We start from the raw sequence: 57,671 nt of genomic DNA on the forward strand, positions 1-57,671 counted from the left end.
TTGACCGATGACCCCGGTTCCGGATTCGCCACAGTGTGGAACGCGGTCGTGACCGAGCTCAACGGCGACTCCGGTAACGGGTCGAGCCCGGCCACTCCCCTGACTCCTCAGCAAAAGGCGTGGTTGAAGCTCGTCCGACCACTGACCATCGTCGAGGGATTTGCTCTGCTGTCGGTGCCCAGTGTGTTCGTCCAGAACGAAATCGAACGTCACCTTCGCAACCCGATTACCGACGCTCTCAGCCGCCGTCTGCAACAGCAGATTCAGCTGGGCGTCCGGATCGCGCCCCCCTCAGAAGACGACGACGATTTCCCCGCACCAGCCGAGGCTGCGACCGCCGAGGACGCTTCGGAACCGGCCGACGACGAGGACGCTTCGGCCGACGGCGCGTCGTCCTGGCCCACCTATTTCACTGACCGTCCACACACCACGGACACCTCCGCGGCCAGCGGCACCAGCCTCAACCGCCGCTACACGTTCGACACCTTTGTGATCGGTTCTTCCAACCGCTTCGCACACGCGGCAACCCTGGCCATTGCCGAGGCGCCGGCCCGTGCCTACAACCCCTTGTTCATCTGGGGCGAGTCCGGTCTAGGTAAGACCCATTTGTTGCACGCCGCCGGAAACTACGCACAACGGCTGTTCCCGGGCATGCGGGTCAAGTACGTCTCCACCGAGGAATTCACCAACGACTTCATCAACTCACTGCGCGATGACCGCAAGGTGTCGTTCAAGCGCAGCTATCGAGACGTCGACGTGCTGCTCGTCGATGACATCCAGTTCATCGAGGGCAAGGACGGCATCCAGGAAGAGTTCTTCCACACGTTCAACACACTGCACAACGCCAACAAGCAGATCGTTATCTCATCGGACCGCCCACCCAAGCAGCTGGCCACGCTCGAAGACCGGCTGCGAACCCGGTTCGAGTGGGGACTGATCACCGATGTGCAGCCGCCGGACCTCGAGACGCGCATCGCGATCCTTCGTAAGAAAGCACAAGTGGAACGGTTAGCCGTCCCCGATGATGTGCTCGAGCTGATCGCCAGCAGCATCGAACGCAACATCCGTGAACTCGAAGGTGCGCTTATCAGGGTCACCGCGTTCGCGTCGCTGAATAAGACACCCATCGATAAGGCCCTCGCCGAAATCGTGCTGCGCGACCTGATCGCCGACGCCAGCGGCATGCAGATCAGCGCGGCCACCATCATGGCGGCCACCGCCGAGTACTTCGACACCACCGTCGAGGAACTACGCGGCCCCGGCAAGGCCCGGCCGTTGGCACAGTCTCGGCAGATTGCGATGTATCTGTGCCGCGAGCTCACCGACCTCTCACTACCCAAGATCGGCCAGGCTTTCGGCCGCGACCACACCACGGTGATGTACGCGGAGAAGAAGATTCGCGGCGAAATGGCCCAGCGCAGAGAGATCTTCGACAACGTCAAGGAACTCACCACGCGGATCCGGCAGCGCTCCAAGCGCTGAAACTGGCCCTGCCGCGGCTCTGAGCCGCGCTCGTCCGCACTTTCTTGCAAAAACTTCTCTACCTCAGGTCACATGAGCACCACCGCCGAGGTGTGGGTAGACCTGTGCACAAACCCCCCATAGCGCGGTGCACTACCGCGGAATCGGTGCACATCTGTGATTCATCCCCACTGGTCCACCGAGGATTACACAGCCCGTACCCCCGTCATCCACAGCCGCCTCGGCCCGCTAGCAGCGGTTAGACCAAGCTGTCCCCAGATTGCACACCCCCTAATACTGATATTGAAATCTCTTCCTCGATTCTCCTTTGAAGTAGCGGGTTGGGGACATCCCCTCACTCCGCGCTCAGGAACCGCACCCCAGCCGGGTCTGTCGGGGTTCTCGTTTAGCTTTCAAGTTGGCTCGAGAAGCTCTACGGTTGTTCTTCGACTGCTGTTGCGGCCGTCGTGGCGGATTGCCCGCTCGGCGTTCGTCGCGGCGAGTCCCCAACGCCGGCGGGGGAGCCGGCCCGATTTTTGGTTCACTGTTAGGTGAAGGGACGCAATGGACGCGGCTACAACACGGGCGGCCACCGATTTGAGGTTTCGTCTGGTTCGGGAGTCCTTCGCCGAAGCGGTGTCGTGGGTGGCCAAGAGTCTGCCGTCGCGTCCTACCGTGCCTGTTCTCTCTGGCGTGCTACTGACCGGCTCGGATGACGGCCTGACGATTTCCGGATTCGACTACGAGGTGTCCTCCGAAGTTCAGGTTCCGGCTGAAATAGCTTCTCCGGGAAGCGTTTTGGTGTCCGGAAGGCTGTTGTCCGACATCACTCGGGCATTGCCTAACAAGCCGGTGGACTTCTACGTCGACGGCAGCAGGGTCGCATTGACTTGCGGTAGCGCGCGTTTTTCGCTGCCGACGATGGCGGTGGAGGATTATCCGACCTTGCCGGCGCTGCCCGAGGAGACCGGAACGCTACCCGCAGAGTTGTTCGCCGAGGCGATCGGCCAGGTCGCAATCGCTGCCGGCCGCGACGACACCTTGCCGATGCTGACCGGGATCCGGGTCGAAATCTCTGGTGAGACCGTGGTTTTGGCCGCTACCGACCGATTTCGGCTGGCGGTGCGCGAGCTGACCTGGACGGCGTTGTCACCGGACATCGAGGCCTCGGTGCTGGTGCCGGCTAAGACACTGGCCGAGGCCGCCAAAGCGGGTACCGACGGCTCCGATGTCCGGCTGTCGTTGGGCTCGGGATCGGGCGTCGGCAAAGACGGACTCTTGGGTATCAGCGGTAACGGCAAGCGCAGCACCACCCGATTGCTGGATGCGGAATTCCCGAAGTTCCGGCAGCTGCTGCCGGCTGAGCACACCGCTGTGGCCACCATCAATGTGGCCGAACTTACCGAGGCGATCAAGCTGGTCGCCTTGGTCGCCGACCGCGGTGCGCAGATCCGCATGGAGTTCTCGGACGGCATGCTGCGGCTGTCGGCTGGGGCCGACGATGTGGGCCGGGCCGAGGAAGACTTGGCTGTCGATTACGCCGGCCAACCGCTGACCATCGCATTCAACCCGAATTACCTGACCGACGGTCTGGGGTCATTGCATTCCGAGCGGGTGTCGTTCGGCTTCACCACTCCGGGCAAGCCCGCGTTGCTGCGGCCCGCGTCGGCTGATGACCCGGTGCCTACCGGCAGTGGTCCGTTTCCTGCGGTGGTGACGGATTACGTGTACCTGCTGATGCCGGTACGGCTGCCCGGCTGATCCCTGCGACCCACCCGTGTACGTCCGGCATTTGGGCTTGCGTGACTTCCGGTCGTGGCAGCGGGCGGATCTCGACTTGGAGCCAGGCCGTACCGTGTTCGTCGGCCGAAACGGGTTCGGCAAGACGAATCTCGTTGAGGCGCTGTGGTATTCGACAACTCTGGGATCGCACCGGGTGGGTACTGACGCACCGCTGATCAGGGTCGGCAGCGACCGTGCCGTGGTGTCGACGATCGTGGTCAACGAAGGCAGGGAATGCGCCGTGGATCTTGAGATCGCGGCGGGGCGGGCGAATAAGGCCAGACTCAACCGGTCGCCGGTGCGCAGTACCCGCGAGATTGTGGGGGTGCTGCGGGCGGTCCTGTTCGCCCCCGAGGATCTGGCATTGGTTCGTGGCGACCCGGCGGATCGCCGTCGGTATCTGGACGAATTGGCGACAGTTCGGCGTCCGCTGCTCGCGGCCGTGCGCGCCGACTACGAGAAGGTGTTGCGCCAGCGCACGGCATTGTTGAAGTCGTTGTCGGGGGCGCGTTTTCGTGGTGACTGGGGTGCACTGGACACATTGGAGGTGTGGGATAGCCGGCTGGCCGAGCACGGAGCGCAGTTGATGTCGGCCCGGATCGCGTTGGTCGATGAACTGGCACCGGAGCTGCAGAAAGCCTACGAGATGTTGGCACCCGAATCACGTTCGGCCGCAATAGGTTACCGTGCCAGCACGGAATCGCTGGTGCCGGAAGCGAGCACGGTGGCCGATCCGGAGACCCTAAAAGCCGCGTTGTTGTCGGCACTGGCCGCACGCCGGGACGCTGAGCTCGAGCGTGGCGTGTGTCTGGTCGGACCGCACCGCGACGATTTGGAATTGCGGCTCGGGCATCAGCCTGCGAAGGGCTTCGCCAGTCACGGTGAATCGTGGTCGTTCGCGGTGGCACTGCGGCTGGCAGCCTACGAATTGTTGCGCTCCGAGGGCAGTGACCCGGTGCTATTGCTTGACGACGTGTTCGCCGAACTCGATGTCAAACGGCGCTCGGCGCTGGCGGCCGTCGCCGAATCGGCAGAGCAGGTTCTGGTGACCGCGGCGGTGGTGGAGGATATCCCCAACGGCTGGGACGCTAGACAGGTGCGCGTCGAATTGCGTGACGGCGATAGCGGTTCGGTGTCAGAGGTGGTGTCGTGAGCACGGAGCCTACTGGTCAAGACGATGTAAACCAGCGCGGAATCGACCTGGTACGCAGAACGCTGGAGGAAGCGCGGGCAGCGGCACGCGCGCGCGGCCAGGACGCGGGGTTGGGTCGCGCGGTTCCGGTGCCGTCGCGGCGCCGGGTAACTGGCTCGCGGCGCCGGTGGTCGGGCCCAGGGCCCGACACGCGGGACCCGCAACCGCTGGGTCGGTTGGCACAGGATCTGGCCAAGCAGCGGGGGTGGACTCCGCAGGTTGCCGAAGGTGCGGTATTTGGGCAGTGGAAGGCGGTGGTCGGTCACCAGATCGCCGACCATGCGACCCCCACCGCCCTCAACGACGGGGTGCTCAGCGTGACGGCGGAGTCGACGGCCTGGGCTACGCAACTGCGCCTTATGCAGAGTCAGCTGTTGGCCAAGATCGCGGCGGCGGTCGGTAACGGGGTGGTGAAGTCGCTGAAGATCACCGGCCCGGCGCGGCCATCGTGGCGTAAAGGACAGAAGCATTTCAGCGGTCGAGGACCTCGCGACACCTACGGATAACGGGCGTTCTGCGGGTCCGACTACGGTACATTCCGCCGCCGTCTCAGAGCCGCCAGAAATTCACAGACCAACATCTCGAACGTCGGGACGCATCCACAGCGACGAAATTGAGCGCACGGCGCAATCAGGTGGGTAGAAACGCACCCACAAAATCGGTGCGGACGCTGGATCACGGTAGAGTGGACCAATGCGACCGCTGCGGTGATTTGACCGCTCGCATGCAACCCCAAGGAGAGCATTCAGACCGTGGCTGCCCAGAAGAAGAAGGCGCAAGAAGAATACGGCGCTTCGGCGATCACCGTTCTCGAAGGTCTCGAGGCCGTCCGCAAACGCCCAGGTATGTACATCGGGTCCACCGGCGAGCGAGGTCTGCACCACCTGGTGTGGGAGGTCGTGGACAACTCGGTGGACGAGGCGATGGCCGGCTATGCGACGCAGGTGGACGTGAAACTACGCGACGACGGCAGCGTCGAAGTGGTCGACAACGGCCGTGGCATCCCGGTGGCGATGCATGCCACCGGCGCGCCCACCGTCGACGTCGTCATGACGCAGCTGCACGCGGGCGGCAAGTTCGGCGGCGAGAACAGTGGTTACAACGTCAGCGGTGGTCTGCACGGCGTCGGGGTGTCGGTGGTCAATGCGTTGTCCACCCGCCTGGAAGTCGAGATCAAGCGCGACGGTCACGAATGGTTCCAGCATTACGACCGCGCCGTACCCGGCACCCTCAAACAGGGTGAGGCCACCCGTAAGACCGGTACCACGATCCGGTTCTGGGCCGACCCAGACATCTTCGAGACCACCGAGTACGACTTCGAGACTGTGGCGCGACGGTTGCAGGAGATGGCCTTCCTGAACAAGGGTCTGACGATCAACCTCACCGACGAACGCGTCACGCAGGAAGAGGTGGTCGACGAGGTCGTGAGCGACACCGCCGAGGCACCCAAGTCGGCGGAGGAGAAGAAAGCGGAATCGGCTGGGCCGCAGAAGGTCAAGCACCGCACCTTCCACTACCCCGGCGGCCTGATCGACTTCGTCAAACACATCAACCGGACCAAGAGCCCCATCCAGCAGAGCGTCATCGCATACGAGGGCAAGGGCGAGGGGCACGAAGTCGAGATCGCGATGCAATGGAATAGCGGCTACTCGGAATCGGTGCATACCTTCGCCAACACCATCAACACCCACGAGGGCGGCACCCACGAAGAGGGCTTCCGCAGCGCGTTGACCTCGGTGGTGAACAAGTACGCCAAAGACAAGAAGCTGCTCAAGGACAAAGACCCCAACCTCACTGGCGACGACATCCGCGAGGGGCTGGCCGCGGTCATCTCGGTAAAGGTCGCCGAGCCGCAGTTCGAGGGCCAGACCAAGACAAAGTTGGGTAACACCGAGGTCAAGTCATTCGTCCAGAAGGTCTGTAACGAACAGCTGACGCACTGGTTTGAGGCCAACCCGTCGGAGGCTAAAACCGTTGTGAACAAAGCGGTTTCCTCCGCACAGGCGCGTATCGCAGCGCGTAAGGCACGGGAGCTGGTGCGCCGCAAGAGCGCAACTGATCTCGGCGGGCTGCCCGGAAAGCTTGCCGACTGCCGCTCCACCGATCCGCGCAAGTCGGAGCTGTATGTGGTGGAAGGTGATTCGGCCGGCGGCTCGGCGAAGAGCGGGCGCGATTCGATGTTCCAAGCGATCCTGCCGTTGCGCGGCAAGATCATCAACGTCGAAAAGGCCCGCATCGACCGGGTGCTGAAGAACACCGAAGTCCAGGCGATCATCACGGCGTTGGGAACCGGCATCCATGACGAGTTCGACCTGACCAAGCTGCGGTACCACAAAATTGTGCTGATGGCCGACGCCGACGTTGACGGCCAACACATTTCGACGTTGCTGCTGACGCTGTTGTTCCGATTCATGCGCCCGCTGATAGAGAACGGGCACGTGTTCCTGGCGCAGCCGCCCCTGTACAAGCTGAAGTGGCAGCGCAGCGAGCCCGAATTCGCCTATTCCGATCGAGAGCGCGACGGCCTGCTGGAGGCCGGGCTGAAGTCTGGCAAGAAGATCAACAAGGAAGACGGCATTCAGCGCTACAAGGGTCTGGGCGAGATGGACGCCAAGGAGTTGTGGGAAACCACCATGGACCCGAGCGTGCGGGTACTGCGACAGGTCACCCTCGACGACGCCGCGGCTGCCGACGAACTGTTCTCCATCCTGATGGGCGAAGACGTGGATGCACGCCGCAGCTTCATCACCCGCAATGCCAAGGATGTTCGCTTCCTAGACGTGTAACCCGTTGGCGTTCAACGACAAACGAGGACTAAATGACAGACACCACGCTGCCACCGGGCGGCGAAGCCGGCGACCGCATCGAACCGGTCGACATTCAGCAGGAGATGCAGCGCAGCTACATCGACTACGCGATGAGCGTGATCGTGGGCCGGGCCCTGCCGGAGGTGCGCGACGGTCTCAAGCCGGTGCACCGCCGCGTGCTGTATGCGATGTACGACTCTGGATTCCGTCCCGACCGCAGCCACGCCAAGTCGGCGCGTTCGGTGGCCGAGACGATGGGCAACTATCACCCGCACGGTGACGCGTCGATCTACGACACCCTGGTGCGGATGGCGCAGCCATGGTCGCTGCGCTACCCGTTGGTCGACGGTCAGGGAAACTTTGGTTCGCCGGGGAACGACCCGCCGGCGGCGATGCGCTATTGCGTGACCGGGGATGCATTGGTGGCGCTCCCAGAGAATCGTGCGGTCCGCATTGCGGATGTAGTACCGGCCGCTAAGCCCAATAGTGACAATGTAATTGATCTCAAAGTGCTCGGCCGGCACGGTGTGCCGGTCCGGGCAGACCGGTTGTTCCATTCCGGCGACCATCCGGCATTTCGGGTGGCTACGGTGGATGGGCACGAAGTGACGGGCACGGCAAACCACCCATTGCTGTGCCTGGTGAATCTCGCCGGTGTGCCGACGCTGCTGTGGAAGTTGATCGATGAGATCGAACCGGGTGACTGCGCGGTGATCAGCGCCACGGGTGTCGACGATGTGCGAAACACGCCGACATCAGCACGCAGAACTCCCACGATCGACGAGGTACCCGGACTTACCGAATTCCTTCGCGTTCACCGCAACGACCCGGACGCAGCAGCGATCGCAACCGACCTGACCGACGGCCGCTTCTACTACGCAAAGGTCGCCTCCGTGACCGCGGCCGGCGTACAACCGGTCTACAGCCTGCGTGTCGACACCGAAGACCACGCCTTTATCACCAACGGCTTCGTCAGCCACAACACCGAGGCGCGGCTGACTCCGTTGGCAATGGAGATGCTGCGCGAAATCGACGAGGAAACAGTCGATTTCATCCCAAACTACGACGGCCGGGTACAGGAGCCCACCGTCCTGCCGAGCCGGTTCCCCAACCTGCTGGCCAACGGATCGGGCGGCATCGCGGTCGGCATGGCCACCAACATCCCGCCGCACAACCTGCGTGAGCTCGCCGAAGCGGTGTTCTGGTGCCTGGAGAACCACGACGCCGACGAAGAGGCGACGCTGGAAGCCGTCATGGAACGGGTCAAGGGCCCGGACTTCCCCACGTCCGGCCTAATCGTCGGGTCCCAGGGCATCTCCGATGCCTACAAGACCGGCCGGGGTTCCATCCGCATGCGCGGAGTTGTTGAGGTAGAAGAGGATTCGCGGGGGCGCACCTCACTGGTGATCACCGAATTGCCGTATCAGGTCAACCACGACAACTTCATCACCTCGATCGCCGAGCAGGTCCGCGACGGCCGGCTGGCCGGAATTTCCAATATCGAGGACCAGTCCAGTGACCGGGTCGGGCTGCGCATCGTCGTAGAGCTCAAACGCGATGCGGTGGCCAAGGTGGTGCTCAACAATCTCTACAAGCACACCCAGCTGCAGACCAGCTTCGGGGCGAACATGCTGAGCATCGTCGACGGGGTGCCGCGCACGCTGCGACTGGACCAGATGATCCGCTACTACGTCGAGCACCAACTCGACGTGATTATCCGGCGCACCACCTACCGCTTGCGAAAAGCCAACGAGCGGGCCCACATTCTGCGCGGTCTCGTCAAAGCGCTCGACGCGCTCGACGAGGTGATCGCGTTGATCCGTGCGTCGCAGACGGTCGACATCGCCCGCCAGGGCCTGATCGAGTTGCTCGACATCGACGAGATCCAGGCGCAAGCCATTCTGGACATGCAACTGCGGCGCCTGGCGGCCCTGGAGCGGCAGCGGATCGTGGACGATCTGGCCAAGATCGAAGCCGAAATCGCCGATTTGGAAGACATTCTCGCCAAGCCGGAACGGCAGCGCGGCATCGTGCGCGATGAACTCGGCGAGATCGTCGAAAAGCACGGTGACGACCGTCGCACCCGGATCATTGCCGCCGACGGTGAAGTCAGCGACGAGGATCTCATCGCCCGCGAAGATGTCGTCGTCACCATCACCGAGACCGGCTATGCCAAGCGGACCAAGACCGACCTGTACCGCAGCCAAAAGCGCGGCGGCAAGGGCGTTCAGGGTGCCGGGCTCAAGCAGGACGACATCGTGCGGCACTTCTTCGTCTGCTCGACTCACGACTGGATCTTGTTCTTCACCACGCAGGGCCGGGTGTACCGGGCCAAGGCCTACGAACTGCCGGAGGCCTCCCGCACTGCACGCGGTCAGCACGTGGCGAACCTGCTGGCGTTCCAGCCCGAGGAGCGCATTGCGCAGGTGATCCAGATCAAGAGTTACGAGGACGCGCCGTATCTGGTGCTGGCCACCAAGAACGGGTTGGTGAAGAAGTCGAAGCTGACCGACTTCGACTCGAACCGCTCCGGCGGGATTGTCGCCATCAACTTGCGTGGCGAGGACGAATTGGTGGGCGCGGTGCTGTGCTCCGCGGAGGAGGACCTGCTGCTGGTGTCCGCCAACGGCCAGTCCATCAGGTTCTCGGCCACCGACGAGGCGCTGCGGCCGATGGGCCGCGCCACCTCCGGGGTGCAGGGCATGCGCTTCAACGCCGACGACCGGCTGCTGTCGCTCAACGTCGTGCGGGAAGGAACCTACCTGCTGGTGGCCACCTCGGGTGGATACGCCAAGCGGACCGGGATCGAGGAGTATCCGGTGCAGGGCCGAGGCGGTAAGGGAGTGCTCACCGTCATGTACGACCGCCGGCGCGGCCGGCTGGTCGGGGCGTTGATCGTCGACGACGACAGCGAGCTCTACGCCATCACCTCCGTCGGCGGCGTGATCCGCACGGCGGCACGGCAGGTCCGCAAGGCGGGTCGGCAGACCAAGGGCGTTCGACTGATGAACCTCGGTGAGGGCGACACCTTGTTGGCGATCGCCCGTAACGCCGAAGAAAGCGCGGTCGAGGACAGCGAGCTGACCGGCGAGGACGGCGCGGAGTCGGGTAGCTAGCGGGCGGGGGCCGGCTCGCGGCGAACCCGGCATAGACTCAGCTACTTGAGCAGAACATGTGAGGAGTCGGGGTGAGTTCACCGAACGAGCCGGGCGCGCCCAGTCCGGGTGACAACCCGAATGGCGACGGGGCAGCAGAACGCGCCGGTGCACACCGGGCGGCGACCGGCCCCGGACGTGTCCCGGATACCGCGGACTCGCCGCCGTGGCAGCGCGGCGCTGCCAGGGCCACTGCGCCGTCCGGGCCGCGGCCTGCGGCCGATCCGCCTACCGACGTCCGCGCCCCGACGAGTTCGGAGGCCAGGCTGAACCGCTTTATCTCGGGCGGTTCGTCATCCACTCCCGGCCCGGCAAACTCGCCACCGGAGCCGGCTGCCCCGCGCGGCGACAATACTCCCGCGGAGGCGTACGCCAGCGAGCTGCCCGATCTGTCCGGCCCGATTCCGCGGCCGACGCAGCGCAAGTCCGTGCCCGAACGCAGTTCGGATGCCCCGAGTTCGTCGGTCCGCGGGTCCGGGGACGCCCGGGAATCGCGCAGCGTGGCGGTGGGGACCCGGCGCGGCCGCGGGCCGGTTCGGGCCAGCATGCAGATCCGGCGCATTGATCCGTGGAGCACCTTGAAGGTGTCGCTGCTGCTGTCGGTGGCGCTGTTCTTCGTCTGGATGATCGCGGTCGCGTTCCTCTATCTCGTGCTCGGCGGCATGGGTGTGTGGTCGAAGCTGAACAGCAACGTCGGGGATCTGCTGAACAACACCAGCGGTAGCAGCGGCGAACTGGTGTCTAGCGGCACCATCTTCGGCGGGGCCATTCTTATCGGCTTGGTCAACATCGTCTTGATGACGGCGATGGCCACCATCGCCGCGTTCGTCTACAACCTCACGACAGATTTGATCGGTGGTATCGAAGTGACGCTGGCAGATCGGGACTGAGGGCGGACCGGGGACGTTTTGGGAGTCGGGCGGCCGGTGCGGTAATCTCGTCGCTCGTCCGTATGCACAGTACGGGCCTATAGCTCAGGCGGTTAGAGCGCTTCGCTGATAACGAAGAGGTCGGAGGTTCGAGTCCTCCTAGGCCCACGATCATGTTCCCGTCACGACGTCATCTGAAGGTGGTGCTGCCGCTGGCAGCGGCGGCCTTGGGCGCGGCGGCCGTAGTCCGGTCGCGGCGCGATGTCGAGGTCTGGCACGTGGCGCCCGATCCATCCTCTGGTCAGCCACCTGGCCCCCAGGGGCCTTAGCTCAGTTGGTAGAGCACCGCCTTTGCAAGGCGGGTGTCAGGGGTTCGATTCCCCTAGGCTCCACTTTTGAAAAGCTTCATTTCGACACCCCGGTGTCCATGAGGCGACCAGGCGCACAGTCGCCTATCTGAACGCATTGTGGCAAGTGCCCCCGGTGAGGCTAATCCTCGACGGTGACCCGAAGACGGGGTTTCCTTTGGTCCCCCTTCGCGGCGATGCGATCCCATACCGCGTCGACGAGTGGTTCCAGTAAGAGTTCACCCATCTGCTGGGCCAACACGGTGAGGATCTGTGTGGATTCACGCTTTTGGGTCGACGCCCGTCCGGATTGACGCAACGCCGCGACCTCACGTTGCGTCAGGTCGATCAGAACGTCCAGCAGATGTAGATGGTCATCGGACTGCTCAAGCAGAGCGCGGCGGACGTAATTGACAACCGGCGGGTTCTGTTCCAGCATCCGGCGCACGGATTTGTCTCGCGCAGCGGTAATTTGCCCGATCGAGCCTGCGACCGGAACTTCGGCGATCGCCCCGGCGAAGTAGTCCACGACAAGTTGGTCGACCGCTTCGCGCAGACCGGCCTTGGTTTTGAAGTGGTGTTGGACGAGGCTCGATGTCACCCCCGCTTCGGCTGCGACGTCGCGCAGCGATACGCGGTCGTATCCGTGCTGTGCGTAGAGGTCGAGTGCGGCGTTGCGAATTCGCGCCTTGGCGGTGAGATCGGTGTTCGTCGCCCGCGGGTTGCCCATGCCGCCTCCTCCGGCTTGACATGCTAGCCGACCAGCACACTTTACAAGTGAACTAATTACTATACGCTTACATAGTGTTCGCCAAAGAGAAGTGAATGCGCCGACGACTGCCATCCATATCGGGCCGCACATCCCCGGGTTTACGGAATACACGTGCGCGCAAGAGCTTGCCAATAAGGCGGATAGCCGCCTGAACGGAGTGAGTGAAGTCATGTCCGAGCTGTTCCCCCATTACCGTGCGACGTGGGAGACCGACCAGCACCGCGAATTGCGGCGTCACGCAGCCGAGTTCTTCCGCAAGGAAGCCACTCCGAACCAGGAGCGGTGGGCAGCCAATCATCAGGTCGATCGCGACTTCTGGAACAAGATGGGCAATGCCGGATTGCTGGGCTTGGACCTCCCTGAAGAGTTCGGTGGGACGGGAGGCGACTTTGGCTACTCGGCGATCGTCGGCGAAGAACTTGCCCTGGCTCACGACGCGGCATCGGGCTGGGCGGTCCACTCACCGATCGTTGCGCACTACATCAACACCTACGGAAACGCCGAGCAGAAGCAGCGCTGGATGCCCAAGATCATAAGCGGCGAGGCCGTGCTCGCGATCGCGATGACCGAGCCGGGCACCGGTTCGGACCTGCAGGCGGTGCGCACCACCGCGACCCGCGACGGCGACGAGTACGTGATCAACGGGTCGAAGACGTTCATCTCCAACGGAACTCATTGCGATTTGCTGGTGATCGTCGCCAAAACGGATCCCTCTGCGGGCGCGGCCGGGGTGTCGTTAATCGTTGCCGAAACCGGCGACGACCCGGCGGGCTTCGAGCGCGGCCGGGTGCTCGAAAAGGTGGGCCAACATGGGCAAGACACCCGTGAGCTGTTCTTCTCCGACATGCGTGTGCCGGCGGCAAACCTTCTTGGCGAGAGGGAGGGCCAGGGCTTTTATCAGCTGATGGAACAGCTCGCCCGCGAGCGCCTGATTATCGCCTCGGTGTGTTCGGGCATGGCTGAAGCGGCGCTGCTCGAGGCGATCAAGTACACCAAAGAGCGTGAAGCGTTCGGAAGACCGTTGATCAAGTTCCAGCACAACAGGTTTCAGCTCGCAGAGCTCAAGGCCGAGGTGCTGTCGATCAAGACTACCGTCGACTACTGCGTTCAGCAGTACATCGATGGGAGCATCGACCCAGCTACCGCGTCGATGGCCAAGCTGATCGCTGCCGACAAGGGCGTCGCCGTCGTCGACCGGTGTGTGCAGTTCTTTGGCGGCTATGGCTACATGATGGAGTACCCCATCGCCCGTGCCTATGCGGCTGCCCGCGTCAACAAGATCTATGGCGGCACAAGCGAAATCATGAAGGAAATTATCAGCCGCTCACTGTAGCGGCATAGACGGTCGACAACGCCGGCAGCATCCCGATCGGCGATCCGTGGACGATCCGCAACCAGCCCGTCCAAAGGCTGCCCGACTCGGCCCCGTGTCTTGGATTCCCGAACGTGCTGACGGGAGCCGCGTGCCACCCGGCTCATTACCCGGCCGTGTGCATTGCCGCAGGGCGGCTGCTAGCCGCGGACGCCCTGATCGAGGCCCTCGCAGCACAAGCCTGACGGTCAGCGCGCCAGCGGTCGGTAGAACACGAGGCCGTTGCCCTTGTTGTCGTACACCACGGCGCGACGCTCGTGCGCGTCGTCGTAAGGCCCCTTCACGATGCCGCCGCCGCTCTGTTCGACGGCTTTGGCGGCGCCATCGACGTCTGCGGTTTTGATCCCCACGACGACCTGACCCGGGATCGGGTGGTCCACCTCCGTGGCTAGCGCCAACGTCACCGACCCCCCGTCCAGCGCCGCGAAGTGTGCTCCGTCCCGGAATTTGACTGCCATGCCCAGGGTCTCGCTGTAGAACCGGATCGACTCCTCCAGGTCGTCGGTCGACAGGATGATCATTCGTACGTCGTGATCGCTCATTGCTGCCTCCTCGTTGGCCCAGCCTGTCCGGGCTGAACGCGACAAGCTAGGGCCGAGAGTCACTTCCGTCGACGCATGGGCCGGGGCGTTGTCTGGATGTGATCGGGAAATCACACTTTGCTGGAAGCGACGGCCTCACGGCCGCGGTTGTACATCCACGCTGGGCGGGCGCGGTGAGGGCTCCGGGCGTGACGAACGGCGCACGATGCTGAAGGCGACGGCACCGCCGGCGAGCACGGCGACGGTCGCCGCACCAGCGATCAGCCACGGCTTCTTGCTGCGACGCTGGTTGCGGCGGGCGTCCTGCAGCAACTGCGGCAAGCTGGCGACGACTTCCTGCGCGGCGGCCAGTTCCTGGCCGATGGTGTCCTGAGCCGCCGCGATCTCCTTGGCTAACTGGCCTTCCCGGTAGCGGCGGCGCACTTCGGACGCGGCAGAGTGCGCGGATTGGACGCCGAGCCCGACAACGCCGCGGGTGACGTCCACCGGGCCTACTGCGGAATAGGTCAGACCCCGGGTCAGTCGCTCCCGTGGGGTCAATCGGTCTGGGGCCCGTTCGCCAGCCCTTCGGCTCATTTGCTGCCGCCCTTTCCGTGCACTGCTCACAGTCCTACGCAGTCCTATCAGTTGGCGAGCATTCGAGCTAGTGCCTGTACAGACTGACACCAAAAGGATGCCGCGGGTGCACCGGCTGCGGGCCGAACGCGGTGTGATGGCAGACTGTGATCCCGTGACCAACAGCCCCATCCAGACCGCCACCGCCACGCTGCACACCAACCGGGGAGACGTCAAAGTCGCCCTGTTCGGCAACCACGCGCCCAAGACCGTCGCCAACTTCGTCGGACTTGCGCAGGGCACCAAGGAGTACTCGACGCAGAACGCCTCAGGTGGTCCGTCGGGCCCGTTCTACGACGGCGCGGTCTTCCACCGGGTGATCGGGGGATTCATGATCCAGGGCGGCGACCCGACCGGCACCGGCCGTGGCGGACCGGGCTACAAATTCGCCGACGAGTTCCACCCCGAACTGCAATTCGACCGCCCCTACCTGCTCGCGATGGCCAACGCTGGCCCCGGCACCAACGGCTCGCAGTTCTTCATCACCGTCGGCCCGACCCCACACCTGAACCGTCGCCACACCATCTTCGGTGAGGTGATCGATCCGGAGTCGCAGCGCGTCGTCGACGCCATCGCCACCACGGCCACTGACGGCAACGACCGTCCGCTCGAGCCGGTGGTAATCGAGTCGATCACCATCTCCTGAGCGCTGGCCTCACCGGCCCGCGTAGCCGGCGTCGGTGAGTGCGTCGAGAACCTCCAGCGGGTCGGTTCCGAGGTCCCAGCGGGACAGCACCATCAGCCCACCGCCAACCGTTTCGATCTCGAGTAGGCGGATTCTGCGGCCGTGGCGGCGGAATTCGGAGATCCGGATGATCTCGATCGAATCCCGGCGCAATAATTGCGTCCGGAACCAGCCGCGCAGTACCAGACCGTCGTCAGTGATTGCCAGCTTGGGCCGAGCGCGCCACGACGCGCCGGCAAACAAGATCAGGCCCACGGCCACGATCCCGGCGATAACCCGCCCAGGCGGGTCTGTGACCAGCGTCACAGCCGCGATAGCCATCAAGACGCCGGCGAGTCCACAGCCAGCGATTCCCGCAGTGGGCGGCGCCCATTGAGTTTGCTGCATGTCCTACCTGGACCCTCTCACCACTATGGATACGGTTATCCACAGCAGCTATCAACAGTGGGGATGAATCACACGCTTGTGATTGGGTGACGGAATGGTTGCTAGCGGGCTAACAAAACACTCGCCGGATGAATGCATTTTCCTCCGCGGCACCCTCGGTGTGATGGCTCAGTGCCACCGCATCGTGAGCAACAACCCGGTGATCATGAAAGCGAACGCGATCGCGTAGTTCATCGGGCCCAGATCGGTCATCCAGTGCAGGGCTGCCGGGGCCTGCTGGCTCATGGCGCCCAGCTGGAACACCATTAGCCAGATCAGCCCAATCAGCATCAGGCCGATGAACAAGGCGACGAACCACGCGCTCGACGGCCCGACCTTCACCTTCACCGGTGTGCGGCTCACGGCGCTGATGGTGAAGTCGTTCTTCTTGCGGACCTTGGACTTCGGCATTTACGACCTCTGGTATCAAGCGGGTGGTGTCAAAATGAGCCCGGCAGGTGCAACGATTACCGTTACGGCTGCGGGCACAACTTGGGTACGAGACTAGCCCACCCCGCAGTGACGTCCGGAAACCCGCCAGGAAAAGCAGGAGAGGCCGTGTCCGATCAGACGGGCGACCAGTCCACCGGGCAGCGGCGGTCGCCGTGGCGCTTCGGTGTCCCGGTGGTGTGTCTGCTGGCCGGGTTGCTGTTGGCGGCGACGCACGGGGTGTCCGGCGGGGCCGAGATCCGCCGCAGCGACGCGCCCCGGCTGGTCGACCTGGTACGCGAGACGCGGTCCTCGGTGAGTCGCCTGGACGCCGAGCGGCAGGCGCTGAGCCACAAGATCGACTCCGCACATGGCAGGTCCTCGTCCGCGGCGCTGCAAGCGATGCTCAAACGGGCGGCCGAACTGGCCGGTGAAGCCGATATGAACCCGGCGCACGGGCCAGGCTTGGTGGTTGTCCTCAACGACGCCCAGCGCGACGCCGAGGGACGCTTCCCCCGCGATGCCACCCCCGACGACCTGGTGGTGCACCAGCAGGACATCGACGGCGTCCTCAACGCGATGTGGAGCGCGGGAGCCGACGCGATCCAGATGCAGGACCAGCGGATCATCGCCACCTCGGTGGTTCGCTGCGTCGGTAACACGTTGCTGCTCAACGGACGCACCTACAGCCCGCCGTACACCATCACCGCGATCGGCAACGCGACCGCGATGCAAAGTGCGTTGGCCGCGGCCCCATTGGTGACGCTGTACCGGCAGTACGTGGTCCGCTTCGGCCTCGGCTACCGGGAGGAAGTCAAATCCGATGTGGCGGTCGCCGGGCATTCCGAGCCGGTGCGCCTGCACTACGCCCAGCCGATGGGGCCGATCGGCTACTGAGCGGGGCGGCGCTGTTCGGACGGTACCCTGTCACGATGCGGATCCTGGTCGTCGACAACTACGACAGCTTCGTGTTCAACCTGGTCCAGTACTTAGGCCAGCTGGGCGTCGAGGCCACTGTGTGGCGCAACGACGACACCCGCCTTTCCGACGCTGACGATGTCGCCGGCCAGTTCGACGGCGTCCTGCTCAGCCCGGGGCCTGGCACCCCGGAGCGTGCCGGGGCGTCGATCAGGCTGGTTCGCGCGTGCGCAGCGAGGGGCACCCCCCTGTTGGGGGTGTGCCTGGGACACCAGGCCATCGGTGTGGCGTTCGGCGCCACCGTGGACCGGGCGCCAGAGTTGTTGCACGGCAAGACCAGCAGCGTTTTACATACGAATGTTGGTGTGCTGCAAGGACTTCCGGATCCCTTCACGGCCACCCGGTACCACTCGCTGACAATTCTGCCGGAGTCGCTACCGGCGCAGCTCGAGGCCATTGCACATACCCGCAGCGGAGTGATCATGGCCGTGCGGCACACCGAACTGCCTATTCACGGCGTTCAGTTCCACCCGGAGTCGATCCTGACCGAGGGGGGCCACCGAATGCTGGCGAACTGGCTCACCTACTGCGGCTGGGTCCGCGACGACACGCTGGTGCGTCGCTTGGAGAACGAAGTCCTCACCGCGATTCGACCGCACTTTCCCGGCGAAACGGGTGACTCGGCGACTACTGACCGAACTTCAGCGTGATCACGCCGTCCCGGTTCACGCCGCTGCCCGCCGACGGGCTCTGATAAACGATCTTGTTGTGCTGGGAGCCCCCGGCGTCCACGTCGGGCCCCTTGTCGAGGACTCCGGTCCAGCCCAACGCCCGCAACCGCGGTTCGGCATCGGTCCAGAACATCCCCGACAGATCGGGCATGACGAACTGGTTGCCCTTGGACACCTGCAACTCGATCACCGAATCGACCGGAACCGTGGTGCCCGCGGGTGGGTTGGTGCCGATCACGTCGCCGGCCGTGCGCGGGCTGTCCACCGAAGCCTGACTGAACCGCGAAAACCCGTACACGGTGAGGTTCTTCTGCGCCATTTCCACCGTCTGGCCCGCGACGTCGGGGATCTGCTTGGTCTCGGGCCCCGAGCCCACGATGATCGTGATCACGTTGGTGATGGCCGACGTCTGATTGGCTGGCGGGTTCGTTCCGGTCACCTTGCCCGCCATCTCCGGGCTGGACGGCGCACTGGATTGCTTGAACTTGGTGAACCCGGCCGCGGTGAGCTTCTTGACCGCCTCGGCGTAGGTCAGCGACGAGACATCGGGCACCTCACGCTGCTCGGGCCCGGTGGACACGTTGATGGTGATCTCGTCTCCGGCGCCTACCGACGCGCTGGCAGACGGGTCGGTGCCGATGACGTGATCGGGCGGGATGCTGGAGTCGGGCTTTTGCTGGGTGCGCGTCTTGAAACCCTTGTTCTGCAGCGAGGCGATGGCGTCAGCGGCCGTCTGGCCGCGCACGTCGGGAACCTGGACCTTGCGGGTATTGCCGCCGAACGTGTTGATCGCGATGGTCACGATCACCGTCAGCACCGCCAGCACGGCGACCACGGCCACCCATCGGCCTACCGACGCCGCCCCCCGATTGTCGGAGTCGTCGAAACGTTGCCGGGGCAGCGGGTCGGTGCGGGGGCCACCGTGGCCCGGGCCCCCGGACGAGAGCATCGACCTACGCTCGGCCCCGGTCAGCACCTTGGGCGCTTCGGGCGTTTCGCCGTTGTGCACCCGTACCAGGTCGGCGCGCATCTCCGCGGCGGTCTGGTATCGGTTCTCCGGATTCTTGGCCAGCGCCTTGAGCACCACGGCGTCGAGTTCGGCGGAGATGCCCTCGTGTCGTTCCGAGGGCGGAACGGGGTCTTCCCGGACATGCTGGTAGGCGACCGACACCGGCGTGTCACCGGTGAAAGGCGGTTCCCCGGTGAGCATTTCGTACAACACGCAGCCCAGCGAGTAGACGTCGGAGCGGGCGTCGACCGAGTCGCCGCGGGCCTGCTCCGGCGAAAGGTATTGCGCGGTGCCGATCACCGCGGCGGTCTGGGTGACGCTGTTGCCGCTGTCGGCGATTGCGCGGGCGATGCCGAAGTCCATCACCTTCACCGCGTTGGTGGAGCTGATCATGATGTTCGCCGGCTTGACGTCACGGTGGATGATGCCGTTTTGGTGGCTGAAGTTCAGCGCCTGACAGGCATCCGCGATCACCTCGATGGCGCGCTTGGGTGTCATGGGACCGTCGGTGTGCACGATGTCGCGCAAGGTGACGCCGTCGACGTACTCCATGACGATGTAGGGCAGGGGTCCCGCGGGTGTCTCGGCTTCTCCGGTGTCGTAGACCGCGACGATCGCAGGGTGGTTCAGCGCGGCCGCGTTCTGCGCCTCACGGCGGAACCGTAGGTAGAAACTGGGGTCGCGGGCCAGGTCGGCGCGCAGTACTTTGACCGCGACGTCGCGGTGTAGCCGGGTGTCGCGGGCGAGGTGAACTTCGGACATCCCGCCGAAACCGAGGATGTCGCCAAGTTCGTAACGGTCGGACAGATGCCGAGGGGTGGTCATCGTGGTGTCTCGTATCGGGCCAGCACCCCAGAAGTACCCGTTGCGCCCGGGTCCGTCCAGTTCACCTGCAGACCGCCCGGCTGGGAGCCGGAGTCGTCGATGCTGACCTGCCCGCTACCGGTGTTGGGGACGGTCCGCGGAGTTTCCTGACTGTTGCCGCCGCCCGACTTCATCACGATGAGGACCGCGATAATGATCGCCAGCGCTCCGAGTACGCCGGCGGCCCACAGCAGCGCTCGCTGTCCCGAGGAGAATGTGCGCCTCGCGGGCGGCGGTCGGCGGCTCGAAGTCTGCGCTGACCGGCGGGGCGGGGTGGTCCGGGCTGCCGGAGTGGGCGCGATCCGCGCCGGCGCGGCCGACGGAATCGCCGCGGGCGCTGCCCGGCCGGCCGGCGGCGACTGGCTGGGCCGCGGCGGCCGGCGACCGGCGCGCACCGCAGCCACCGCATCCGCGAAGGGCCCCCCGCTGCGGTAACGCTGACTGGGATTCTTCACCAGCGTGATCTCGATGAGCTCCCGGACATTGGGCGGCAGGTCGGCGGGCAGCGGCGGCGGTGGCTCCTTGATGTGCTTCATCGCCACCGTAAGGGCGCCGTCACCGGTGAACGGACGCTTCCCCGACACCACCTCGTAGCCAACGACTCCCAGCGCGTAGACGTCACTGGCCGGTGTCGCGTCGTGGCCCAAAGCCTGCTCGGGCGCGATGTACTGGGCGGTGCCCATCACCATTCCCGTTTGCGTCACCGGTGCTGCGTCGACGGCCTTGGCGATGCCGAAGTCGGTGATCTTGACCTGCCCGGTCGGGGTGATCAGGATGTTGCCGGGTTTGACATCGCGGTGCACCAACCCAGCGGCGTGCGCGATCTGTAGTGCACGGCCGGTTTGCTCGAGCATGTCCAGCGCGTGGCGCAACGAGAGTCGCCCGGTCCGCTTGAGCACCGAGTTCAGCGGCTCTCCGTTGACCAGCTCCATCACCAGATACGCGGTGCGGCCTTCGCCGTCCAGCGCGCTTTCTCCGTAGTCGTGGACCTGGGCAATACCGGGATGGTTGAGCATGGCCGTGGTGCGAGCCTCAGCCCGGAACCGTTCGATGAACTCGGGGTCCTGGGAGAATTCCTGCTTGAGCACCTTGACGGCGACGCGCCGGCCCAGCCGGCTGTCGACCGCCTCCCAGACCTGGCCCATCCCACCGGTTGCGATCAGCCGCTGCAGGCGGTACCGGCCTGACAGCGTCACCCCGACGCGGGGACTCATGCTGTGCCTCCCGCTCGCTCCGGTCCGCGCGTGTTCCGCGCGGCGATGTTCACGCGCTCTTGCCTGCGGCGACTCATGGTCCCCCTTGCAACGCAGCTTCGATCACTGCCCGCCCGATCGGCGCCGCCAGTGCGCCACCGGTCGCGGACAGCCGATCGGCCCCGTTCTCCACTAGTACCGCCACGGCGATCTTGGGGGCCTGCGCGGGTGCGAAGGCGATGTACCACGCGTGTGGTGGCGTATGCCGCGGATCGGTGCCGTGCTCTGCGGTACCTGTCTTGGATGCGATCTGCACGCCGGGGATGGCCCCTTTCTGCTGTGCGTTTTTTTCGGCGCCGACCATTAGCTCTGTTAGCTTAGCGGCGACCTGCGGCGACACCACGCGGCGTTGTTGATAGGGGGCGGTGGAACTGATATTGGCCAGGTCGGGGCCCTTGAGGCTTTGCACCAGGTAGGGCCGCATCAGGACGCCGCCGTTGGCGATCGTCGCAGCCACTTCGGCGTTCTGCAGGGGAGTCAGCGCGACGTCCTTCTGGCCGATACTGGTCATCCCCAACGCGGCACCGTCCGCGATAGGCCCAACGGTGGATTCGGCGACCTGCAGCGGAAGCGGATCGGGTGCGTCGTCCAGACCGAAGGCGCGGGCCATGCTGCGCAGCGCGTCGGTGCCGGTGAGCAGCCCCAGTTGAACGAACGCGGTGTTGCACGACTTTGCGAATGCCTCACTCAATGACACGGTCGGCCCCGTGTCGCACGGCGTACCGCCGAAGTTCTCCAGAGTGGCCGTGCTGTTGGGTAGTGGAATCCGTGCCGCCGCGGTCAGCTGCTGGTTCTCGGTGGAACCGGCGGCTAGCGCAGCGGCTGTGGTGATCACCTTGAACGTGGAACCGGGCGGGTATGTCTCGGAGATCGCCCGGTTTATCAGCGGAGAGTCGGGGCTGTCCCGAAGCTGCTGCCAGGCCTGGGCCTGCACGTCGGGATTGTGCGAGGCCAGCAGGTTGGGGTCGTATGACGGAGATGAGACCAGAGCCAGGATCTTGCCGGTCGACGGTTCCAGCGCTACCACGGCGCCCTTGCACGGTGCACCGCCGCAACCCTGCTGCATCGCGTCCCAGGCGGCCTGCTGGATGCGCGGGTTGATGGTGGTGTCCACGTTCCCACCCCGCGGGTCGCGGCCGGTGAAGAAGTCGGCCAGCCGCCTGCCGAACAGGCGCTCGTCGGATCCGTTCAGCAGCAGGTCCTCGGCTCGCTCCAGACCGGCGCTGGAATAGCGCAGCGAGTAGAACCCGGTAACCGGCGCAAAGACGGCGGGGTTGGGGTACACCCGCAGGAAGCGGAACCGGCTGTCGGTGGCCACCGAATAGGCCAGCAGTTGGCCACCGGCAATGATCTGGCCGCGCTGGCGTGAATACTCGTCGAGCAGCACCCGCTGGTTACGCGGGTCGGCGCGCAATCCGTCGGCGGTGAAGACCTGCGTCATCGTGGCATTGAGCAGAAGCAACACGATCAGCGCCATCACGGTCACCGAGATCCGGCGCAGCGAGGTGTTCATACGCGCTCGATCACCTCGGTGTTGGCCGCGGCTATCGGCGACTTCTTCTTTCGGGGACGGGTGCGCAACGGACGCCGGGCTCCGTCGGAGATCCGCGCCAGTATGGCCAGCAACACGTAGTTGGCCAATAGCGACGACCCGCCGTAGGACAGCCACGGCGTGGTCAAGCCGGTCAGCGGAATCAGCTGGGTTACCCCGCCGACGACGATAAACAGCTGAATGGCCAACGCTGAGGCGAGGCCCGCTGCCAGCAGCTTGCCGAAGCTGTCGCGAGTGGCGATCGCGGTGCGCATGCCGCGGATGATGACGATCGTGTACAGCATCAGAATGCTGGCCAGGCCCACCAGGCCCAGCTCTTCGCCGAACGCGGCAGTGATGAAGTCGGTAGACGCAGCGGGCACGGTATCGGGCTGGCCGTTACCCAATCCGGTCCCGAAGATGCCGCCGGTGGCGAAGCTGAACAGCGCCTGCACCATCTGGTAGCCATTGCCGTCGGGGTCGGCGAACGGATCCAGCCACGTCTGGACCCGAACCCGGACGTGGTCGAACGAGTAGTAGGCGGCCACGCTGCCCATCGCGAACAACACCAGTCCCAGCACGACCCAGCTGAACCGCTGGGTCGCCAGGTACACCACCACCAGAAACGACGAGTACAGCAGCAGCGAGGTGCCGAGGTCTTTCTCGAAGACCATCACCGCCACCGAGATCACCCAGGCCGCCAGGAGCGGTGCGAGGTCGCGTGGGCGCGGCAGCGTCATACCCATCAGGTGCTTGCCGGCGCTGGTGAACAGGTTGCGCTTGGCCACCAGGACCGCTGAGAAGAAGATCAGCAGCAGGATTTTGGAGAACTCGGCGGGCTGAATCGAGAAGCCGGGCAACCGAATCCAGATTTTCGCCCCGTTCTGCTCGGACAGCGACTTGGGCAGTAGCGCGGGGATAACCAGCAGCACCAAACCCGTCAACCCGCAGATGTAGCCGTAGCGCGCGAGTTGGCGGTGATCCTTGAGAAAGGACACCACCAACGCAAACGAGATGACCCCGACCAGCGTCCAGAGCATCTGCTGATTGGCGCTGGGGTGACCGTGCCGGCCGACTTCCTTGTCCGACAGATCCAGGCGGTGGATCATCACCAGGCCGAGGCCGTTGAGCAGCGCAACCACCGGCAGCAGCAGCGGATCGGTGTAGGGCGCGAAGCGCCGCAGGGCAAGGTGGGCGAAGATGAACAGCGTCAGAAACCCCAGCCCGTAGGTGACCAGGTCCCAGTGCAGACCCCGCTCCTGGTTGGCCTCCACGATCATCAGCGCGGCGACGGTGATGATCGTGGCGAAAACCAGCAACAACAGCTCTGCGTTGCGCCGGGTCGGTAGCGGAGGAGTCACCGCAACCGGTGCGGGCAGTTCCGTCGTTGTCATGCCGCTGTCCGGCAGTCCACGCCTGGTTTTTGTGCGGGTTGTACGGTTTCGGTCACCGCCGGTGGCGCAGTTGTGGTTGCCGGGCTGCTGCTGGATGGAGCGATCGCTGTTGAAGGAGTGGGCACTGTGCTGGAGGGCGTCGTGGTTGTCGACGAGCCGCTGGTGGTAGTCGGCGGCGGGGCGCTGCTTTCCGGGGTGCCGCTGCTGTGGGTCGACGGGGCCGAAGGTTCAGTCGGTGACGTGGTGCCCGACTGGCAGATCGGAAGTAGCCCGGCTGCCAATTTGCGCAGCTGGTTGCGGGCGTCCTCCAGGCTTCCGGAGGGCAGCCCGGACTGCACCGCAGCGCGCTCGGATTGACGAAGATCGTCCAGTTTGAGCTGCCGGCAGCCGGCCGTTCCGGGTGGCGCTTCGGTCACCACGTTCTGCGCGTTGACGCAGCCGACCAGGTGTACCTCGTGCATCGACATGCCCAGCAACGACCCCTGGACGCCCCGCATGATGGCGACGGATGCGCCGTTGGTGGCGACGTAGTAGTTGTCCCGCACGATCATCCGGCCGATGAACAGGCCAGCCAGTAGCAGCAGCACTACCAGCGTGACGACCAGAAAGAGCCGCCGGCGCGGCCAGCGCAACTTCTTCGGCGGTTCCGCTTGCGGCGCAACGCGTTTCGCGGCCTCCGGGCGGGGCCTTATCGCTGAAGCTCGGCCGGCGGCGGTGTTGGGCAGCGTTAGTTGATCGTCGTCGTTGTCGCCGGACACCGCGCCGGCCAGAATGGGCTGGGTCTGCCCTATCTCGTCGTCGACGACGTCGGCCACGACAACGGTGACGTTGTCGGGGCCACCGCCACGCAGCGCAAGCTCGATCAGCCGATACGCGCTCTCGGCGACGTCGGGGATCTGCAGCGCCTCGGCGATGGTCTCATCGCTGACGGGGTCGGAAAGCCCGTCGGAGCACAGCAGGTAACGGTCGCCGGCGCGGGCTTCCCGCATGGTCAGCGTCGGCTCGACCTCGTGGCCGGTCAGCGCGCGCATGATCAACGACCGCTGCGGGTGGCTGTGCGCTTCTTCGGCGGTGATCCGGCCTTCGTCGACCAGCGTCTGGACGAACGTGTCGTCCTTGGTGATCTGGGTCAGTTCGCCGTCGCGGAAAAGGTAGCCGCGCGAATCCCCGATATGCGCCAGCCCGAGGCGGTCGCCCGCGAACAGGATCGCGGTCAGGGTGGTCCCCATGCCCTCGAGGTCGGGCTCCATTTCGACCTGAGCGGCGATCGCGGAGTTGCCCTCGCGTACCGCTGCGTCCAGCTTGGCCAGCAGGTCTCCGCCGGGCTCGTCGTAGTCGAGTGGCGCCAGTGCGCCGACCACCAACTGGGAGGCGACTTCACCGGCGGCGTGGCCGCCCATACCGTCGGCCAGAGCCAACAGCCGCGCACCGGCGTAGACCGAGTCTTCGTTGTTGGAGCGCACCAAGCCTCGGTCGCTGCGGGCGGCGTAGCGCAGGACTAGTGTCACGGGCGCAACTCCTCGACCCTGGCTCGCAACCCCGGCGAGCCGGCGCCGTCGCCATCTGCGCGCCTCACGGGCGCAACTCGATAGCCGTCTTGCCGATCCGAACCGGCGTACCTATGGGAACTCGTACCGCAGTCGTCACCTTCGCCCTGTCAAGGTAAGTGCCGTTCGTCGAACCTAGATCTTCCACATACCATTCCGAACCGCGTTGGGACAGCCTGGCATGCCGAGTCGATGCGTAATCGTCAGTCAACACCAACGTCGAATCATCCGCGCGCCCGATCAGCACCGGCTGTCCGCTGAGCGTGATGCGGGCTCCGGCCAGCGCCCCCTCTGTGACGACCAGATAGCGGACCGAGTCTCGGCGTTGCCGTGACGGCAGCAGGCTGCCGCGCAACGCAAGCCCACGCCGCACCATGACCGCACCCGTCGGGGCGTAGATGTCGGTGCGCAGGATCCGCAGCACCGACCAGATGAAGAGCCACAACAGCATTAGGAACCCGGCGCGCGTCAGTTGCAGAACCAAACCCTGCATCTGGCGGTCCTTTCCGTCCCGGCGCTGCCCACCCCCTGCCCGCGATATCGGGCATCTCAGCAAAGACACAATACTGGGATGCCGGCCGGGGTGGGGTCAGTGGATGCGGACGATGATCTCGGAGTGGCCCAGACGGATGACATCGCCGTCGGCCAGCTGCCATTCCTGGACTGGCGCGTTGTTGACGGTGGTGCCGTTCGTCGAGTTCAGGTCCGAGAGCAGCGCGACCTGGCCGTCCCAGCGAATTTCCAGATGCCGACGCGACACACCCGTATCGGGCAGCCGGAACTGGGCGTCTTGCCCCCGACCGACGATGTTCGAGCCGTCGCGCAGCTGGTAAGTGCGCCCGCTGCCGTCATCGAGCTGCAGGGTGACCTGCGCTCCCGCCTGCCCGTAACCGCCCTGCCCGTAGCCGCCATAGCCACCGCCTTGACCGTAGTCAGGGGCGGGTTGACCATAGTCGGGCGCCGGCGGCTGCCCGTAGTCGTAATCCGAGCGGCCGGCGGGCTCGCCATAGCCGCCCGGCGCCGGGGCGTAGCCGCCGCCGGGCGCAGCCTCGGCGTACTGGGTGTACTCGTTGGCGCCGTATTCCTGGCGCCCGTAGCCGCCGCCCTGCTGGTAACCCTGGTCTTGCCCGTAGCCGCCCTGCTCGGGGTAGGCCTGCCGCTGCGGCTCCGCCGGCGCAGGCGGGGCGCCGTAACCACCGGCATCCTGACGAGCGGGCTCGCGCCCGTAGTCGCCGTAGCCGCCCTGGGGTTGTCCGTAGCCACCCTGCGGCTGGCCCTGGCTGTAGCCGCCCTGTTGGTAACCCTGCTCCTGGCCGTAGCCGCCCGCAGCGCCGTAGCCGCCGCCGGGAGGGCCCTGAGGCGCCGCGGGAGCCGACTCGTGGGTCGGTGCGTAGCCGCCCTGCGCCTCGCCGTACCCGCCTTGGCCGTAGCCGCCCTGGTCCTGGTAGCCGCCCTGGCCGTAGCCGCCTTGCGGCTGCTCGTATCCACCCTGGGGCTGCCCGTAGCCGCCCTGGTCCTGGTAGCCGCCCTGGCCGTAGCCGCCTTGCGGCTGCTCGTATCCACCCTGGGGCTGCCCGTAGCCGCCCTGGTCCTGGTAGCCGCCCTGGCCGTAGCCGCCTTGGGGTTGTTCGTAGCCGCCCTGGCCGTAGCCACCCTGCTGTGGTGGGTAGCCCTGCTGGGGCGGGTAGCCGCCCTGCTCGGGCGGGTAGCCGCCGCGCGGGTCTTCTTGGCGTCCGTAGCGGTCGTCGTAGTACTCGTCGGGCCGCCCCTGACCGCGGTAGTTCGGATTGTCAGTCATCGGTCGTACTCCTGGTTCTGCGCCAAACGCATGCTTCGATTGTGGCCGTGCGGCATCGGTAGCCGTCGGGCGGGGCTCGACGTCGGGGTTGACAGCACCGCGGGCGCGGAACTGGCCGGTATGCAGGTTCGAGGATTCCTCGAACCGTACGACCACATCACCATACGTTTGCCACCCCTGTTCTTGGATATAGTCCGCCAAGTACCGAGCAAAAGCGCCCGACGTAAGGTCCGGATCGGCGCCCAACTTCTCCGAGTCGTGCACACTGAGGGTAATGATGTATTCGTTGGGTGCCAAAAGGCGATTTCCCTGCAAGGACCGGACGCCGTCGTTGGCCTCACGCCGCAGCATCGCTTCAACTTCTTCCGGCAGGATCGATCCGCCAAAAACCCGGGCAAACGCATCACCGACGGTCGCCTCGAGTTTGCGCTCGATGCGTTGAACCAGCCCTCGTCGGCTACCCATCTGTGCGCGCTCGCCTCACTACTGTGCTGGGGGATTCTCGGAGGGTAAACGGCTCGGCCGTTGGTCGTGTTGATGAGCAATCGTATCGGGATACCCCGATGCGGCGGCACCGTGAGAATCCTGAGAATTGCATCGCTACTGATCAGAGACCCCGGCGTTGATTTGGCGTGAAGCGACTGCACGGGTGCTGCCCGGGTGCGCGGTTGGGGTTGGCGCCGACTACAGTGATATGGTCCTGCGGTTGTTTCGGGCGAGTGGCGGAATGGCAGACGCGCTGGCTTCAGGTGCCAGTGTCCTTCGGGACGTGGGGGTTCAAGTCCCCCTTCGCCCACATACAGCAGTTCTACGAACTGCGAAGCATAAGGTCACGAACTCGAAAGAGGTCGTGACCTTTGTGTTTGAGGTTGTCTAGAGGTTGCGAGGGCCGAAAGCAGGTGGCTGGGGATTTAGCTGCACGCGTCCCCTGGCGACTTAGGCAAGCAGCTGCGTGAGTGCATCGGAGTAGCGCTGCAGTGTCTCGCGATCAGCATCGTCGATGCGCACAATGTCGTTCGCTAGCGAACTCACTACGGACGCTGGGTCAATCACTACTTGTAGTAGGCGACGCTTTTCGACTGCTAAGTGCAGGAGGCGGTCTGGAACGCCCCGGGTTTGATGCCTGTGTGTGTGATGGGTTGCGAGTTAATCAGCGAGAGCGGTCGCGAAGAGGGTAGACAACTGTGGCGATTGTGGCGCCTTGTTTGCTGGTGCGCCAGGCGTGGGGGGCGTTGGTGATCGTGATGGCATCGCCGATGTGCAGGGTGATGGTCTTTGTTTCCAGGAGTAGGTCGACCTCGCCGTGCAGCACGATGCCGTAGTCGTGGGTGTGGGTGGTGTGCGTTGGTGTCTGGAAATGGGGACTGAGTTCGGTCACTAGCCAGCTGATGGGGGGTGGAGCGTCGGCTGGGTTGCGTTGGTCGTCGTGAGGTGTGGTGAGGTGGTGAATGATTGCACCGCCCGGTGGTGGGTCAATGGGATTGTTGGGGTGGATGGGTATCGGCGGTGTGTCTGAGTTCGGGATGACTGCTGCGGGCGCGGTTGTGTCGTTGATGGTCAGGTCGGCGCCGTGTTGGGTGATTTTGACGAGACGCACCGTCATAATGCTGTGGGGCGGTCGGTGGTGGCTTGGCTGACCGCGGGGACGTTGTTGGTGATGAGCATTCCGCCATCGACGGGTAGTTCCACGCCGGTGATGAATCCGGCGTCGTCGGAGGCGAGGAATTGCGCGGCGGCCGCGACGTCGGCGGGATAGCCGGTGCGGGTGACGATCATCGTCTCGAAAGTTGCTGCCATGCCGGGATTTTGGTTCAGGATCCGGGCGACGTCGTCGGTGATGACATGGCCGATGATGATGGTGTTAGACCGTAGCCCGTTGGCTCCGTAGTCGACGGCGATTTGGCGGCTCAGCGCGTTAATCGCGCCCTTGCCGATGCTGTAGCCGGCGGCTTTGGGTACACCGTTTTTGAGGCTGCTGCTGAGATGTTGATGATGGCGCTGGTTGGGTTGGCGATCAGGTGTGGAAGAGAGTATCTGCATGCCCAGAACTGACCGATCAGTCCTGGTGTGAGGATGGACATCAGCTGGTTGGTGCGGAGATCCCCGGCGGCGCCGTCTCCGCCCAGGACTACGTCGGTGGGGGCGGCGTTGTTGACGAGGATGTCGAGGCTGCCATAGTGCTGGACTGCGGTGTCGATTCCGGTGCGGACCTGTTCCTCGATGCTCAGGTCGATGGGGACGAAGAGCGCCGCGCCGCCACGGTCGCGGATGGTGGTTTCCACCTGCTTGCCGCGCTCAGCATGGCGTCCGCTCACGATGACGCGGGCGCCGGCCGCGGCGAACTGTAGTGCGATGGCCGCGCCGACGCCTTTTGTGGCGCCGGTGATCAGAGCGGTCTTGCCGTTCAAATCGCCAATCAACGTTGTCATGGGTGAAACTCTCTCTTTATCTTTTCTGGCGCGCCGAGCCACCCAGCGTGGGACGCCGGTGCAGGCTTGGTGGCGTGATTGTTGGGCAGCAACTTCACGCATCCGGCGCCGCGCCCTACTGAAGAACACCCGTAAGTCTGTGGCTGCCCGGATAGAAGATTCGCTGACGCCACCGATATAGACAGTTTAAACTGTTTAGTTCTAACTGTCTAGATAAAGGCTATGGCGCGGGAGGCTTTGGCGCTCAGGATGGTCCAGCACACTCCGGGGCGGTCGTGGCCGCCCATGGTGCCGCCGCCGACGGTCATGCCTTGCGCAGACCGCACGGTCCCGGTGTAGCCGAGAGTGAACCCACATCCCAAATGTGCACTGCGCGATGAGCCGCCTCGGTGTCGAGGGGTCGCCTTGCGCGGGGTTACCCCAGGCCTGGGCGACCCGTCTCTGTGAGCGGTCATCGAGGGCAATGTTCTGGTACCACTCAGGCCTGTGGGCATTGTTCAACGCGGTATGCATGGCGTTGCGCAACGCAACTTCAACGATGGCCAGGTCGACGAGGATGGCGATCGACAGATTTCGGTCCCAAATGTAGAGCCTGCGCGCAAATTGTCCTGGCCGGCGGCCCGCAGGTATGACGCATGGCGCGGCGTTGATATGGCTCGATCGAGCGCTGCGGCCCCTAGGCCCAGCGGAAAATCGCCGTTCACACTTGTCACGACGGAACCGCCCCGGCCTTTGGCCGGGTTTTCTGTCTGAGGGACCGACCTCGCGCGGCTGCGGTCGCTAGCCACGGTTCTTGATGGGTGAATGGGACCAGCGTTTTCGCACCCCGCACTGCGCGATCGCGCGGCCTTCGCCGCTGACGGGTCGCTGAGACCACCGACTGCCAAGCGCTGACTCCGGCGTGCCTTAGATTCCTACCGACAACTACCGAGGGAGCTGCAGCGTTGAACATCGATCCGGCCGCCACCGCCTGGCTGTTGGCCAGCACCGCGCTGGTGCTGCTGATGACGCCCGGGCTGGCGATCTTCTACGGCGGCATGGTGCGCACCACCGGCGTGCTGAACATGATCATGATGAGTTTCATCTCCATCCCGCTCGTCACGGTGGCGTGGCTGCTGGTGGGATACAGCCTGGCGTTCGCCGGCGGCGGTCTCGGCGGGTTCCTCGGGGGTCTGGCACATGCGGGCATGGCGGGCATCGGGCCGCAGACCCTGCACGGACAAGTGCCAGAGCTGCTCTACGCCACTTTCCAGTTGACTTTCGCCATCATCACCGCCGCGCTGATCAGCGGTGCCATCGCCGATCGGGCCAAGTTCGCCGCCTGGCTGGTGTTCGTACCGGCGTGGACAATCGCGGTTTACTCCGTTGTAGCGCACTGGGTTTGGGCGCCAACGGGGTGGCTGTCCAAGATGGGTGTGCTCGATTACGCGGGTGGTCTGGTGGTCGAGATCGTCTCGGGCTCCTCGGCGCTGGCCCTGGCGCTGGTGCTGGGGCCGCGCATTGGTTTCAAGGTGGAGGCGATGCGACCGCACAACCTTCCGTTCGTGCTCCTCGGGGTAGGACTGCTGTGGTTCGGCTGGTTCGGGTTCAACGCCGGTTCGGCGCTGGCCGCCGACGGACTGGCCTCGGCGATCTTCCTGAACACGCTGGTGGCCGGCTGCCTGGGCATGATGGGCTGGCTGGCGGTGGAACAGTTCCGCGACGGCAAGCCCACCACCTTCGGTGCCGCCTCGGGGGTGGTGGCCGGGCTGGTGGCCATCACACCATCCTGTGGAACGGTGAACACTCTGGGTGCCGCCGTCGTCGGGCTGGTCGCCGGAATCGTGTGCTCCTACGCGATCCTGGTCAAGTTCAAGCTCAACTATGACGACTCGCTGGACGTGGTGGGCGTGCACTTCGTCGGTGGGGTCGTCGGCGTATCGATGATCGGGCTGCTGGCCACCGCGGTGATGACCGGTGGTCCGCGCGGATTGCTGTACGGGGGCGGCCTGGGCCAGCTGGGCAAGCAGTCGCTGGCTATGGTGGTCGTCGCGGTCTACGCGTTCGGGATGAGCTTCGCCCTGGCCAAGCTGATCGACCGATTCTTAGGGTTCCGGCTCAGCGCCGCGGACGAGAAGAGCGGCATCGACTTGACCCAGCACGCCGAGACCGCCTACCCCGAGGGCGTATACGGGCATCAGGCGCCGCGCCACTCCGCGTCGTTCGGCGAGCGGGATGAGTCGCGCCCGCGGACCATCGACGACGAAGACGAGTGACCGTGCGCGCCGCCGGTACCCTGGCGACGTGACCAGCCAGAAAGTGCCGGGCGGCGTTGTCCACGAACTTCCCGCCGACCTGCGGCAGGCGTTGATCGGCAACAGCACCGCGCTAGCGCTCTGGAACGACATCACCCCGTTGGCGCGCAATGAATTCATCTGCTGGGTCGAGGACGCCAAGCAGGTCACGACCCGGGAGCGCCGCATCCGCCGCACCCAGGAGGAGCTCGAAGAAGGCAAGCGGCGGCCCTGCTGCTGGCCGGGTTGCAAGCACCGGGAGCGCAACGGCAGGTAGCGCGGCGTCTTCGACGGCTGCATTGCTGGTATGGCGGGAAGCCCGCTACTGTGCAGGTTAGGCGTACCTAATTCGGCGGACTTACCCCTTACCCGCCAACTTGGGTACCTGCCTATCGTGTCGTCCGCTGCGGCGGCGACGCACGGGGAGGAGAGCTTTGGATGACGTTAGGTTTCTTAAGGGGGGGCTGACGGGATGACGGCTCCGATTTGGATGGCCTCGCCGCCCGAGTTGCACTCCGCATTGTTGTCCGCGGGACCCGGCCCGGGTGCGCTGCTGGCCGCGGCGGGCGCCTGGCAGGCGCTTGCCGCGGAATACGATTCGGCGGCAGCCGAGCTGCTCGGGGTGCTGGGTGCGGTGCAGTCGGGTTCGTGGGAGGGACCCTCGGCCGCCGAGTACGTCGCCGCACACGCTCCCTACTTGGGGTGGTTGGCCGGCGCGCAGGCCAAGAGCCTGGCCGCGGCCGCTCAGCACGAGGCCGCCGCGACCGCCTACACGACGGCGCTGGCGATGATGCCGACCTTGCCGGAGCTAGCGGCTAACCACATCATCCACGGGGTGCTGGTCGGTACGAATTTCTTTGGTATCAACACGATTCCGATCGCGCTGAACGAGGCCGACTACGTCCGGATGTGGATCCAGGCCGCCACCACCATGGGGACCTATCAAGCTGTCGCGACGTCGTCGGCGGCGGCGGTGCCCACCACCTCACCGGCGCCCGCGGTTGTCAAGGCCGACGCCGCGAATTTCGCCGCCGAACCCAGTCAGCTGGCTGCGGCCGCGCCGGCCGCCGACTCAGGTAGCCAACTTAACCTCGCCGACCTCATCACACAGCTGCTGCAGCAGTATCTCGACTACGTCAACAGTGTGTTCCAGCCGATCATCAACTTCCTGCAAAATCCGATCGGCAACAGCTTCCAGTTGATCAACGACTTCCTGACCAACCCGGAGGCGGCTTTGGTCACCTGGGGGCCGTTCCTGTTCGCGGTTGCCTACCAGGTCTTCTCGTGGATCGGAGCATCGCTGACCTACCCTCAGCTGCTGCTCGATCCGCTGCTCGCGATCACGATGGGCGTGGTGATCGGGGTTGGTTACCAGTATCTGCAGCAGTTACCTGCCGCCGTCCCCGACGGCGAGGGGGTGGGGGCTTCGACGGCACCGGTGGTGTCCTCGCACTCCTCGAACTACCCGATGGCCACCCTGGCGCCCACCGTGGCTGGCCCGGCCGGTGCTCCGGTGACCACTGCTGCGGGCAGCGCGGGGGCCGCGCCGGCCTCGGCTGCTCCGGCGGCCGCGGCGCCGGCCATTCCCTACGCTGTAGCCGGTATTGGACCCGACGAAGGGTTCTCCCCCACTTTCCGTGACCGGACCGGCGTGAAGGCCCCGGCGGAAGGAATTCCGGCCGCCGCGGCGGGGGTTTCGGCACGCGATAAGCGGCGAGCGCGGCGCCGGCGGGCGGCCACAATGCCCGAGCATCAGTACGCCGACGAGTTCCTGGACTACGACCCTGACGCCGACGTACCGCCCGAGGAACCGCTGGTCGCCGCATCGAGCCGTGGCGCAGGCGCGATGGGATTTGGTGGCACCGTTGCCAGCGGCGACGCCGACGCCACTGGCTTGGTCACCCTGGACGGCGACGAATACGGTAGCGGGCCGACCATGCCGATGCTGCCTACCACCTGGGAGGAGCGGGGATAGTCTCGGCGGCTTAGTGACCGGGACGCGCGTTGACCCATCCGACAACTTCGGCGGAGACCGGATCAGTGATGTCGTTGTATTCGGGATGCTTCTTGAGCACGGTGACCACCATCGAGCACACCGGCACGATGCGCTTGCCGTCGGCGCGGGTGGCCTGCAGCGCCTCCTCCAGCAGGATGGTCGCGAGCCCGCGGCCGCCGAAGTCCGGGTCGATCTCGGTGTGGTGGAAGATGCGCTGCTCGCCTCGGTCGGCGAAATCGGCGAAGCCGACGGTCTGGCCGCCGACGTCGATGCTGTACCGGTCGTCCTCCTTCGTCACGGTGGTTACCGCGCCGGTTTTGTCGGTGGTCATGTGCGCTCCTCTGGTTGGGCAGCCGGCCTGGGCAGCAGCCGGGTGGTGGGCAGGGGCGGTGCCGGCAGGCGGGTGACCGGACCCCGGTAACCCGCGACGGCACCGAACCGGTCCGCGGCGGGCCCGTCGTTGCCGTCCTGCCATGACTGACGATAGGCGACGATGTCGTCGTGGCTGCGACCGACGAAGTTCCACCACATCACCAGCTGTTCGCCGAACGGGACGCCGCCCAACAGCAAAACCCGAGCCGGTGCGCCGCCCGCACTGCGCAGGTGCAGTGTTTGATGTCCCGGGCCCTGGTACCCGAGCTCGGCGACGGCCAGGGTGACCCCACCCATCTGTACGGGTCCCGCGTCACACAGCACGCCGTGCTCGAATGCCGGGTCGACGCTGAGGTCGACCCCTGCTCCGGGGTCGAGATCGACTTGTGCACCCAGTAACGGCGTGAAAGGCGTTACCGGAGAACGGCTTCCGGCTAACTCCCCGAGAAACACCTTGAGCCGCGCGCTGGGCAGCAGCGTCTCTTCGGGCCGGTAGTGCGCGAAGGCGCGACCGGTGTCGCGTGCCGAATCCGGCAGCGCTACCCACAGTTGCGCGCCGCGCAGAACCCGTCCGGGCGTGGACACCTCGGAATGGCAGATGCCTGCGCCGGCGGTCATCAGGTTCAGCTCGCCCGGGTGCACCATTGCGTGGACGCCGGCACTGTCGCGATGTTCAACCTCGCCATCGAACAGCCAACTCACGGTTTGTAATCCGGTATGCGGGTGCGGCGGGACGTCCATCTGAGTGGCGGCGGGTCCGTAGTGATCGATGAAGCACCATGCCCCGATCAGTGAGCGTTGCCGCTGTGGGAGCGTGCGCTGCACCCGGATCGCCCGCGGACCACCCAGCGGGACCTCCCGTGGCCGCAGCACTTCGGAAACGGCGGCCGTCGGCGAAGCGCCACAAGCGACTTCGGAAGGTTCCACCTCCAGGTTGCTCACCCTCGCGACCCTACTCGCCGCGCCCCTCAGCGCCCCGGTGGGCGCAGTACCTTCATCGCTACCCGCATGAATGGTTCGGGCACCCGATCCTTCAGCGACAGCGCGGTGTCGGCTGCGCGTGAACGCAACGGCGTCCCGCGGCCGAATATCCGGTTCAACGGACCCCCGCTCGGCTCGATGGTCACGTGCAATGGCGGGGTGTCGACGTTAGAACCCAGCGCGTTGGCGATCACCATCCGCTGGATTTCGCTGGTGCCTTCGAAGATGGTGTACAGCTTGGCATCCCGATACCACTTTTCCACCGGGTGATCGGTGATGTAGCCCCAGCCGCCCATCGTCTGAATGGCGCGCTCGGTGGCTTTGACCGCAACTTCGCTGGCGGCCATCTTCGACATCGAACCCTCACCCCGCTCGAACGGGACACCGCTGGCCGCCATCCAGGATGCCCGCCACGTCAAGAGACGGGCGGCATCGATCTGGGTTGCCAATTCCGCCAGAGGAAAAGCGATGCCTTGGTTGTCGATGATGGGGCCGCCGAAGGCTTCCCGTTCGGTGGCGTAGGCAGTCGCGTATTCCAGCGCGGCGCGGGCGATCCCGATTGCCTGCGCCGCGACCATCGGTCGGGTCTGCTCGAAGGTACCCAGGGTGGCCGAGCCGGATTTCTTGCCGCCGGCGACCACTTCCCGCGCCTTGGCCAACTTGTGCTCCAGCTTGTCCTGGCCGCCCAGCAGGTTGCCGCCCGGAACCCGCACGTTGTTGAACTTCAATTCAGCGGTGTGTGAAGCGCGGCAACCCAACTTGTCGAGCTTGCGCACCAACTCCAACCCCGGTGTGCCGCCAGGCACCACGAACAGCGCCTGGCCGCGGTGGCCGAGTTCCTGGTCGACGACGGCGTTGACGACGTGGACGTTGGCGATGCCGCCGTTGCCGATCCACATCTTGTGGCCGTCGATGATCCAGTCGTCGCCGTCGCGGCGGGCAGTGGTTCGCAGATTGCGCACGTCGCTGCCGCCTTCGGGTTCCGAGATCGCCAGCGCGGCGAGCTTGAGATCACCTGGCGTGCCGAAACATTCAGGGGCCCAATCCAACATCTGCTCCGGAGAGGCGGCCTGGCCGATCGCCGACAGCGCCAACGCAGGCATGACGATCGCCAGACCGATTCCCGCACAACCCCAGAACAGCTCCTCCATGAACATCGGTAGCGAGATGCCGGTGGGATCGCCGATCAGATCCCGGTAGAACAACGGGCTGTAGAAGCCGCGCTGCGCCGCCTCCTCCAGCACGGGCCAGGGGAACTCCTGGCGCTGGTCGTACTCGAGGGCGACGGGCCGGATCACTTCTTCGGTGAATTCGTGTGTCCGCCGCGCCAAGTCGTGCTGGGCTGCCGTGGGGGTCAGGTCGAAGGTCATGGGTACGCCTTTGCGGTCGCTGCCTCGGCCCGAGCGGGGCCACCAATGACCCCCGTATACCCGGCGCGCGGTCGCACAATCCGCGTTGCCGGTCAGGCCTGGCTCAGGCTGCCGTGCGCGGACCCAGCCGGGCCTGCGGGAGATGCAACACCGCCGCGCTGACGGCCACGGTGCTGCTTTCGTGCCGGGCCAGCAGCGCGGTGTTCTCCGGCAGCTGCCGGGCATTGATCTCGCCGGCGGCGATGCGGCGCAATTCCTCATGGGCCCGCGCGAGTTGTTCGCGTTTTCGGTACTGGCCGCCTGGCAGCTTTACGCCGGCCCAAACCCCGTACTCCTCACGATGGGTGATCGCCCGCTGGGCGCACATGCGCTGCTGAGCCAGCGGGCACCGCCGCAGACATTGAATCCGTGCCTCGGTCGCCGACCGCTCGTAGGCGCGGGCCTTGGCGGCGCCGTCTCCGCCGTCGTCGTCGGGATAACCGAACCAGAGTTCTGGGTTGGATGCGCAGGGGTTTGCCATGAGTCGATCTCCTTTCGAGCGAAACGTATGCGAAATCGTATACACACCCAGACACCACAGGCAAGAGAAACGTGACAAAAACGTATATCCGAAGGCGAGTCAGAGTCGCTGTGTAATATCCCGCGTATGGCCGGAGCCAGCCGTGAGCCGTGAGTCGGCCGGCGCGGCCATGCGTGCGCTGCGCGAGTCCCGTGACTGGTCGCTCGCGGACCTGGCGGCAGCCACCGGGGTGAGCATCATGGGGCTGAGCTACCTGGAGCGCGGCGCCCGAAAGCCGCATAAAAGCACAGTTCAGAAAGTTGAGAACGGTTTAGGCTTGCCCCCCGGCACCTACTCGCGATTGTTGGTCGCCGCCGATCCCAACGCTGAACTGGCGCGCTTGCTTGCGACGCAACCGCCCGAACTCGGTATCGCGCGGCGGCCGGGGCCGGTCGTCGTAGACAGGCACGACGACACCGAGGTGCTGGAGGGATACGCCGAGGCGCAGCTTGAGACGCTCAGGTCGGTCATCGATCGCCTACCAGCGAAGACATCAAACGAATATGAGACGTATATTCTGTCTGTGATCGCACAGTGTGTGAAGGCGGAGATGCTGGCCGCCAGCTCGTGGCGGGTCGCAGTGAACGCCAGCGTCGATTCGGCCGGACGCCTCATGGAGCATCTGCAGGCCCTCGAAGCAACACGCAGCGCCCTGTTGCAGCGAATGCCAGCAAGTCTGAGTGCGCGCTTCGACCGGGCCTGTACGCGGTCGTCGCTGCCAGATGCGGTTATCGCCGCGTTACTCGGCGTCGGCGGGGACGAGGTTTGGGACATCCGCAACCGGGGCGTCATTCCTCCGGCGGCGATGCCGCGAGTGCGCGCATTCACCGAGGCGATGGAGCGCGCGCCCGGTTCCGAGCCCAGCCTCGAGTCCGCCGAAGAGTCGGGGGATGACCGGTGAGCCGCCTCGAACTCGAGGCCCTGCGCCGCGCCCACGATCTTTTCGTTGGCGTGGGTGCGAATCCCGGTGTGGACGCGGGCACCGGGGTGTTTAGTGATGAGTCGAATACCGTTGTCGGACAACATCATTATCAACGGACCGCAACCCGCGCCCGGACGGCCCTGACGTCGGCCGCGCAAACGGATGCAGCAGCAACCGCCGTGCTCGCCGGCGCCCATCGCGATCGCGCCGCCGCGCGCGAGGTCACCGGCGCCGTTCTCGGCGAGGCTCAGGCCGATGCCGCCACCACGCCGACGACACCGCTGGCGCAACGGGAAGCGATGCGTCGCCGGGTGGCGCGGTTGCGTGCTCAACGCGCGCACGTCACGTCCGCCCGGAGTCGCTCGCGACGCCACGCTGCGGCGCTGCGCGCGCTGCGTTATCGGATGACGCACCATCGCCGCGGACGGCGACTGCCACTGCCGAGCGGGCGGGCCGGGCTCGCGGTGCGCGCCGCGCTCTCGCGGCTGGGCCGGCCGTATGTCTGGGGTGCGACCGGTCCCGATCAGTTCGATTGCTCTGGGCTGGTCCAATGGGCCTACGCGCAGGCCGGTGTGCACCTCGATCGCACCACGTACCAACAGATCAACGACGGGGTCCCGGTGCCGCGATCGCAGGTGCGACCCGGTGACCTGGTGTTTCCGCACGCGGGCCACGTGCAGCTGGCGATCGGCAACAACCTGGTGGTCGAAGCGCCATATTCGGGCGCGTCCGTGCGGATCAGCCCGCTGGGCGGCAACGTGCAGATCCGGCGGCCACTGTGAGTCAACGCCCAGTCGACTGGGCAGGATGAGAAGGTTAGAGCCATGTCGGACCAAGCCGGGTCTTCGGTAGCGGCCATCCAGCAGCGCCAGGCGGCGCTGGCCAGAAAGCACAGTGCGATCGCCGATGCCGACCGGACGTTGGCCGACGTCCTCACTAGCGCACACCAGGCGGTGCGAGATAGCGCCCGCCGGCTCGAGACGATTGCGGCGGAGATCGACCGCGCGGTGCCGCAGCATGGCGGTTCGGGCGGCGATACGACGCTGGGTGCGCGCGAGTTCCAGCGTTTCCTGGTCGCAAAGCAGCGTGAGATCGCCGCCGTGGTGGCCAGCGCACGCGAGGTTAGCCGTACGAAAAGTGCTGTGCTGCAAGGCTTGCAAGACCAATACTCGATCCACACGGGGTGAATTGCCGAGTTGGGCGGCCGTAGGTACTGTCCCGCGGCATGGCGACCGATAGGGACGTCTTCGATGCGATGCAGCTCATCGCGGCACGCACCGGTGACCCGAGCGCATGGAAGGCCGGGTTGACCGGGCAAGAGGTGATCGACTTTCTGAGTCCCGCGACACCCGGCCAGGTACGTGACGCCCTGCTGGACCGGATCCGCCGGCAGCATCCCGATGTGTTCGACCAACCTGCCGCACCGCTACCGGACCGAGTGCCTGCACCGCCACGCTCACCCGCCCAGCCCGACCGCGCGGACGGCGACGCCGCCAACGCGATTGCCGAGGCAGAAGCCGCTCTGGCGCACCAGAATTCGGTGACTTCCCAGCTGGATCTGCAGGTCGTCTCGGCCATCCTGAACGCGCACCTGACGACCACCGAAGGCAAGGATGCGCTGGCGTCGTTGCAGCGGGAGATCGAGATCGCCGTAGCCACCCGATCGGACCTGGATACCCCGGCCGGCGCGCGCGACTTCCAGCGGTTCCTGATCGGCAAGCTCAGGGACATCCGGGCCGTGGTCGCGACCGCCGGCCTCGACGACACCTCGAAATCTGCCCTCATGGCTGCTTGGACGTCGCTGTACAACGCGTCGAAGGAGGAACCCCCCCGCGATCGGGTGGACGCGGCGCCCGCGTACGCGGCTGGTGGTGGTGCCCAGCAGGCGACGCCGGCCGTCGCCGACATGGGATCAGACCCGCTGCTGGACTCGCTGCTCTTCGACGATCCGGCGGGAGCGCCGATGCAAGAACCTGCTGCTATGCCCGCGGCGACTTCCGGCGGCGGACTACCCGCGAGCGCGGCGGCGCCGGGCGCCGGCACGGGCTTGCCCAGCTGGGGCACACCGAGCGGTCTGTCGCTGCCCGGCCTGTCGGGCGGTGCCCCCGGACGCGATGACGGCGGGCTCGGAGACGGGCTCTTCGACGAGGAACCCGATCGGAGCGAGCGCAAGCCGGCCGATGAGGACTCCAACAAGGACGATCCAGACCACCAAGACGATCCCCAGCCCCCGGCGGACCAGGGTCAGCCCGAAGCGACAGCGGGGCCGACGACGGTGACGCTCCCCACCGGCGAGACGGTGACTGCCGCCAGCCCGCAGCTGGCGGCAGCGATCAAGGCTGCCGCGAGCGGAACACCGATCCCCGACGCGTTCCAGCAGCAGGGAATCACCATCCCGCAACCCGGTACCGCGGTCGCCCACCCCGTGGACCTATCCCAGCTCACGCCAGGTGACATCGGCATCTTCACCGATCGGCACGCCCTCGCCTTGGGCCGCAGCAAGGCACTGCTCGACGGCCAAATTCAGCAGATCGCGACCGTGACCGGACCCAGCTTTCTAGGCTGGGAGCACCCGCCGGCGCCGGCCTCTCCCGCACCGGAGACCGCGCCGCCCGCCGGCGAGGCGCCGACGCCTACCCGGCCGTCTGCGACGTTGACCAGCTAGCCATAGAAAAACAGAACTCGCCGGCCACCGGACCGGCGAGCAGCAGAGGAGGAGCAGATGGCCGATCGGATCCATGTGGTGCCCGCGCACCTGCGGGACGCAGCTGCCCGTCACCAACAGACCTCCGACCACTTGCGGACCATCCCGTCCTCGCACGCCGCCATCCAGGACAGCCTGGACTCGCTCGGCCCGATCTTCGGCGAGCTTCGCGAAGCCGGACGCGAACTGCTCGAATTCAGGCGGCGCTGCTACGAACAGCAGGCTGACGACCACGCCGAAATCGCCCAGAACCTCGAGATTTCCGCCGCGACCTGGGAGCGGCACGAACAGGAGGCGGCGGGAATGCTCGGCGGAATCGTCGACGGCGACCGATGACGGGTCGCGCATGACAGACGCCAATCCCGCCTTCGACACCGTGCACCCCAGTGGGCACATCCTGGTTCGATCCTGCCGCGGCGGATACCTGCACAGCGTCGCGCTGAGCGAGGCGGCCATGGAAACCGACGCCCAGACGCTGGCCGAAGGAATCCTGCTGACCGCCGACGTTTCGTGCCTGAAGGCGTTGCTGGAAGTGCGCGACGAGATCCTCGCCGCCGGGCACACGCCGTCGGCCGAGGTGCCCTCAGCCGACCATCTCGACGCCGCGATCGAGAAGCTGCTGACACATCAGCTGCGCAGACGCCCGACGGCGAGCTAGAGCAACCAGATCCGCGCGCTGTCGGGATCCGGCGCGATATCGACCGGCGGCTCGATCGGGTTGTTGCCGAACAACTCTCGTGCGCGACCGAGTAACGCCCGCACCTCGTCGAGCTGCTGCTGCAACGCAGAATCGGCCATGAAGGTACGGTACTTCGGCCACCTCGCCGGCACAATTCACCGTGTGCATCCGGGGCAACGAACACTCCGCAGCTACCGCTAGGCTTAGCCGGTGGGGATCTTCGGTCGGGTGACGGCACGCCAGCGCCTGCGCCGGGCAACCGCGGAATCCCTCACGGTACCCACCTTCAGCGGCCCGCCGGATTGCACCCCCTGGGTGATCGGTGAGTTGTGGCCCGCCGAGCTGTCACGCACCTCACCCGAAACTGCATCGCTCGCAACGTATCTCAAGGCCGACCTGCAACGGATCGCCGACACCGCCAATGTCGACCTCAGATCAATGGGCCACGCGGGAATGACATTCGCGGAGCGGCGCGCCGCCGAGGCCCGATTGATCGGCGAAGCTCGAGCACTGGCGCAGCGACGAGTCGAGTCGACCTTGCGTCAACTGCGCGGCGTTAGCGGCCACGCGTTCACTGACCGCCAACCGTCGGGCGAGGCCGGCCACACGGATATCGACAAGACCCAGGTGATCCCCGCCGTCCGCGACGAGCCAGCCGATGAGATTGACACCGCCAGCACCCGGGTGTTGCCCTCCGTGCGGGACCGGCCGGTGCCCTCAGCTCCGGCGCAACCGGAGGCGCCGCCCCAAGCGCCCGAAAGTGCCGAAGCCGACCGGGTCACAGACCACGAGCACAGGTTGCACGCTCTGCTGGCGTACGTGGCCCGGCAGGAGCCACGGCTGGGGTGGGCGGTCGGCGAGCGTGCGGACGGGACGACTGTCCTGGTCACTGACCTCGCACATGGTTGGATCCCCCCGGGGATCGCCGTCCCCGAGGGCGTGCGACTGTTGGAGCCCGACCGCCGGACCGGACGTGCGGCGGAGTTGCTGGGGACGACGACACGGGCGCTGACCTACGCTCCAGGCGATCCGTCCAAGCTCTCGTCCGACGTGCCGGCAACTCCAGAGTCGCTGCAACCATTCCAGCTGCCGCCCGTCGATGACCTGGGCTGGGAGCTCGGCGCAGCGACGCATTGGCGGGATGGGCTGCCACGGCTGGTGAACACGCTGGCCAAGGCGGCCGCTGCTGGTACCGATCTCGTCGACCAGGAAGTGGATTTGCTGCGCGTGCACCTGGATACCGCCCGCTACCAGCTGCTGGCCCACTATCCCGAGCCCGATCCGGCCCAGCTTCTCAATTGCATGCTGTTGGCCGCCACCGAGCGAAGCGTTGCCGGTGACACCATTTCGGCGAACTACCACTTCGCCTGGTTCCGGAAATTGACCGGACCGAAGTCCGGTGAGCAGGCCGAACGTTGAATTGACGCTGGTCGGGGCCATCGACATACTGTCCTGGTGTCGGGGTCGGGTCGTCGCGGCGAACTCAGCAACCGCAGCGCCGCCGACGACGAGGCCCTCGTCGAATCGGTTCTTCGTGAACTGAGCGAAGCAGCCGACAGGTGGGAGGCACTCGTCGCGCAGGCCGAGACCGTCACCTACAGCGTGGACCTGGGGGATGTCTTCGCTGTCGCGAATGCCGACGGTCGGTTGCTCGAGTTGACGTTGCATCCGGACGTGATGGACGGCTATGCCCACAGCGAGCTGGCCGACAGACTCAACCTCGCGATCGCAGCGTTGCGCGACGAGGCCGAAGCCGACAACCAGGCACGGTACGGCGGCCAGCTGCAGTGATGCCCCGAAGGAGAACGATCAGTGCCACTCAATCTGTCCAACCGGGACCAGAATTCGGGGCATCTGTTCTACAACAGGCGATTACGTGCGGCGATCACCCGGTTCTCGGTGCGAATGAAGCACGACGACCGCAAGCAGCAGGCCGCAGTGGTGTTGTCGATGGTGCTCGTGCTGCTCGGGGTGGGCTGGATGGCGCTGTTGCACATCATGAAGCCCGCTGGGTTGGTCGCACAGTCGGCCGTGGTTGGAAACCGTGACACTGGGGCCGTGTACGCCCGAATCAACGGGCGGCTCTACCCCGCATTGAACCTAACGTCGGCGCGGCTGGCGGTCGGCAATGCCGCGGCACCCACGTGGGTGACCGCCGCCGAGATCGCCAAGTACCCGACCGGCCCCATGATCGGCATACCGGGTGTGCCGGACAGTCTGCAGGTGACCGCCAGCACGGTGTCCGCGTGGGCGGTCTGTGACACACAGCCAAGCGGTCGTGGCGGTGCGACGTCTCCGGTCGTGACCGCTATCGCCGGACCCCTCGCACCGCTCGACAGGGCTGCGGCGATGGCGCCGACGCAGGCCGTTCTGGCGACCCATCGGGGCGCCAGCTACGTGATTTGGGGAGGGCAGCGGTCCCGCATCGACCCGACCGACCGCTCGGTGACATTCAACCTCGGTCTGGACGCCGGGGTGACCTATCCGATCGAGATGTCCAACGCACTCTTCGACGCGATGCCGTCGACGGAACCGATTGTGCTGCCGCAGATTCCAGAGTCTGGTACACCGTCGCGCTGGTTGGATGGCGGCAGGGTGGGCACCGTGCTGGAATCCCGTGACGCCGGCGGCGCGGTCAACGGCTTCTACGTACTGCTGCCGGGCGGGGTGCAGAGGATCAGCGCCTTCGTCGCCGACCTGCTGCGCAAATGTCCCGCCGGTACGAGTCGCGGTAGCCGCGCCGTTGGCACTGCCGGAACGCGAGCCGCGCAACATCTTGTTGATGATCGCGCTGCCCGCTCTGCTGATCGGAATCGTCGGCACCCTAGTGGTGATGTACGCGTCCGGTGTTCGGTCGCTGCAGTCGGGGTTCTTCCCGATGATCGGCCTCGTTGGGTTCGGCGCACTGATGTTCGGTGGACGGTTCGGTCGCGGCCGCCGAATCAGTTGGGGTGAACAGGAAAAGCTGCGCCGAAGTTACCTTCGTCAGCTCGACGAGGACCGTGAGGAAATACAGCGCGCCGCCGGGGAGCAACGCCGCAGCCAGCTGTTCGTGCATGCCGATCCGCAGCACCTCGACACCGTCATCGGCGGCCCACGCATGTGGGAGCGGCGCCCCACCGATTCGGACTTCCTCGATGTCCGGTTGGGTATCGGGATGCAGCAGGCCAGTGAATCCGCCGTCTCGCTGCAGTGGCCCGACGTTCCGGTCGGCGAGGAACTCGAGCCGGTAACCGGTGGAGCGCTGCGGGATTTCATCTTGGAACAGAGCAAGATCCGCGGCATCGGCAAGGTACTTAACCTACGGTCCAAGCCGGGATTCAGCTTCATCGGCGACAACCCGGACGAACTGCACGGTCTGGCGCGAGCGATATTGTGCTCGCTGGCCGTCTACCACAGCCCGCATGACCTCAAGCTGATGGTGGTCACCCGCCATCCGGAGCTCTGGCAATGGCTGGTGTGGTTGCCGCACAACCAACATGATGAGATGTTCGATGCGTGCGGGCTGCGTCGGCTGGTCTTCGCCTCCCCTACCGAACTCGAAGACGCACTCGACGCCGAACTGCACCGCAAGGGTCGCGGACCGTGGACGCCGCCGGTGGGAGGCAGCCCGACGTCCATGCCGTCACCAATCGAATCTACTTCCGGTACGGCGCTGGGTCCGCACTGGGTGATAGTCGACGACAGCGCCGGTACTCCGGAGCAGTGGGAAGGGGTGACTGGGCAGAAGGGCATGGCTGGCATCACCGTCCTGCGGTTAGCCACCCGTGCCGGCTTAGGCGTCGGATTCACCGAACCAGCGCAACGGTTTTCGCTCAACCAGGGCAGACTCGTACATCGCGACACCTTCTATGCAGCGGCCGACATGCTGGCGGATTGCACCGCCAACCGCTACGCGCGGGCCCTGGCCCGCTGGTCACCGATGAGCGCGGCCGCACTGTCCGAAACCGACAGTCAGGGTGGGGAACTGCTGCGCGCGCTGGGTATCATCGATCCACGTGAACTCGATGTCGATAAACTCTGGGCCGAAAGCCGAGGTCGGGGTGACCCGAACTGGGCAATGGTGCCCGTCGGCGTCAAGCAGGGCGGCGAGCTGCAATACGTGATCCTGCGGGCCAAAGACTTTGGCGGGTACGGATTTCACTCGGTGGTGATCGGCACGTCCGGGTCCGGCAAGTCCGAATACTTCCTGTCGCTGTGCAGCGGCATCGCGCTGACCCACGCGCCGGATACATTCATCGTGATCTTCGTCGACATGAAGTTCGAATCGGCTGCCCAAGACTTGCAAGGGTTTCCGCACGTTGCCGGCTCATTGTCGAATCTGGGCAAAGACGAACGCCACCTGGCCGAGCGGATGCGCAAGGCCATCAACGGCGAGATCGCCCGTCGGTACCGGCTTTTCAAGGACGCTGGTGCTCGCGACGCCAACGAGTACGAGGAGATGCGGCTGGCCGGGCGTGATCTGGAACCCGTCCCGATCCTGCTGGTGATTATCGACGAGTACCTCGAGTTGTTCATCCACCACCCGGAGTGGATCGACCTGGTGATTCACATTGGGCAGGAAGGCCGCGGCTGCAACGTGTTCTTCACTCTTGGCGGACAGCGGCTGGATCTGTCGTCGCTGAGTAAAGTGAAGAGCAACATTGCCTTTCGTGTTGCTCTGCGCGCCGAGACGGCGGAGGATTCCCGCGACGTGATCGGCAGCGACGCCGCATTGCATCTGCCGTCGCAGGAGAACGGCTACGGCCTACTGAAGATCGGGCCGCGCGACCTCGAGCAGTTCCGATGCTTCTACGTGTCGGCCCCGTTCGTGGTGCCCAAGCGGACACTCAATGTGGAAACGACCGTTGCCATGAGCTTTTCCCAGCCGCGCGCCTACACCTCGGCGTTTCAGCCGTTGAGTGAATCCGATAGCGCCGCACTGGCAGTGGCTGACGAACCCGAGGAACCTGACGAATTCCTGTTTCACTCCGACGGCTTCCGCAAGAAGAAGCTCGTCGACGTGATAAGGGAGTCGCTGGTCTCCCTTCCTGCGCGGCCACCACACCAAATCTGGTTGCCGCCATTAGAAGTCAGCGAGACGGTGGACGCGCTGGTGTCGCGGTGGCGTGGCAGGCCGTGGGACGACGACTACGGCCATAACCCCGGCCTGGTGTTCCCGATCGGCATAGTGGATATCCCCGAGGAGCACGACCAGCGGGTGCATGCGATCAACGCCGAGATGGACAACATCATGGTTGTCGCGACGGCCCAGCGCGGCAAGTCCACCACGTTGATGACACTGATGGCGTCAGCAGCGCTGATGTACCGGCCGGAACGCGTGACCTTCTTTTGCATCGGCGCGTCGCTGTTCCCGATCGAAGAGCTGCCACACGTGGCATCGGTGGTCAGTCCGACTGATCGAGAAGGAGTTTCGCGCACCATCGCCTCGATCGAGGGGCTGGTCCTGGCCCGGGAGGCGTCGTTCAAGAGGTACCAGATCGATATCTCTGAATTCCGTGAGCGGCGGTTTGGGCTGGACACCTCGCAAGGCGATGCGTATCAAGCGGGCACCGATCCGGACGACAAGTTCGGGGATGTCTTCCTGGTCATCGACAACTTTAGCGACCTCTACGACAAGGACGCCGCGATGGGTGACCGTGCCATCGCGATTGCACGCCAAGGGTTGTCGTACGGGGTGCACGTGATGACCACCGCGACGGCGTGGCTGGTGGGCCAGAAGCAGCAACTGGTGAACGTCTCCAACGCACGAATTCAGCTGCGGCTGAGCAACCCAGACGAAACCCAGATGGGTGCGGGCTTCGAGCGAAAGAAGGCGGCGCGCAACACCTTAGACCGGCCCGGCTTCGGGCTGACCCGAGACGGGCACGAACTGTTGGTCGGGATGCCGGAGGTGATCGGAGTCGATGGCCAACGGGTGGCGACCCGCGATATCGGCGTACTTATCGCCCAGCTGACCGGCACCGGCAGGGTGGAGAGCTTGGCCCGACTACCGGAACGAATGCCGTTGGCCGAGGTGGCCGCAGCGTTCGCGGAGACTCCCGGACACGCCGATCCGCTCAACATCCCCTTCGCAATCGGGGAAACCGCGCTACAGCCCGCCGCGCTGCCCACCCGCGTGCTGCCGCACATGCTGGTTGTTGGGCGCCAGTCATGCGGAAAGACAACTACATTGGCGACCTTCGGGCAGATGATTGTCGCCCGCTGCACCCCCGACGAGGCGCAGATCACCATCATCGATCCCAAGACTTCGCTGATTGGGAAGATCCAGGGTGACCACGTGCGGGCCTACGCCTACACAGCCGACGACATCGACGCTGTGCTCGCCGAGCTGGCGCAGTTGATGCGCGACCGGTTGCCACCGTCAGGGCTCAGTCAGGAGGAGCTGCTGCGCCGGCGCAGCTGGGACGGCCCGCATCACTTCGTGTTGATCGACGACGAACAAGAGCTGCGGCCGCACGGTGTGGTCGGCAAGGCCGCCGCGACGGCGCCGCTGTGGGGGCTGCTCGAGCGCGGCCGGGAGATCGGTCTGCACGTGATCGCGTCGCGGCTGCCCGGCAACTGGGCGGGCGTGTCGGTCACGAGCCCGTTCTTGCAGAAGATGACCGGTTCGCGTGCTCCCACGCTATTCATGGACAACGATCCTGCGGCGGTGAAGGTCTTCGGCAGGACCAGTGCCCAGCAGCTGCCGCCTGGGCGAGGCCTGCTGGTCACCAGCGACGGGGTGATGGAAGGTGTGCTGGTCGCGGACTCACAGGCGTGAATCGACAGGTAGCGTACGTCACCTTAGACTCACCAACTCAGCGCTGGCTCGCAGTTCGAGCCCGTTGCGCGATCGATTTGGGAGGTACGGATGGTTGGACTGTTCGACGTAGTTCCGGGAGCCGTCGACTTGTCGGCGGCCGCGGAGGCGGGCATCAGCGAGGAGATGGCGGCCACGACGGCGGCCGGCGCGGCCGCGCTCACCGGAGTGCTGCCAATGGCGATGGACGCCGATTCGATTGAATTCGCGACGGCGCTAAACGCGGCGGGCGCCGCCTACCTGGCGACGGCCGCCGAGCACGTCGGGCAGCGCGCAGGGTTCTCCGGCGCGCAAGGTCTAGCGTCGGCCACCGCCGTCGCCGCAGAGGGCTCCAACGCGGGCGCGGTGGGACTTTAGGACCGCGGATGGCCGACCCCAGGTGGACAGGCCCGCCCGAAGTCGTCGCGGCGATCTTCGAGGCGGGATCGCCTGCGTCCGTTCTCGCCAACAACGTGGTGTGGGTCACCGAGACCGCGAACAACGAGCTGTCGGCCGGCCTGTCGCAGATCAACACGTTCGTTACGGCAGCACACTGGCAGGGCGTGAGTTCGGTCGCTTCGACGGTCGCGGCGACCGGCCTCAACGCCGGGCTGCAAACGCTGGTCGGCTGGACCGCCGAGAAGATCAACGTCACCCAGGCCGCCGTCGAGGCGTTCATGATCGCCCGGTCCTCGGTGATCCCGTCGGTGGTGTCCCAGACGAACCGAGACGAGTGGACTGTGCTGAACGCCACCAACTTCCTCGGCCAGAACACCCCCGGGATAGTCGAGCGGGATCTGGAGTATTTCGGAGAGCATTGGCCGCACAACTCGCGGGCGGGCTGGACGTACTCGGGAGCGCTGACGGCCCTGATCGGGTTGCTCGGTGTTCCACCGCCCGTCGCGCCGACGGGCGCCTCCCCGGCGGCACCCGCCGCAGCGGCTGAGGCGGTCGCGCAGGCCGCCGCCCAGACGGGCATGCGCGATGCGGTGCAGGCGTCCACGCAGGTTTCACAGACCGCTGGGCAGACCACCTCCTCCCCCGCCGAGGCAACTGGCCAACTCAGTTCGCTAATGCAGGAACCGATGCAAATGGTGTCTGGCGTTACCGGCCCGCTCAAGGAGATGACGCAGGCGCCGATGCAGGCGGTGCATGGGCTCACTAGCATGCCGCAGAGTTTTATGCAGTCCCTGGGAGGCATGTTCCCGTCGACCGGTGCGCCCAATGCCGTGGCCGCTGCCGCCGAACCGGTGGTGGCTGCGGGGGGCGTCGCGGGTGGCGGTGGCGCATCCTTGGGTGGTGGTGCCGGTGGGTTTCCCGGCGCCGGGATGACCAGCTACACCCGCCCCACCAGCAGCTTCGAAGCCGAGGGTGGCCGGGCGGCCAGTCTGCGCGCCAGCATGCTCAACGCTGCTGAGGTGCGGGGGCCCACAGTGTCCACCGGTGGCGCGCCGATGCCAATGACGCCGACCGGAATGCTGGCGCGCAGTGGGAGCGGCCATGAATCCGAGAAAGACGTGGCCCGGGCTCGCGTTCAATTTGACGGTGATCGGCCCGCCTAGGACATCGTCAACGACTTCGAGCACATGCCTCACCCGGGGGTCGTTGGGACTCAGCGCCCGGGGCCGGGCGGGCCCGCGAAGGCCTGTGCGATTCCCAACCAGCGCTGCGCATCGTCCCCCACCGCGGTCACGTCCAGCGCCGCCAAGGGTCGTCGCTGGGTGACCAGGAAACAGAAGTCCTCCGCGGAGCCGGTGACGCGCTGCGCGGCGTGTGCCGGTCCCCAGGACCAGGTATCGCCGCCCGGGCCGCGCAGCTCGACGTAGAACGGCTCGCTCGGCGGTGCCAGGTTGTTGACGGCATACGCGTAGTCGCGGGCCCGCACCCCGATATGGGCGATCGACCGCAGCCGGTCGGTGGGCGTCCGCGTAACACCTAGCGCGTCGGCGACGTCGAGTCCATGCGCCCAGGTCTCCATCAGCCTCGCGGTGGCCATCGACGTTGCGCTCATCGGCGGCCCGAACCACGGCAGCTTGCGGCCATCGGGAACAGTGAGCAGTGCATCGTGCAGTCGACCGCGGGTGTCGCGCCAGTCAGCGAGGAGTTCCTGCGGCGGCACGGCCGCGAGGTCTTCGGCACCCGCGTCGACGAAACCGAGGGGGTCGGCGGCCGCGCCGGCCAGGACCTCAGCGAAGCCACTCTCGTCGGTGATCGAGAGCAGCGAAACCCGATCGGTCCACAGCAGGTGGCCGATCTGGTGTGCGATGGTCCAGCCCGGCGCGGGCGTCGGCTCCGCCCACTGCTGCGGCGCTAGCGGCGCCACCAAGGCGTCGAGCTCGTCGCTCTCGTCGCGCAGGTCGGCGACGAACGGTCCGGGACCAGCCATGGAAACCTCCTTAAACAACAGCCGCGGGTTGGCGCCGCCGGCCAACGACACCGTGCGCCAGCAACCCGGCCAGATAAATCAACGAGCCCAACAACACGAACAGCGGGGCGCGCCCGTCGCCGGGAATGAACGCCGCCGCCACCGTAACCGCGGCGATGAACGACACCCAGAACAAGGCGTCCTGTACCGCGAACACGTGGCCGCGCAGCGCGTCATCGACGTCGATTTGCATCGCCGAATCGGCGCACAGCTTGACCACCTGCCCGGCGGCCCCAAGCAGAAACCCGCATGCCACCATCACCGGCAGCAACAGCGTCGCCCCGCCAGTCTGGATGACTGCTGCTGCCACCAAAGCGCCGTTGGCGGTGGCGTACCGCCCCCAGCGACGGACCAGAACGGGGGTCAGCACATTGGACAGAAATGCCCCCAGACCGGTGGCGGCGAAGAACAGCAGCGCGGTTCCCAGCCCCTCGATATCGGCGTCCTTCATGTGGTGGACCAGCAGCAGGATCACCAGTGAGTTGATGCCGACGACCATGCGGTGCGCCGCAAGACCAGACAGCGCGGCCGCCACAGTGGGGCGTTGGACGACCGTCCGCACACCGTGCAACCATCCGGTGACCACGGCGTAGACGGCCGAGCCGTGGATCGCGCGCTTGGTGTGGTCTGGGCCGAGCACCCGCGGGGCAAACCGCAGCGACAACAGCAACGCCAGCGACACAGGGATCAGCGCGGTGAAGATGACCACCGCGGCCCCCTGATCGCCGCCGCCGCCGAGCCAACGCGGCAGCAACATGAAGTTAGCGCCGAGGAAGGCCGCGACGGCACCCGAGGCCGTCGCCACCGAATTCATCGTCACCACACTCTCGCGCGGCACCACATGCGGCAGCGATGCGGACATGCAGGCCGACACAAAACGCGCTAAACCGTTGGCCAGCAACGCGGTAAACAACAGGACCATGTCGCCGGCGCCGACCGCCAGGATGGCGCCGATCGCGGCGATGAAGCACAACCGCCCAACATTGGCGCCGACCAGCACCAGGCGCCGGTCCCACCGGTCCATCAATGCACCAGCAAAGGGCCCTAGCAGTGAGTACGGCAGGAACAGCACCGCGAAAGCGCGTGCAATCGCCATCGGGTCGGCGGCTCGATCGGGGTTGAACAGCAACGCCCCGGCCAGTCCCGCCTGGAAGAGTCCGTCGCCGAACTGACTGGCCATTCGCAGTTGCAGAAGTCGCCAGAAATCGGGCAGGGCGCGCACCGACCGCCAAAGTTCAACGGGTGCGCTTGCCTGCATCCGGGTGCGAATCACTGAACTCACTTCCACAATCGGCACAGGCAAGGCTGGATCGGCTCCGCGCCGTCTCAATACAGTACAAATCTTCGCCCATAGCGGTTGTATGCATTGGCGATCCGGTGGTGGGTGCGATGATGTTCTGGTGGCGCAGCACGAAGATCCTGAGGACTATGCCGCTCCGGCCGCCCATCGGGTGCGTGCGGGCACCCTGCTGCTGGCCAACACCGACCTGCTGGAGCCGACGTTTCGGCGCAGTGTCATCTACATCGTCGAGCACAACGAGGGTGGCACGCTGGGCGTGGTGCTCAATCGGTCCAGCGAAACCGCGGTCTACAACGTGCTGCCGCAGTGGGCCAAACTGGCGGCGAAGCCCAAGACGATGTTCATCGGCGGACCGGTCAAGCGCGACGCCGCCCTGTGCCTGGCCGTGCTGCGAGTCGGCGCCGAGGCCGACGGGGTGCCGGGTCTGCGTCACGTCGCCGGTCGCATGGCGATGGTCGACCTGGACGCCGACCCCGACCTAATCGCACCCGCGGTCGAAGGTTTGCGGATCTTCGCGGGCTACTCCGGGTGGACCATCGGCCAGCTCGAGGGCGAGATCGAGCGCGACGACTGGATTGTGTTGTCGGCGTTGCCCTCCGACGTCCTGACGCCGCCGCGTGCCGACCTCTGGGGGCAGGTGTTGCGGCGCCAACCGCTGCCGCTTTCGCTGCTGGCCACCCACCCGATCGACCTCAGCCGGAATTAGTCGGCCAGCGCGTCGCGAAAGCCCGTCTCGGGTTTCGGCTTAGTGGCAGGACAGCGTGCATCCGGCGCAGCTGCCGCCGCAGCTCTGTGTTTCGGCGTCGATGTTCGCGGCTTGCCGGCGAAGCGCGAACCGCGCGCTCTGCAGCGACCCCGTGGCCAACGTTCCCACTGCGCCGGCGACGCAGACGACAACTACTACCAGCGCGGTGTGCGGGGACGCCGCGAGTGCCACTACTCCCCCGGCTGCGAGCATCACCGCTGCCGCCAGCTGGGTCGGCGCCATCGCCCGCAACGCCAGGCGGGTGAGATCGGCGGTGGGAGCATGAGCAAGAGACCTGACCCCGAACGCGGCAGCGGCTATCGCCGCACACACGCACAGCACGCCCACGATAAGCATGCGCTCACAATACGAGCCCGCCGACGATTGTGTGCGCCGGGCTCCGGCGGGCTGTTAACGGGACGGCGCCACGGTCACCAGCGGCGGTTGTTGCGCGGGATTGGAGGTGGGGGCAGTCTGGCGCCCCTGTCCGGCGAGCGCGCGGGGTGCCGGTTGGAGGGGCTGGACAGGCGCCGAAACGGGCGGCTGTGCGGGTGACTGCGGCGCGGCCACCGCGGGTGCCTGCAAAGCAGGAGCCTGCGCAACCGGAGCTTGCGCAACAGGAACCGCGGGAGCCTGGGTGGCCGGAGCCTGCGGGGAGGCTGCCCCGGGTTCCCGGGCCGGTGCCGGAGCGGCAGGGGCCTGAGCTGGGGCACCCGGTGCGCTCACCCGGAACCCGCTGATGATCGCGTCTGTGGCGGGCCCATCGGCGACGGCCTGCGACGCGGCGGTGGTCACCGCAAACGACACCAGGTACTTCTCGGTCCCGGAGTTGGCGATGACGTGACGGCGGGAGGTGTTCAGCGTCATGTCGTTCTCGCGGTAGGTGCCCTCGATCACCGACGACGGGAAGCTACCCATCGGCGCCTGTGAGGCATTGGTCGTCTGCCATGCCAGCAGCCGCTGACTGTCCACGAAGCCATGCGTGATCGCCTCCGCCGGGTCGAAGTTCCCAACCAGCTTGTACACCACAACCTGCGCATTCGAGGTATAGACGCTGTTGCCACCGACCCGGTCGGCGATCACCACAAACGCGTCCGGAACGTTGGGGTCCGGTACCTGAGTCCAGCGCGGCGGCATCGGCACGGTGATGTCGAGCGCCTTGAAGCCCAGCGGGCGCTGCGGCTCGAGCTTCACCCCCTTGCCTTCCAGGTATTCGCGCAGCGTGCCGGTGACGGCAGGGGCGCTCACCGGTGGCACCGGCGCGGCGGCCGGGACGGGTGCGGTGGCCGGCAGCGGCGCTGGGATCGCCGCGGGCACCTGAGCTGGGGCGGGGGCGAGTCTGTTGCTGTTGACACCGCCGGGGAACACCGTCGCGTTCTGCCCCGGTGGCGTGGACTGCATCTGGCCGGGGACCACCGGCTGGGGAGCCATCGGCTCAGCCGATGCCGTGCCACCGGCAACCATCACCACTCCGACGACACCGGCGGCCACCCCACCGGCGATTGTTCGCCAGCTGCGCGCGATCTGAATCATCCTCGGTTTCCCTCCGGAATAGCCCGGGCGCCACCGCCCGCCCTCGTGGCTGTATATAACCACTGCTCAGACGGCCCGACCACGCCCGAAACACAGCTGGGATGAACCTCTGATCGGTGTGCAACGCAACCGAGACCAACCCGTGGCCGGCTGCTCGGGGCAGGTCGTCGGGGGCGGTCCTTATACCCTGTTGGGCGTGACCGACTCGTCTTCCGCCACCGACACCGACGCGCCGCGGTACCGCTACACGGCCAAGCTGGCGGCCGGGGTGGAACGCGCGTGGCAGGAGAACTGGGCCAACTCGGGGACCTTCAATGTGCCCAACCCGGTCGGTTCGCTGGCTCCGACGGACGGCTCTACCATTCCCCAAGACAAACTGTTCGTGCAGGACATGTTTCCCTATCCCTCGGGGGAGGGGTTGCACGTCGGTCATCCACTCGGCTATATCGCCACGGACGTCTACGCCCGCTACTACCGGATGATTGGGCGTAACGTGCTGCACGCGTTGGGTTTCGACGCCTTCGGTCTGCCGGCTGAGCAGTACGCGGTGCAGACCGGCACCCACCCGCGGACCCGCACGGAGGCCAACGTCGTCAATTTCCGGCGTCAGTTGGGCCGCTTGGGGCTCGGCCACGACGTCCGGCGCAGCTTCTCGACCACCGACGCCGACTTCTACAAGTGGACGCAGTGGATCTTTCTGCAGATCTACAACGCCTGGTTCGACAAAGCCGCTAACAGGTCCCGGCCGATCGCGGAATTGGTTGCTGAATTCGATTCCGGGGCAAGGTCTCTGGATGATGGACGCAAGTGGTCGGAGTTGTCGGCAGGGGAGCGGGCCGACGTTATCGACGCCCACCGGCTGGTCTACCGCGCCGACTCGATGGTGAACTGGTGCCCCGGGTTAGGCACCGTGCTGGCTAACGAAGAAGTCACCGCCGACGGCCGCAGCGACCGCGGCAACTTCCCGGTGTTCCGAAAGCGGTTGCGGCAGTGGATGATGCGGATCACCGCGTACTCCGACCGCTTGCTCGACGACCTCGAGGTGCTGGATTGGCCCGAAAAGGTCAAGGCGATGCAACGCAACTGGATCGGCCGCTCGACCGGTGCCGCGGCGCTGTTCACGGCGACCGGCGCCGATGGTGCCGTCCACGACATCGAAGTGTTCACCACCCGGCCGGACACCCTGTTCGGGGCGACCTACCTGGTGCTGGCGCCTGAACACGACGCGGTGGACGGTCTGGTTGCCCCGGCCTGGCCAGACGGCGTCGACCCGGCCTGGACGTACGGCGCCGCCACGCCGGGGGAAGCCGTCGCCGCCTACCGCCGCGCCATCGCGGCCAAGTCCGACCTGGAGCGCCAGGAGAGCAAGGAGAAGACGGGCGTCTTCCTGGGCAGCTACGCCATCAACCCGGCCAACGGCAAGCCGGTGCCGATCTTCATTGCCGACTATGTGCTGATCGGCTACGGCACCGGGGCCATCATGGCCGTGCCCGGCCACGATCAGCGGGACTGGGACTTCGCGCGCGCGTTCCACCTGCCGATCGTTGAAGTCATTGCGGGCGGCAATATTTCGGAGGCCGCGTACTCTGGTGATGGATCCTTGGTTAACTCCGGCTATTTGGACGGCATGAACGTCGCGGCGGCCAAGGAGGCCATCACTGCGCGGCTGGAATCCGAGGGCCGTGGCCGTGCCCGCATCGAATTCAAGTTGCGGGACTGGCTTTTCGCGCGGCAGCGGTACTGGGGCGAGCCGTTCCCGATCGTGTACGACAGCGACGGCCGTGCGCACGCGCTCGATGACGCCGCGCTGCCGGTCGAACTGCCCGACGTGCCGGACTATTCGCCGGTGTCCTTCGACCCCGACGACGCGGACAGCGAGCCGTCGCCGCCGCTGGCCAAGGCCACCGACTGGGTGCACGTCGAGTTGGATCTCGGCGACGGCCTCAAGCCCTACTCGCGCGACACCAATGTGATGCCGCAGTGGGCTGCCAGCTCCTGGTACGAGCTGCGCTACACCGACCCGCATAACTCGGAACGGTTCTGCGCCAGGGAAAACGAGGCCTACTGGATGGGTCCGCGGCCGGCCGAGCACGGACCGGATGACCCCGGCGGCGTTGACCTGTATGTCGGCGGCGCCGAGCATGCGGTGCTGCATCTGCTCTATTGCCGGTTCTGGCACAAGGTGCTGTACGACCTCGGCCATGTCAGCTCCAGCGAGCCCTACCGCAGATTGGTTAACCAGGGCTACATCCAGGCCTTCGCCTACACCGACGCGCGAGGCTCCTACGTGCCGGCCGCCGAGGTGGTCGAACGCGACGGAGCGTTCTTCTACCCCGGGCCCGACGGGGAGATCGAGGTTTTCCAGGAGTTCGGGAAAATCGGTAAGAGTCTGAAGAATTCGGTGTCTCCCGACGAGATCTGCGACGCGTACGGCGCCGACACACTGCGGGTCTACGAGATGTCGATGGGTCCACTGGAGGCCTCCCGGCCGTGGGCCACCAAGGATGTCGTGGGCGCGCACCGGTTTCTACAACGGGTGTGGCGGTTGGTCATCGATGAGGAGACCGGTGAGCTGCGGGTGGTGGACCGCGAGCCCGACGCCGAGACACTGCGGGCGCTGCACCGCACGATCGCCGGGGTTTCCGAAGACTATGCGGCGCTGCGGAATAACACCGCGGCCGCGAAACTGATCGAGTACACCAACCACCTCACCAAGCAGTACCGAGATGGGGTTCCGCGCCCGGCGGTCGAGCCGCTGGTGCTGATGCTGGCTCCGCTGGCCCCACACCTGGCCGAGGAGCTGTGGGCGCGGCTGGGTCACTCGAAATCGTTGGCGCATGGGCCGTTCCCGGTCGCAGATCCGGCCTACTTGGTCGTCGACACCGTCGAATACCCGGTGCAGGTGAACGGCAAGGTCCGCGGCCGGGTAGTGGTGGCCGCCGACGCGGACAACGATACCGTCCAGTCCGCCGCCCTGGCCGACGAGAAGGTGCTTGCCTTCCTGGCCGGAGCCACGCCACGCAAGGTGATCGTGGTCCCCGGGCGGATGGTCAACCTAGTGGTTTGACCCCAGCCGATGACTCGACGCGCAACCACGGACGTG

The 57,671-nt window shown here is 65.9% G+C and carries 49 protein-coding genes, 3 tRNA genes and 2 pseudogenes; 31 read left to right on the plus strand and 23 right to left on the minus strand.

The genetic code is table 11. The features are described from left to right. The 9 genes from dnaA to H0P51_RS00045 all read left to right on the plus strand — a co-directional run bounded on the left by dnaA (nucleotide 1) and on the right by H0P51_RS00045 (nucleotide 11,658). Nucleotides 1–1,482: a chromosomal replication initiator protein DnaA gene (gene dnaA, locus H0P51_RS00005; RefSeq protein WP_180916039.1), complete on the plus strand. Its 1,482-nt coding sequence runs from the start codon at nucleotides 1–3 to the stop codon at nucleotides 1,480–1,482. A 543-nt stretch (nucleotides 1,483–2,025) separates the two neighbouring features. Then, nucleotides 2,026–3,222, plus strand: coding sequence for a DNA polymerase III subunit beta (dnaN, locus tag H0P51_RS00010; RefSeq protein ID WP_180916040.1), 1,197 nt, complete (start codon nucleotides 2,026–2,028; stop codon nucleotides 3,220–3,222). Between the two features lie 16 nt (nucleotides 3,223–3,238). Next, on the plus strand, nucleotides 3,239–4,396 hold the full coding sequence (recF, locus tag H0P51_RS00015; RefSeq protein WP_180916041.1) for a DNA replication/repair protein RecF: 1,158 nt from the start codon (nucleotides 3,239–3,241) through the stop codon (nucleotides 4,394–4,396). Continuing rightward, on the plus strand, nucleotides 4,393–4,941 hold the full coding sequence (locus tag H0P51_RS00020) for a DUF721 family protein (RefSeq protein WP_180916042.1): 549 nt from the start codon (nucleotides 4,393–4,395) through the stop codon (nucleotides 4,939–4,941). The genes recF and H0P51_RS00020 overlap by 4 nt, the downstream gene beginning before the upstream one ends. Nucleotides 4,942–5,187: 246 nt before the next feature. Continuing rightward, the gene (gene gyrB, locus H0P51_RS00025; RefSeq protein ID WP_180916043.1) at nucleotides 5,188–7,221 is read left to right on the plus strand and encodes a DNA topoisomerase (ATP-hydrolyzing) subunit B; all 2,034 of its coding nucleotides are present in this window, start codon (nucleotides 5,188–5,190) and stop codon (nucleotides 7,219–7,221) included. A 32-nt stretch (nucleotides 7,222–7,253) separates the two neighbouring features. Beyond that, the gene (gene gyrA / locus H0P51_RS00030; RefSeq protein ID WP_180916044.1) at nucleotides 7,254–10,358 is read left to right on the plus strand and encodes an intein-containing DNA gyrase subunit A; all 3,105 of its coding nucleotides are present in this window, start codon (nucleotides 7,254–7,256) and stop codon (nucleotides 10,356–10,358) included. Between the two features lie 71 nt (nucleotides 10,359–10,429). Beyond that, complete coding sequence (locus H0P51_RS00035) at nucleotides 10,430–11,287, plus strand: DUF3566 domain-containing protein (protein WP_180916045.1); 858 nt, start codon at nucleotides 10,430–10,432, stop codon at nucleotides 11,285–11,287. A gap of 73 nt (nucleotides 11,288–11,360) precedes the next feature. Then, a tRNA-Ile gene (locus tag H0P51_RS00040) sits at nucleotides 11,361–11,434 on the plus strand. Nucleotides 11,435–11,585: 151 nt separating this feature from the next. Beyond that, nucleotides 11,586–11,658, plus strand: a tRNA-Ala gene (locus H0P51_RS00045). Nucleotides 11,659–11,755: 97 nt separating this feature from the next. On the opposite strand, the gene H0P51_RS00050 is transcribed toward H0P51_RS00045, so the two are convergent. Next, a complete protein-coding gene (locus tag H0P51_RS00050; RefSeq protein WP_180916046.1) occupies nucleotides 11,756–12,343 on the minus strand; it encodes a TetR/AcrR family transcriptional regulator in 588 nt (195 codons plus the stop codon). A gap of 211 nt (nucleotides 12,344–12,554) precedes the next feature. On the opposite strand from H0P51_RS00050, the gene H0P51_RS00055 reads away from it, so the two are divergent. Next, complete coding sequence (locus tag H0P51_RS00055; protein ID WP_180918630.1) at nucleotides 12,555–13,718, plus strand: acyl-CoA dehydrogenase family protein; 1,164 nt, start codon at nucleotides 12,555–12,557, stop codon at nucleotides 13,716–13,718. Nucleotides 13,719–13,945: 227 nt separating this feature from the next. On the opposite strand, the gene H0P51_RS00060 is transcribed toward H0P51_RS00055, so the two are convergent. Continuing rightward, on the minus strand, nucleotides 13,946–14,299 hold the full coding sequence (locus H0P51_RS00060) for a VOC family protein (RefSeq protein ID WP_180916047.1): 354 nt from the start codon (nucleotides 14,297–14,299) through the stop codon (nucleotides 13,946–13,948). A 135-nt stretch (nucleotides 14,300–14,434) separates the two neighbouring features. Continuing rightward, nucleotides 14,435–14,875: a cell wall synthesis protein CwsA gene (gene cwsA, locus H0P51_RS00065; protein WP_180916048.1), complete on the minus strand. Its 441-nt coding sequence runs from the start codon at nucleotides 14,873–14,875 to the stop codon at nucleotides 14,435–14,437. A 136-nt stretch (nucleotides 14,876–15,011) separates the two neighbouring features. On the opposite strand from cwsA, the gene H0P51_RS00070 reads away from it, so the two are divergent. Next, on the plus strand, nucleotides 15,012–15,560 hold the full coding sequence (locus tag H0P51_RS00070) for a peptidylprolyl isomerase (RefSeq protein ID WP_180918631.1): 549 nt from the start codon (nucleotides 15,012–15,014) through the stop codon (nucleotides 15,558–15,560). A gap of 9 nt (nucleotides 15,561–15,569) precedes the next feature. Here the strand turns inward: H0P51_RS00070 and H0P51_RS00075 are convergent, their stop codons facing one another. Both H0P51_RS00075 and crgA read right to left on the minus strand, forming a co-directional pair. After that, nucleotides 15,570–15,986 (minus strand): PH domain-containing protein, encoded by a 417-nt coding sequence (locus tag H0P51_RS00075; RefSeq protein ID WP_180916049.1) that lies wholly within the window; start codon nucleotides 15,984–15,986, stop codon nucleotides 15,570–15,572. Between the two features lie 168 nt (nucleotides 15,987–16,154). After that, nucleotides 16,155–16,436 (minus strand): cell division protein CrgA, encoded by a 282-nt coding sequence (gene crgA, locus H0P51_RS00080; RefSeq protein ID WP_180916050.1) that lies wholly within the window; start codon nucleotides 16,434–16,436, stop codon nucleotides 16,155–16,157. 147 nt (nucleotides 16,437–16,583) lie between these two features. On the opposite strand from crgA, the gene H0P51_RS00085 reads away from it, so the two are divergent. Continuing rightward, nucleotides 16,584–17,351, plus strand: coding sequence for a DUF881 domain-containing protein (locus H0P51_RS00085; RefSeq protein ID WP_180916051.1), 768 nt, complete (start codon nucleotides 16,584–16,586; stop codon nucleotides 17,349–17,351). A 35-nt stretch (nucleotides 17,352–17,386) separates the two neighbouring features. Continuing rightward, nucleotides 17,387–18,082, plus strand: a complete 696-nt coding sequence (locus H0P51_RS00090) for an aminodeoxychorismate/anthranilate synthase component II (protein ID WP_180916052.1) — start codon at nucleotides 17,387–17,389, stop codon at nucleotides 18,080–18,082. On the opposite strand, the gene pknB is transcribed toward H0P51_RS00090, so the two are convergent. The 7 genes from pknB to H0P51_RS00125 all read right to left on the minus strand — a co-directional run bounded on the left by pknB (nucleotide 18,060) and on the right by H0P51_RS00125 (nucleotide 27,964). Further along, the gene (gene pknB / locus H0P51_RS00095) at nucleotides 18,060–19,937 is read right to left on the minus strand and encodes a Stk1 family PASTA domain-containing Ser/Thr kinase (protein ID WP_180916053.1); all 1,878 of its coding nucleotides are present in this window, start codon (nucleotides 19,935–19,937) and stop codon (nucleotides 18,060–18,062) included. The two genes, H0P51_RS00090 and pknB, sit on opposite strands and share 23 nt — an antisense overlap. Beyond that, a complete protein-coding gene (locus H0P51_RS00100; protein WP_180916054.1) occupies nucleotides 19,934–21,190 on the minus strand; it encodes a serine/threonine-protein kinase in 1,257 nt (418 codons plus the stop codon). The genes pknB and H0P51_RS00100 overlap by 4 nt, the downstream gene beginning before the upstream one ends. 73 nt (nucleotides 21,191–21,263) lie before the next feature. Then, nucleotides 21,264–22,742 carry a D,D-transpeptidase PbpA gene (gene pbpA, locus H0P51_RS00105; RefSeq protein ID WP_180916055.1) on the minus strand — a complete coding sequence of 493 codons (1,479 nt, stop codon included), beginning with the start codon at nucleotides 22,740–22,742 and terminating at the stop codon, nucleotides 21,264–21,266. Continuing rightward, nucleotides 22,739–24,154: an FtsW/RodA/SpoVE family cell cycle protein gene (locus H0P51_RS00110; RefSeq protein WP_180916056.1), complete on the minus strand. Its 1,416-nt coding sequence runs from the start codon at nucleotides 24,152–24,154 to the stop codon at nucleotides 22,739–22,741. Before H0P51_RS00110 ends, pbpA begins: the two co-directional genes overlap by 4 nt. After that, complete coding sequence (locus H0P51_RS00115) at nucleotides 24,151–25,662, minus strand: PP2C family protein-serine/threonine phosphatase (RefSeq protein ID WP_180916057.1); 1,512 nt, start codon at nucleotides 25,660–25,662, stop codon at nucleotides 24,151–24,153. Before H0P51_RS00115 ends, H0P51_RS00110 begins: the two co-directional genes overlap by 4 nt. Before the next feature lie 64 nt (nucleotides 25,663–25,726). Then, nucleotides 25,727–26,194: an FHA domain-containing protein FhaB/FipA gene (locus tag H0P51_RS00120; protein WP_180916058.1), complete on the minus strand. Its 468-nt coding sequence runs from the start codon at nucleotides 26,192–26,194 to the stop codon at nucleotides 25,727–25,729. Between the two features lie 96 nt (nucleotides 26,195–26,290). After that, the gene (locus tag H0P51_RS00125; protein WP_180916059.1) at nucleotides 26,291–27,964 is read right to left on the minus strand and encodes an FHA domain-containing protein; all 1,674 of its coding nucleotides are present in this window, start codon (nucleotides 27,962–27,964) and stop codon (nucleotides 26,291–26,293) included. 248 nt (nucleotides 27,965–28,212) lie between these two features. Here H0P51_RS00125 and H0P51_RS00130 point away from each other — a divergent pair. Beyond that, nucleotides 28,213–28,295, plus strand: a tRNA-Leu gene (locus H0P51_RS00130). 354 nt (nucleotides 28,296–28,649) lie between these two features. Here the strand turns inward: H0P51_RS00130 and H0P51_RS00135 are convergent. Both H0P51_RS00135 and H0P51_RS00145 read right to left on the minus strand, forming a co-directional pair. Beyond that, nucleotides 28,650–29,096 (minus strand): cupin domain-containing protein, encoded by a 447-nt coding sequence (locus H0P51_RS00135; RefSeq protein ID WP_180916060.1) that lies wholly within the window; start codon nucleotides 29,094–29,096, stop codon nucleotides 28,650–28,652. Nucleotides 29,097–29,098: 2 nt separating this feature from the next. After that, nucleotides 29,099–30,030, minus strand: a pseudogene (locus H0P51_RS00145) (SDR family NAD(P)-dependent oxidoreductase). 902 nt (nucleotides 30,031–30,932) lie between these two features. On the opposite strand from H0P51_RS00145, the gene H0P51_RS00150 reads away from it, so the two are divergent. The 3 genes from H0P51_RS00150 (at nucleotide 30,933) to H0P51_RS00160 (ending at nucleotide 34,176) form a co-directional block, all read left to right on the plus strand. After that, a complete protein-coding gene (locus tag H0P51_RS00150; RefSeq protein ID WP_246398950.1) occupies nucleotides 30,933–32,183 on the plus strand; it encodes an ammonium transporter in 1,251 nt (416 codons plus the stop codon). A gap of 28 nt (nucleotides 32,184–32,211) precedes the next feature. After that, a complete protein-coding gene (locus H0P51_RS00155) occupies nucleotides 32,212–32,478 on the plus strand; it encodes a YdeI/OmpD-associated family protein (RefSeq protein WP_180916063.1) in 267 nt (88 codons plus the stop codon). Between the two features lie 195 nt (nucleotides 32,479–32,673). Further along, entirely contained in the window at nucleotides 32,674–34,176 is a 1,503-nt protein-coding gene (locus tag H0P51_RS00160; RefSeq protein WP_180916064.1) for a PPE family protein, read from the plus strand. A 10-nt stretch (nucleotides 34,177–34,186) separates the two neighbouring features. Here H0P51_RS00160 and H0P51_RS00165 read toward each other — a convergent pair whose 3' ends face one another. The 4 genes from H0P51_RS00165 to H0P51_RS00180 all read right to left on the minus strand — a co-directional run bounded on the left by H0P51_RS00165 (nucleotide 34,187) and on the right by H0P51_RS00180 (nucleotide 37,440). Then, on the minus strand, nucleotides 34,187–34,528 hold the full coding sequence (locus tag H0P51_RS00165; protein WP_180916065.1) for a GNAT family N-acetyltransferase: 342 nt from the start codon (nucleotides 34,526–34,528) through the stop codon (nucleotides 34,187–34,189). Continuing rightward, nucleotides 34,525–35,511 carry a pirin family protein gene (locus H0P51_RS00170; protein ID WP_180916066.1) on the minus strand — a complete coding sequence of 329 codons (987 nt, stop codon included), beginning with the start codon at nucleotides 35,509–35,511 and terminating at the stop codon, nucleotides 34,525–34,527. The genes H0P51_RS00165 and H0P51_RS00170 overlap by 4 nt, the downstream gene beginning before the upstream one ends. A 26-nt stretch (nucleotides 35,512–35,537) precedes the next feature. Next, a complete protein-coding gene (locus H0P51_RS00175) occupies nucleotides 35,538–36,920 on the minus strand; it encodes an acyl-CoA dehydrogenase family protein (RefSeq protein WP_180916067.1) in 1,383 nt (460 codons plus the stop codon). Between the two features lie 103 nt (nucleotides 36,921–37,023). Then, a complete protein-coding gene (locus H0P51_RS00180) occupies nucleotides 37,024–37,440 on the minus strand; it encodes a WhiB family transcriptional regulator (protein WP_180916068.1) in 417 nt (138 codons plus the stop codon). A 142-nt stretch (nucleotides 37,441–37,582) separates the two neighbouring features. On the opposite strand from H0P51_RS00180, the gene H0P51_RS00185 reads away from it, so the two are divergent. From H0P51_RS00185 to H0P51_RS00210, 6 genes are read left to right on the plus strand one after another with little or no spacing between them, the layout of a single operon-like run. Further along, nucleotides 37,583–38,380, plus strand: a complete 798-nt coding sequence (locus tag H0P51_RS00185) for a helix-turn-helix domain-containing protein (protein ID WP_180916069.1) — start codon at nucleotides 37,583–37,585, stop codon at nucleotides 38,378–38,380. Next, on the plus strand, nucleotides 38,377–39,183 hold the full coding sequence (locus H0P51_RS00190) for a C40 family peptidase (RefSeq protein ID WP_180916070.1): 807 nt from the start codon (nucleotides 38,377–38,379) through the stop codon (nucleotides 39,181–39,183). Before H0P51_RS00185 ends, H0P51_RS00190 begins: the two co-directional genes overlap by 4 nt. A gap of 42 nt (nucleotides 39,184–39,225) precedes the next feature. After that, a complete protein-coding gene (locus H0P51_RS00195; RefSeq protein ID WP_180916071.1) occupies nucleotides 39,226–39,588 on the plus strand; it encodes a DUF4226 domain-containing protein in 363 nt (120 codons plus the stop codon). A gap of 38 nt (nucleotides 39,589–39,626) precedes the next feature. Next, nucleotides 39,627–41,066 carry a DUF4226 domain-containing protein gene (locus H0P51_RS00200; RefSeq protein WP_180916072.1) on the plus strand — a complete coding sequence of 480 codons (1,440 nt, stop codon included), beginning with the start codon at nucleotides 39,627–39,629 and terminating at the stop codon, nucleotides 41,064–41,066. Nucleotides 41,067–41,123: 57 nt separating this feature from the next. Then, the gene (locus H0P51_RS00205) at nucleotides 41,124–41,441 is read left to right on the plus strand and encodes an ESX-1 secretion-associated protein (protein ID WP_180916073.1); all 318 of its coding nucleotides are present in this window, start codon (nucleotides 41,124–41,126) and stop codon (nucleotides 41,439–41,441) included. Between the two features lie 10 nt (nucleotides 41,442–41,451). Next, nucleotides 41,452–41,763, plus strand: a complete 312-nt coding sequence (locus tag H0P51_RS00210; protein WP_180916074.1) for a DUF2694 family protein — start codon at nucleotides 41,452–41,454, stop codon at nucleotides 41,761–41,763. Here the strand turns inward: H0P51_RS00210 and H0P51_RS00215 are convergent. Continuing rightward, nucleotides 41,760–41,903 carry a hypothetical protein gene (locus H0P51_RS00215; protein WP_180916075.1) on the minus strand — a complete coding sequence of 48 codons (144 nt, stop codon included), beginning with the start codon at nucleotides 41,901–41,903 and terminating at the stop codon, nucleotides 41,760–41,762. The two genes, H0P51_RS00210 and H0P51_RS00215, sit on opposite strands and share 4 nt — an antisense overlap. 91 nt (nucleotides 41,904–41,994) lie before the next feature. Here H0P51_RS00215 and H0P51_RS00220 point away from each other — a divergent pair, with 91 nt between their 5' ends. The 6 genes and pseudogenes from H0P51_RS00220 (at nucleotide 41,995) to H0P51_RS00240 (ending at nucleotide 50,127) form a co-directional block, all read left to right on the plus strand. Then, nucleotides 41,995–43,203 (plus strand): DUF5631 domain-containing protein, encoded by a 1,209-nt coding sequence (locus tag H0P51_RS00220; protein ID WP_180916076.1) that lies wholly within the window; start codon nucleotides 41,995–41,997, stop codon nucleotides 43,201–43,203. A 33-nt stretch (nucleotides 43,204–43,236) separates the two neighbouring features. After that, entirely contained in the window at nucleotides 43,237–43,575 is a 339-nt protein-coding gene (locus tag H0P51_RS00225; protein ID WP_180918632.1) for a DUF2710 family protein, read from the plus strand. Between the two features lie 21 nt (nucleotides 43,576–43,596). Continuing rightward, nucleotides 43,597–44,529, plus strand: a pseudogene (gene eccB / locus H0P51_RS28800) (type VII secretion protein EccB); the annotation flags it as partial. Between the two features lie 37 nt (nucleotides 44,530–44,566). Continuing rightward, nucleotides 44,567–48,547 (plus strand): type VII secretion protein EccCa, encoded by a 3,981-nt coding sequence (gene eccCa / locus H0P51_RS28805; protein WP_281373842.1) that lies wholly within the window; start codon nucleotides 44,567–44,569, stop codon nucleotides 48,545–48,547. A 90-nt stretch (nucleotides 48,548–48,637) separates the two neighbouring features. Continuing rightward, complete coding sequence (locus H0P51_RS00235) at nucleotides 48,638–48,943, plus strand: PE domain-containing protein (protein WP_180916078.1); 306 nt, start codon at nucleotides 48,638–48,640, stop codon at nucleotides 48,941–48,943. An 8-nt stretch (nucleotides 48,944–48,951) separates the two neighbouring features. Continuing rightward, a complete protein-coding gene (locus H0P51_RS00240; protein WP_180916079.1) occupies nucleotides 48,952–50,127 on the plus strand; it encodes a PPE domain-containing protein in 1,176 nt (391 codons plus the stop codon). A gap of 50 nt (nucleotides 50,128–50,177) precedes the next feature. Here the strand turns inward: H0P51_RS00240 and H0P51_RS00245 are convergent, their stop codons facing one another. Continuing rightward, nucleotides 50,178–50,951 (minus strand): TIGR03084 family metal-binding protein, encoded by a 774-nt coding sequence (locus H0P51_RS00245; protein ID WP_180916080.1) that lies wholly within the window; start codon nucleotides 50,949–50,951, stop codon nucleotides 50,178–50,180. A 10-nt stretch (nucleotides 50,952–50,961) separates the two neighbouring features. Further along, nucleotides 50,962–52,287: an MFS transporter gene (locus tag H0P51_RS00250; RefSeq protein WP_180918633.1), complete on the minus strand. Its 1,326-nt coding sequence runs from the start codon at nucleotides 52,285–52,287 to the stop codon at nucleotides 50,962–50,964. A gap of 100 nt (nucleotides 52,288–52,387) precedes the next feature. Here H0P51_RS00250 and H0P51_RS00255 point away from each other — a divergent pair, with 100 nt between their 5' ends. Then, a complete protein-coding gene (locus tag H0P51_RS00255) occupies nucleotides 52,388–52,996 on the plus strand; it encodes a YqgE/AlgH family protein (RefSeq protein ID WP_180918634.1) in 609 nt (202 codons plus the stop codon). A 39-nt stretch (nucleotides 52,997–53,035) separates the two neighbouring features. On the opposite strand, the gene H0P51_RS00260 is transcribed toward H0P51_RS00255, so the two are convergent. Beyond that, nucleotides 53,036–53,392, minus strand: a complete 357-nt coding sequence (locus H0P51_RS00260; protein WP_180916081.1) for a hypothetical protein — start codon at nucleotides 53,390–53,392, stop codon at nucleotides 53,036–53,038. Nucleotides 53,393–53,446: 54 nt separating this feature from the next. Further along, nucleotides 53,447–54,568 (minus strand): LpqN/LpqT family lipoprotein, encoded by a 1,122-nt coding sequence (locus H0P51_RS00265; protein ID WP_180916082.1) that lies wholly within the window; start codon nucleotides 54,566–54,568, stop codon nucleotides 53,447–53,449. Between the two features lie 196 nt (nucleotides 54,569–54,764). Here H0P51_RS00265 and leuS point away from each other — a divergent pair, with 196 nt between their 5' ends. Next, on the plus strand, nucleotides 54,765–57,635 hold the full coding sequence (gene leuS, locus H0P51_RS00270) for a leucine--tRNA ligase (RefSeq protein WP_425488941.1): 2,871 nt from the start codon (nucleotides 54,765–54,767) through the stop codon (nucleotides 57,633–57,635). Nucleotides 57,636–57,671 lie beyond the last annotated feature (36 nt).

The sequence above is a fragment of the Mycobacterium vicinigordonae genome (assembly GCF_013466425.1).
Classification (GTDB): Bacteria; Actinomycetota; Actinomycetes; order Mycobacteriales; family Mycobacteriaceae; genus Mycobacterium; species Mycobacterium vicinigordonae.

Bases quoted from the DNA above. Each gene is read 5' to 3' on its own strand.
- dnaN (WP_180916040.1), top strand. From the start codon at position 2,026: ATGGACGCGGCTACAACACGGGCGGCCACCGATTTGAGGTTTCGTCTG.
- gyrA (WP_180916044.1), top strand. From the start codon at position 7,254: ATGACAGACACCACGCTGCCACCGGGCGGCGAAGCCGGCGACCGCATC.
- H0P51_RS00050 (WP_180916046.1), bottom strand. From the start codon at position 12,343: ATGGGCAACCCGCGGGCGACGAACACCGATCTCACCGCCAAGGCGCGA.
- H0P51_RS00055 (WP_180918630.1), top strand. From the start codon at position 12,555: ATGTCCGAGCTGTTCCCCCATTACCGTGCGACGTGGGAGACCGACCAG.
- H0P51_RS00060 (WP_180916047.1), bottom strand. From the start codon at position 14,299: ATGAGCGATCACGACGTACGAATGATCATCCTGTCGACCGACGACCTG.
- cwsA (WP_180916048.1), bottom strand. From the start codon at position 14,875: ATGAGCCGAAGGGCTGGCGAACGGGCCCCAGACCGATTGACCCCACGG.
- H0P51_RS00070 (WP_180918631.1), top strand. From the start codon at position 15,012: ATGGCAGACTGTGATCCCGTGACCAACAGCCCCATCCAGACCGCCACC.
- H0P51_RS00075 (WP_180916049.1), bottom strand. From the start codon at position 15,986: ATGCAGCAAACTCAATGGGCGCCGCCCACTGCGGGAATCGCTGGCTGT.
- crgA (WP_180916050.1), bottom strand. From the start codon at position 16,436: ATGCCGAAGTCCAAGGTCCGCAAGAAGAACGACTTCACCATCAGCGCC.
- H0P51_RS00090 (WP_180916052.1), top strand. From the start codon at position 17,387: ATGCGGATCCTGGTCGTCGACAACTACGACAGCTTCGTGTTCAACCTG.
- pknB (WP_180916053.1), bottom strand. From the start codon at position 19,937: ATGACCACCCCTCGGCATCTGTCCGACCGTTACGAACTTGGCGACATC.
- H0P51_RS00100 (WP_180916054.1), bottom strand. From the start codon at position 21,190: ATGAGTCCCCGCGTCGGGGTGACGCTGTCAGGCCGGTACCGCCTGCAG.
- pbpA (WP_180916055.1), bottom strand. From the start codon at position 22,742: ATGAACACCTCGCTGCGCCGGATCTCGGTGACCGTGATGGCGCTGATC.
- H0P51_RS00110 (WP_180916056.1), bottom strand. From the start codon at position 24,154: ATGACAACGACGGAACTGCCCGCACCGGTTGCGGTGACTCCTCCGCTA.
- H0P51_RS00120 (WP_180916058.1), bottom strand. From the start codon at position 26,194: ATGCAGGGTTTGGTTCTGCAACTGACGCGCGCCGGGTTCCTAATGCTG.
- H0P51_RS00125 (WP_180916059.1), bottom strand. From the start codon at position 27,964: ATGGGTAGCCGACGAGGGCTGGTTCAACGCATCGAGCGCAAACTCGAG.
- H0P51_RS00150 (WP_246398950.1), top strand. From the start codon at position 30,933: ATGACGCCCGGGCTGGCGATCTTCTACGGCGGCATGGTGCGCACCACC.
- H0P51_RS00160 (WP_180916064.1), top strand. From the start codon at position 32,674: ATGACGGCTCCGATTTGGATGGCCTCGCCGCCCGAGTTGCACTCCGCA.
- H0P51_RS00165 (WP_180916065.1), bottom strand. From the start codon at position 34,528: ATGACCACCGACAAAACCGGCGCGGTAACCACCGTGACGAAGGAGGAC.
- H0P51_RS00175 (WP_180916067.1), bottom strand. From the start codon at position 36,920: ATGACCTTCGACCTGACCCCCACGGCAGCCCAGCACGACTTGGCGCGG.
- H0P51_RS00180 (WP_180916068.1), bottom strand. From the start codon at position 37,440: ATGGCAAACCCCTGCGCATCCAACCCAGAACTCTGGTTCGGTTATCCC.
- H0P51_RS00195 (WP_180916071.1), top strand. From the start codon at position 39,226: ATGTCGGACCAAGCCGGGTCTTCGGTAGCGGCCATCCAGCAGCGCCAG.
- H0P51_RS00200 (WP_180916072.1), top strand. From the start codon at position 39,627: ATGGCGACCGATAGGGACGTCTTCGATGCGATGCAGCTCATCGCGGCA.
- H0P51_RS00205 (WP_180916073.1), top strand. From the start codon at position 41,124: ATGGCCGATCGGATCCATGTGGTGCCCGCGCACCTGCGGGACGCAGCT.
- H0P51_RS00210 (WP_180916074.1), top strand. From the start codon at position 41,452: ATGACAGACGCCAATCCCGCCTTCGACACCGTGCACCCCAGTGGGCAC.
- H0P51_RS00215 (WP_180916075.1), bottom strand. From the start codon at position 41,903: ATGGCCGATTCTGCGTTGCAGCAGCAGCTCGACGAGGTGCGGGCGTTA.
- eccCa (WP_281373842.1), top strand. From the start codon at position 44,567: ATGATCGCGCTGCCCGCTCTGCTGATCGGAATCGTCGGCACCCTAGTG.
- H0P51_RS00235 (WP_180916078.1), top strand. From the start codon at position 48,638: ATGGTTGGACTGTTCGACGTAGTTCCGGGAGCCGTCGACTTGTCGGCG.
- H0P51_RS00240 (WP_180916079.1), top strand. From the start codon at position 48,952: ATGGCCGACCCCAGGTGGACAGGCCCGCCCGAAGTCGTCGCGGCGATC.
- H0P51_RS00245 (WP_180916080.1), bottom strand. From the start codon at position 50,951: ATGGCTGGTCCCGGACCGTTCGTCGCCGACCTGCGCGACGAGAGCGAC.
- H0P51_RS00260 (WP_180916081.1), bottom strand. From the start codon at position 53,392: ATGCTTATCGTGGGCGTGCTGTGCGTGTGTGCGGCGATAGCCGCTGCC.
- H0P51_RS00265 (WP_180916082.1), bottom strand. From the start codon at position 54,568: ATGATTCAGATCGCGCGCAGCTGGCGAACAATCGCCGGTGGGGTGGCC.